The 55,305-nt window shown below is 65.0% G+C and carries 57 protein-coding genes (1 of these 57 cut by a window edge); 29 read left to right on the top strand and 28 right to left on the bottom strand.

The window, feature by feature from the left end; all coding sequences use genetic code 11:
• Nucleotides 1-1,224, top strand: the 3' end of a protein-coding gene (locus B2W55_RS20370) for a bifunctional diguanylate cyclase/phosphodiesterase (RefSeq protein ID WP_024581214.1). It extends 2,892 nt beyond the left edge of the window; only the last 1,224 of its 4,116 coding nucleotides appear in the window; its start codon lies off the left edge, out of view; the stop codon is at nt 1,222-1,224.
• On the opposite strand, the gene B2W55_RS20365 is transcribed toward B2W55_RS20370, so the two are convergent.
• Together B2W55_RS20365 and B2W55_RS20360 are read right to left on the bottom strand one after the other, a co-directional pair.
• Nucleotides 1,198-1,539 (bottom strand): hypothetical protein, encoded by a 342-nt coding sequence (locus B2W55_RS20365; protein WP_024581213.1) that lies wholly within the window; start codon nt 1,537-1,539, stop codon nt 1,198-1,200. The two genes, B2W55_RS20370 and B2W55_RS20365, sit on opposite strands and share 27 nt — an antisense overlap.
• Nucleotides 1,540-1,596: 57 nt before the next feature.
• The gene (locus B2W55_RS20360; RefSeq protein WP_244442205.1) at nt 1,597-2,067 is read right to left on the bottom strand and encodes a cupin domain-containing protein; all 471 of its coding nucleotides are present in this window, start codon (nt 2,065-2,067) and stop codon (nt 1,597-1,599) included.
• A gap of 217 nt (nt 2,068-2,284) precedes the next feature.
• Between B2W55_RS20360 and B2W55_RS20355 the strand changes: the two genes are divergently transcribed.
• A complete protein-coding gene (locus tag B2W55_RS20355; RefSeq protein WP_024581211.1) occupies nt 2,285-2,884 on the top strand; it encodes a 3-keto-disaccharide hydrolase in 600 nt (199 codons plus the stop codon).
• Nucleotides 2,885-2,941: 57 nt separating this feature from the next.
• Here the strand turns inward: B2W55_RS20355 and B2W55_RS20350 are convergent, their stop codons facing one another.
• The 7 genes from B2W55_RS20350 to B2W55_RS20320 form a co-directional block, all read right to left on the bottom strand.
• The gene (locus tag B2W55_RS20350; protein WP_043855265.1) at nt 2,942-4,444 is read right to left on the bottom strand and encodes a hypothetical protein; all 1,503 of its coding nucleotides are present in this window, start codon (nt 4,442-4,444) and stop codon (nt 2,942-2,944) included.
• A gap of 92 nt (nt 4,445-4,536) precedes the next feature.
• Complete coding sequence (locus tag B2W55_RS20345) at nt 4,537-5,643, bottom strand: glycoside hydrolase family 5 protein (RefSeq protein ID WP_024581209.1); 1,107 nt, start codon at nt 5,641-5,643, stop codon at nt 4,537-4,539.
• A 58-nt stretch (nt 5,644-5,701) separates the two neighbouring features.
• Entirely contained in the window at nt 5,702-8,011 is a 2,310-nt protein-coding gene (locus B2W55_RS20340) for a GumC family protein (RefSeq protein WP_024581208.1), read from the bottom strand.
• 153 nt (nt 8,012-8,164) lie between these two features.
• On the bottom strand, nt 8,165-8,917 hold the full coding sequence (locus B2W55_RS20335) for a polysaccharide deacetylase family protein (protein WP_029879107.1): 753 nt from the start codon (nt 8,915-8,917) through the stop codon (nt 8,165-8,167).
• Nucleotides 8,914-9,729: a class I SAM-dependent methyltransferase gene (locus B2W55_RS20330; RefSeq protein ID WP_024581206.1), complete on the bottom strand. Its 816-nt coding sequence runs from the start codon at nt 9,727-9,729 to the stop codon at nt 8,914-8,916. Before B2W55_RS20330 ends, B2W55_RS20335 begins: the two co-directional genes overlap by 4 nt.
• 4 nt (nt 9,730-9,733) lie before the next feature.
• On the bottom strand, nt 9,734-11,176 hold the full coding sequence (locus B2W55_RS20325; protein WP_024581205.1) for a lipopolysaccharide biosynthesis protein: 1,443 nt from the start codon (nt 11,174-11,176) through the stop codon (nt 9,734-9,736).
• Complete coding sequence (locus tag B2W55_RS20320; RefSeq protein ID WP_024581204.1) at nt 11,170-12,096, bottom strand: DUF6492 family protein; 927 nt, start codon at nt 12,094-12,096, stop codon at nt 11,170-11,172. Before B2W55_RS20320 ends, B2W55_RS20325 begins: the two co-directional genes overlap by 7 nt.
• Before the next feature lie 418 nt (nt 12,097-12,514).
• Between B2W55_RS20320 and B2W55_RS20315 the strand changes: the two genes are divergently transcribed.
• On the top strand, nt 12,515-13,483 hold the full coding sequence (locus B2W55_RS20315) for a hypothetical protein (RefSeq protein ID WP_024581203.1): 969 nt from the start codon (nt 12,515-12,517) through the stop codon (nt 13,481-13,483).
• Between the two features lie 12 nt (nt 13,484-13,495).
• On the opposite strand, the gene B2W55_RS20310 is transcribed toward B2W55_RS20315, so the two are convergent.
• Nucleotides 13,496-14,584 carry a radical SAM protein gene (locus B2W55_RS20310; RefSeq protein WP_024581202.1) on the bottom strand — a complete coding sequence of 363 codons (1,089 nt, stop codon included), beginning with the start codon at nt 14,582-14,584 and terminating at the stop codon, nt 13,496-13,498.
• Nucleotides 14,585-14,982: 398 nt separating this feature from the next.
• On the opposite strand from B2W55_RS20310, the gene B2W55_RS20305 reads away from it, so the two are divergent.
• Both B2W55_RS20305 and B2W55_RS20300 read left to right on the top strand, forming a co-directional pair.
• Nucleotides 14,983-15,978, top strand: a complete 996-nt coding sequence (locus B2W55_RS20305) for a glycosyltransferase family 2 protein (RefSeq protein WP_043855277.1) — start codon at nt 14,983-14,985, stop codon at nt 15,976-15,978.
• A complete protein-coding gene (locus tag B2W55_RS20300) occupies nt 15,975-17,297 on the top strand; it encodes an O-antigen ligase family protein (RefSeq protein ID WP_024581200.1) in 1,323 nt (440 codons plus the stop codon). Before B2W55_RS20305 ends, B2W55_RS20300 begins: the two co-directional genes overlap by 4 nt.
• Here B2W55_RS20300 and B2W55_RS20295 read toward each other — a convergent pair.
• A complete protein-coding gene (locus tag B2W55_RS20295; RefSeq protein WP_043855264.1) occupies nt 17,294-18,385 on the bottom strand; it encodes a glycosyltransferase in 1,092 nt (363 codons plus the stop codon). The genes B2W55_RS20300 and B2W55_RS20295 overlap by 4 nt on opposite strands.
• A gap of 200 nt (nt 18,386-18,585) precedes the next feature.
• Here B2W55_RS20295 and B2W55_RS20290 point away from each other — a divergent pair, with 200 nt between their 5' ends.
• Together B2W55_RS20290 and B2W55_RS20285 are read left to right on the top strand one after the other, a co-directional pair.
• On the top strand, nt 18,586-19,533 hold the full coding sequence (locus B2W55_RS20290) for a cupin-like domain-containing protein (RefSeq protein ID WP_024581198.1): 948 nt from the start codon (nt 18,586-18,588) through the stop codon (nt 19,531-19,533).
• 27 nt (nt 19,534-19,560) lie between these two features.
• Nucleotides 19,561-20,751: a GNAT family N-acetyltransferase gene (locus B2W55_RS20285; RefSeq protein WP_024581197.1), complete on the top strand. Its 1,191-nt coding sequence runs from the start codon at nt 19,561-19,563 to the stop codon at nt 20,749-20,751.
• 77 nt (nt 20,752-20,828) lie between these two features.
• Here the strand turns inward: B2W55_RS20285 and wrbA are convergent, their stop codons facing one another.
• The 3 genes from wrbA to B2W55_RS20270 all read right to left on the bottom strand — a co-directional run bounded on the left by wrbA (nt 20,829) and on the right by B2W55_RS20270 (nt 23,041).
• Entirely contained in the window at nt 20,829-21,428 is a 600-nt protein-coding gene (gene wrbA, locus B2W55_RS20280) for an NAD(P)H:quinone oxidoreductase (protein WP_024581196.1), read from the bottom strand.
• 87 nt (nt 21,429-21,515) lie between these two features.
• Nucleotides 21,516-22,214 (bottom strand): pirin family protein, encoded by a 699-nt coding sequence (locus B2W55_RS20275; protein WP_024581195.1) that lies wholly within the window; start codon nt 22,212-22,214, stop codon nt 21,516-21,518.
• A gap of 74 nt (nt 22,215-22,288) precedes the next feature.
• Complete coding sequence (locus tag B2W55_RS20270; protein WP_024581194.1) at nt 22,289-23,041, bottom strand: SDR family NAD(P)-dependent oxidoreductase; 753 nt, start codon at nt 23,039-23,041, stop codon at nt 22,289-22,291.
• A 123-nt stretch (nt 23,042-23,164) separates the two neighbouring features.
• On the opposite strand from B2W55_RS20270, the gene B2W55_RS20265 reads away from it, so the two are divergent.
• Together B2W55_RS20265 and B2W55_RS20260 are read left to right on the top strand one after the other, a co-directional pair.
• Nucleotides 23,165-24,085 (top strand): LysR family transcriptional regulator, encoded by a 921-nt coding sequence (locus B2W55_RS20265; RefSeq protein ID WP_024581193.1) that lies wholly within the window; start codon nt 23,165-23,167, stop codon nt 24,083-24,085.
• A 208-nt stretch (nt 24,086-24,293) separates the two neighbouring features.
• Complete coding sequence (locus tag B2W55_RS20260; RefSeq protein ID WP_024581192.1) at nt 24,294-24,662, top strand: hypothetical protein; 369 nt, start codon at nt 24,294-24,296, stop codon at nt 24,660-24,662.
• Nucleotides 24,663-24,706: 44 nt separating this feature from the next.
• Here the strand turns inward: B2W55_RS20260 and B2W55_RS20255 are convergent, their stop codons facing one another.
• The 3 genes from B2W55_RS20255 to B2W55_RS20245 all read right to left on the bottom strand — a co-directional run bounded on the left by B2W55_RS20255 (nt 24,707) and on the right by B2W55_RS20245 (nt 26,889).
• Nucleotides 24,707-25,174 (bottom strand): YbaK/EbsC family protein, encoded by a 468-nt coding sequence (locus tag B2W55_RS20255; RefSeq protein ID WP_024581191.1) that lies wholly within the window; start codon nt 25,172-25,174, stop codon nt 24,707-24,709.
• 20 nt (nt 25,175-25,194) lie between these two features.
• The gene (locus B2W55_RS20250) at nt 25,195-25,938 is read right to left on the bottom strand and encodes a haloacid dehalogenase type II (RefSeq protein WP_024581190.1); all 744 of its coding nucleotides are present in this window, start codon (nt 25,936-25,938) and stop codon (nt 25,195-25,197) included.
• Nucleotides 25,939-26,004: 66 nt separating this feature from the next.
• The gene (locus B2W55_RS20245; protein WP_024581189.1) at nt 26,005-26,889 is read right to left on the bottom strand and encodes an amidohydrolase family protein; all 885 of its coding nucleotides are present in this window, start codon (nt 26,887-26,889) and stop codon (nt 26,005-26,007) included.
• Between the two features lie 458 nt (nt 26,890-27,347).
• Here B2W55_RS20245 and ykgO point away from each other — a divergent pair, with 458 nt between their 5' ends.
• Nucleotides 27,348-27,473, top strand: a complete 126-nt coding sequence (gene ykgO, locus B2W55_RS20240; protein WP_002718645.1) for a type B 50S ribosomal protein L36 — start codon at nt 27,348-27,350, stop codon at nt 27,471-27,473.
• A 105-nt stretch (nt 27,474-27,578) separates the two neighbouring features.
• Nucleotides 27,579-28,250, top strand: a complete 672-nt coding sequence (locus B2W55_RS20235; RefSeq protein ID WP_024581188.1) for a tetratricopeptide repeat protein — start codon at nt 27,579-27,581, stop codon at nt 28,248-28,250.
• 98 nt (nt 28,251-28,348) lie between these two features.
• Here the strand turns inward: B2W55_RS20235 and B2W55_RS20230 are convergent, their stop codons facing one another.
• A complete protein-coding gene (locus B2W55_RS20230; protein WP_168200249.1) occupies nt 28,349-28,525 on the bottom strand; it encodes a hypothetical protein in 177 nt (58 codons plus the stop codon).
• A gap of 365 nt (nt 28,526-28,890) precedes the next feature.
• On the opposite strand from B2W55_RS20230, the gene B2W55_RS20225 reads away from it, so the two are divergent.
• The 3 genes from B2W55_RS20225 to poxB all read left to right on the top strand — a co-directional run bounded on the left by B2W55_RS20225 (nt 28,891) and on the right by poxB (nt 32,220).
• Entirely contained in the window at nt 28,891-29,325 is a 435-nt protein-coding gene (locus B2W55_RS20225; protein ID WP_024581187.1) for a hypothetical protein, read from the top strand.
• Nucleotides 29,326-29,420: 95 nt separating this feature from the next.
• Nucleotides 29,421-30,377: an alpha/beta fold hydrolase gene (locus B2W55_RS20220; protein ID WP_024581186.1), complete on the top strand. Its 957-nt coding sequence runs from the start codon at nt 29,421-29,423 to the stop codon at nt 30,375-30,377.
• 106 nt (nt 30,378-30,483) lie between these two features.
• Nucleotides 30,484-32,220: a ubiquinone-dependent pyruvate dehydrogenase gene (poxB, locus tag B2W55_RS20215; RefSeq protein WP_024581185.1), complete on the top strand. Its 1,737-nt coding sequence runs from the start codon at nt 30,484-30,486 to the stop codon at nt 32,218-32,220.
• Nucleotides 32,221-32,281: 61 nt separating this feature from the next.
• On the opposite strand, the gene cycA is transcribed toward poxB, so the two are convergent.
• A complete protein-coding gene (gene cycA, locus B2W55_RS20210) occupies nt 32,282-32,677 on the bottom strand; it encodes a cytochrome c-550 CycA (protein WP_024581184.1) in 396 nt (131 codons plus the stop codon).
• Between the two features lie 232 nt (nt 32,678-32,909).
• Between cycA and B2W55_RS20205 the strand changes: the two genes are divergently transcribed.
• The 3 genes from B2W55_RS20205 to B2W55_RS20195 all read left to right on the top strand — a co-directional run bounded on the left by B2W55_RS20205 (nt 32,910) and on the right by B2W55_RS20195 (nt 36,416).
• On the top strand, nt 32,910-34,403 hold the full coding sequence (locus B2W55_RS20205) for an FAD-linked oxidase C-terminal domain-containing protein (protein ID WP_024581183.1): 1,494 nt from the start codon (nt 32,910-32,912) through the stop codon (nt 34,401-34,403).
• An 87-nt stretch (nt 34,404-34,490) separates the two neighbouring features.
• Nucleotides 34,491-35,096: a hypothetical protein gene (locus B2W55_RS20200; RefSeq protein ID WP_024581182.1), complete on the top strand. Its 606-nt coding sequence runs from the start codon at nt 34,491-34,493 to the stop codon at nt 35,094-35,096.
• Between the two features lie 177 nt (nt 35,097-35,273).
• Nucleotides 35,274-36,416: an acyltransferase family protein gene (locus B2W55_RS20195; protein WP_024581181.1), complete on the top strand. Its 1,143-nt coding sequence runs from the start codon at nt 35,274-35,276 to the stop codon at nt 36,414-36,416.
• A gap of 39 nt (nt 36,417-36,455) precedes the next feature.
• Here the strand turns inward: B2W55_RS20195 and B2W55_RS20190 are convergent, their stop codons facing one another.
• The gene (locus tag B2W55_RS20190) at nt 36,456-36,941 is read right to left on the bottom strand and encodes a putative quinol monooxygenase (RefSeq protein WP_244442204.1); all 486 of its coding nucleotides are present in this window, start codon (nt 36,939-36,941) and stop codon (nt 36,456-36,458) included.
• Between the two features lie 192 nt (nt 36,942-37,133).
• Between B2W55_RS20190 and B2W55_RS20185 the strand changes: the two genes are divergently transcribed.
• The 5 genes from B2W55_RS20185 to B2W55_RS20165 all read left to right on the top strand — a co-directional run bounded on the left by B2W55_RS20185 (nt 37,134) and on the right by B2W55_RS20165 (nt 42,411).
• Nucleotides 37,134-37,823 (top strand): ArsR/SmtB family transcription factor, encoded by a 690-nt coding sequence (locus tag B2W55_RS20185; protein ID WP_024581179.1) that lies wholly within the window; start codon nt 37,134-37,136, stop codon nt 37,821-37,823.
• Nucleotides 37,824-37,855: 32 nt separating this feature from the next.
• Nucleotides 37,856-39,088 (top strand): FAD-binding protein, encoded by a 1,233-nt coding sequence (locus tag B2W55_RS20180; protein ID WP_024581178.1) that lies wholly within the window; start codon nt 37,856-37,858, stop codon nt 39,086-39,088.
• Nucleotides 39,085-40,401, top strand: a complete 1,317-nt coding sequence (glcF, locus tag B2W55_RS20175; RefSeq protein WP_024581177.1) for a glycolate oxidase subunit GlcF — start codon at nt 39,085-39,087, stop codon at nt 40,399-40,401. The genes B2W55_RS20180 and glcF overlap by 4 nt, the downstream gene beginning before the upstream one ends.
• A gap of 256 nt (nt 40,402-40,657) precedes the next feature.
• A complete protein-coding gene (locus B2W55_RS20170; protein WP_029879099.1) occupies nt 40,658-41,044 on the top strand; it encodes a hypothetical protein in 387 nt (128 codons plus the stop codon).
• 377 nt (nt 41,045-41,421) lie between these two features.
• Complete coding sequence (locus B2W55_RS20165; protein ID WP_024581175.1) at nt 41,422-42,411, top strand: TorF family putative porin; 990 nt, start codon at nt 41,422-41,424, stop codon at nt 42,409-42,411.
• A 149-nt stretch (nt 42,412-42,560) separates the two neighbouring features.
• On the opposite strand, the gene B2W55_RS20160 is transcribed toward B2W55_RS20165, so the two are convergent.
• Nucleotides 42,561-44,306 (bottom strand): ABC transporter ATP-binding protein/permease, encoded by a 1,746-nt coding sequence (locus B2W55_RS20160; protein WP_024581174.1) that lies wholly within the window; start codon nt 44,304-44,306, stop codon nt 42,561-42,563.
• A gap of 311 nt (nt 44,307-44,617) precedes the next feature.
• Here B2W55_RS20160 and B2W55_RS20155 point away from each other — a divergent pair, with 311 nt between their 5' ends.
• Nucleotides 44,618-46,288, top strand: a complete 1,671-nt coding sequence (locus B2W55_RS20155; RefSeq protein ID WP_024581173.1) for an L-lactate permease — start codon at nt 44,618-44,620, stop codon at nt 46,286-46,288.
• A 150-nt stretch (nt 46,289-46,438) separates the two neighbouring features.
• On the top strand, nt 46,439-46,855 hold the full coding sequence (locus B2W55_RS20150; protein WP_024581172.1) for an META domain-containing protein: 417 nt from the start codon (nt 46,439-46,441) through the stop codon (nt 46,853-46,855).
• Nucleotides 46,856-46,870: 15 nt separating this feature from the next.
• Here B2W55_RS20150 and B2W55_RS20145 read toward each other — a convergent pair whose 3' ends face one another.
• Nucleotides 46,871-47,473 (bottom strand): hypothetical protein, encoded by a 603-nt coding sequence (locus B2W55_RS20145; protein WP_145987238.1) that lies wholly within the window; start codon nt 47,471-47,473, stop codon nt 46,871-46,873.
• A gap of 322 nt (nt 47,474-47,795) precedes the next feature.
• On the opposite strand from B2W55_RS20145, the gene B2W55_RS20140 reads away from it, so the two are divergent.
• The 3 genes from B2W55_RS20140 to B2W55_RS20130 all read left to right on the top strand — a co-directional run bounded on the left by B2W55_RS20140 (nt 47,796) and on the right by B2W55_RS20130 (nt 49,333).
• Entirely contained in the window at nt 47,796-48,191 is a 396-nt protein-coding gene (locus B2W55_RS20140; protein WP_080890932.1) for a GNAT family N-acetyltransferase, read from the top strand.
• Nucleotides 48,192-48,273: 82 nt separating this feature from the next.
• Nucleotides 48,274-48,846 carry a bifunctional transcriptional activator/DNA repair enzyme AdaA gene (locus B2W55_RS20135; RefSeq protein WP_024581169.1) on the top strand — a complete coding sequence of 191 codons (573 nt, stop codon included), beginning with the start codon at nt 48,274-48,276 and terminating at the stop codon, nt 48,844-48,846.
• 19 nt (nt 48,847-48,865) lie between these two features.
• Nucleotides 48,866-49,333, top strand: coding sequence for a PaaI family thioesterase (locus B2W55_RS20130; RefSeq protein WP_024581168.1), 468 nt, complete (start codon nt 48,866-48,868; stop codon nt 49,331-49,333).
• Between the two features lie 200 nt (nt 49,334-49,533).
• Here the strand turns inward: B2W55_RS20130 and B2W55_RS20125 are convergent, their stop codons facing one another.
• Nucleotides 49,534-50,061, bottom strand: a complete 528-nt coding sequence (locus B2W55_RS20125; protein WP_024581167.1) for an ester cyclase — start codon at nt 50,059-50,061, stop codon at nt 49,534-49,536.
• A 247-nt stretch (nt 50,062-50,308) separates the two neighbouring features.
• On the opposite strand from B2W55_RS20125, the gene B2W55_RS20120 reads away from it, so the two are divergent.
• Nucleotides 50,309-50,515 (top strand): hypothetical protein, encoded by a 207-nt coding sequence (locus tag B2W55_RS20120; protein ID WP_024581166.1) that lies wholly within the window; start codon nt 50,309-50,311, stop codon nt 50,513-50,515.
• A 16-nt stretch (nt 50,516-50,531) separates the two neighbouring features.
• On the opposite strand, the gene B2W55_RS20115 is transcribed toward B2W55_RS20120, so the two are convergent.
• From B2W55_RS20115 to B2W55_RS20105, 3 genes are all read right to left on the bottom strand, one after another.
• Entirely contained in the window at nt 50,532-50,864 is a 333-nt protein-coding gene (locus tag B2W55_RS20115; protein ID WP_024581165.1) for a hypothetical protein, read from the bottom strand.
• A gap of 142 nt (nt 50,865-51,006) precedes the next feature.
• Nucleotides 51,007-52,206: a hypothetical protein gene (locus B2W55_RS20110; protein ID WP_024581164.1), complete on the bottom strand. Its 1,200-nt coding sequence runs from the start codon at nt 52,204-52,206 to the stop codon at nt 51,007-51,009.
• 188 nt (nt 52,207-52,394) lie between these two features.
• A complete protein-coding gene (locus B2W55_RS20105; protein WP_024581163.1) occupies nt 52,395-52,871 on the bottom strand; it encodes a MarR family winged helix-turn-helix transcriptional regulator in 477 nt (158 codons plus the stop codon).
• 97 nt (nt 52,872-52,968) lie between these two features.
• Here B2W55_RS20105 and B2W55_RS20100 point away from each other — a divergent pair, with 97 nt between their 5' ends.
• Entirely contained in the window at nt 52,969-53,337 is a 369-nt protein-coding gene (locus B2W55_RS20100; RefSeq protein WP_024581162.1) for an antibiotic biosynthesis monooxygenase family protein, read from the top strand.
• Between the two features lie 127 nt (nt 53,338-53,464).
• On the opposite strand, the gene B2W55_RS20095 is transcribed toward B2W55_RS20100, so the two are convergent.
• Both B2W55_RS20095 and groL read right to left on the bottom strand, forming a co-directional pair.
• Nucleotides 53,465-53,755, bottom strand: a complete 291-nt coding sequence (locus B2W55_RS20095) for a hypothetical protein (protein ID WP_024581161.1) — start codon at nt 53,753-53,755, stop codon at nt 53,465-53,467.
• 94 nt (nt 53,756-53,849) lie between these two features.
• On the bottom strand, nt 53,850-55,305 hold a 1,456-nt coding region (gene groL / locus B2W55_RS20090), incomplete at its 5' end, for a chaperonin GroEL (protein WP_291532277.1).

Here is a 55,305-nt window from a genome sequence, read left to right as displayed (position 1 = left end):
GGCCATGACGCCGGCGACATGCTGCTGGTGGCGATCGCCGAGCGGCTGCGAGGATCGTTGCGCGCAAGCGACGTGGTGGCCCGGCTCGGCGGCGACGAGTTCGTGGTCATCCTCGAGGAAACCGCCGAACGTCACGACGTCGAGCGCATTGCCGGCGATCTCCTGGTTTCGCTCAGCCAGCCGTTGCAACTCAGCGGGCACGAGTGCCACACCACGGCGTCGATCGGGATCGCTGTGTATCCGGCCGACGGCTCCGACGTGCAGACGCTGACCAAGAATGCGGACATGGCGATGTATCTCGCCAAGGAGGACGGCAAGAACGGCTTCCGCTTCTTCTCCAACGAGGTGCGGGCACAGTCGATCGAGCGCCTGACGATGGAGAGCGCGCTGCGCCGCGCGCTGGAGCGCGACCAGTTCTCGCTCGACTATCAGCCCAAGGTCGACATGGCCAGCGGTGAGATCAGCGGCGTCGAAGCGCTGTTGCGCTGGAGCCATCCCGAGCTCGGCAAGGTCTCGCCGGGGCAATTCATCCCGCTTGCCGAGGAGGTCGGGTTGATCGTGCCGATCGGCCGCTGGGTGCTGAAGGAAGCCTGCGCGCAGAACATGGCCTGGCAGCGCGGCGGCCTCAAGGCGGTGACGATGGCGGTCAACCTCTCGCCGCGGCAGTTCGGCGATCCGCATCTGCTCGACGACATCGACGAGGCGCTGGTGGCGAGCGGCATGCCGCCCGAGCTGCTGCAACTCGAGGTCACCGAGAGCATGGTGATGCGCAATGTGACGCGGGCAGTCCGCGTGCTCGATGCGATCCAGAACCGCGGCATCCGGCTGGCGATCGACGATTTCGGCACCGGTTACTCGTCGATGTCGCTGATGAAGCAGTTCCCGATCGACACCATCAAGATCGATCGCTCCTTCGTGCGCGACCTGCCCGACGATTCCGAGGACGTCGCGATCGCGCAGGCGATCATCAGCATGGGCAAGGCACTCGGCATGACCATCGTCGCCGAGGGCGTCGAGACCTCCGAGCAGCGGGAGTTCCTGCGCGCGCATGCCTGCGACGAGATGCAGGGGTTCCTGTTCAGCCGGCCGCTGCCGCCGCGCGATCTTGCCGAACTGTTGAAGTCGGCGCCGGTGCTGACCGCGCCGCCGCTGCAACCGTCATGGGAGGATGAGGCAGCCGGTGAGGCTGTGCCGGATCTAGGGCGGAAACGCGCTGTCGTCTGAAGGCTGCACCGGCAGGTCGCGGACGTCGGAATCCGCGGATGCGACCTTGCGCGAGAAATCATAGGGCCAGGGCAGCGTGGTCTGGCCGGCCAGCGTCTGCCGCAATACGAGCGCGCCGTCGGCAAACCGGGCGCCGTCGGGCAGGCGGAGCTTGTGGCACCAGGTGGCGGGCAGCGGCTCGGCAGCATCGCGCATCTCGAATGCCGGGCCCCACCACCACGCGGGCGCGGGCGGTCGCTCCGGTTCGGCAATACTGCGCCAGCGTGCGAACTCGTCGACGATCCGGGCAAATTGCGGCTTGGCGGCGGGGTGCATCGAATGCCCTTCCTCTGGCGCACGATGATAACATCGGCGCCATCCCGCGCAATGCGGCTACTTCTGCTCAACCTCGGTCGCGGTCGCCGGGCCTTCGCCCATGATCAGCAGCACGGCGTCCTCGTCCTTGGCACCGTCCCAGTGCACCTGCTTGCCGTAATGGGTGACGAAGCTGCCCGCCGGCATCGCCACGGTGCCGTGATCGGGATCGAACTTCGGACCCGAGCCGACCCACCAGGTGCCCTTGAGCACGACGATGTAACGGTCGTTGGGGTGGAAGTGCGGACGGCTGAAATGATTGCCCTTGGTCCATTTGGTGTAGACCATGTAGAAGCCCGGCTTCGAGGGATCGCCGACCACGACGGCGTTTTGCGCGCCGCGCGCGTCGACCGGGCTCCAGGGGATCTGGTCCGGCAGCTTGTAGGTGACGGCGGCCGGATTGAGCTCGGCGGCGGAGCTGACGCTCAGCATGCCGGCAAGGGCCAGTGGCATCATCAGGTAGCGCCAGGATTGGTTCGATGCCGTCATCGTATCCTCCCAGATCAGTGTTCTCGGGCAACTGCCGCGCCCGTATCCACGTGATGCTATTCGCTCCCGCTTCCGCCGGGCAAGACGCGTCCACGCATGTCTGATCTCAAGATTGCGACATCGGCCCGTGACACAACGCAACTGCAACATGAAAAACGGATTTACGCCGTTGCTGGCAATGATAGGTTGCGCGCCAACAAAAAACGGGAGGACGACCGTGAAGAAGCATTTGTCGATAGTGGCGTCGGGATTGATGATCGGTGTGGCCGCGCTGCAATTTTCCACCGCCGCATCGGGGCAGGACGGTTGGGTCACGCTGCTCGACAGCACCAAGAAAGGTGACTGGGACGAGGTCGGCAAGGCCAATTGGGCCATGAAGGACGGCGCGCTGGTGGCCGACAAGCTCGACGGCAAGGAGCTCTCCTATCTCGTCAGCAAGACCCCCTACAAGGATTTCCAGATCAGGGCCGAGTTCTGGACCGACGAGGATGCCAACAGTGGCGTCTTCATCCGTTGCGAAGGCAACAAGGTGATCGACTCCAAGGTCTGCTACGAGGTCAACATCTTCGACAAGCGGCCGGATCCGACCTACGGCACCGGCGCGATCGTCGACGTCGGCAAGGTCGATCCGATGCCGAAGGCGGCCGGCAAGTGGAACGTCTACGAGATCACGGCGCAGGGGCCGCATTTCGTGGTGACGCTGAACGGCCAGAAGACCGTCGACGCCCAGGACTCCAAGCACGCCAGCGGCTACATCGCGCTCCAGTATGGTTCGGGCGTGGTCAAGTTCCGCAAGGTGCAGATCAAGCCGCTCTGACGGCGCGCAATTGGAGCCCGGTCGCGGCGCGGCCGGGCTTCCGCGCGCGTATCGCAGCTACGGATTGGAGGCCGCCGGATCGTCGCCTTGCGTGCGCAGATGATGGCCGATCACCAGTCCGGTCAGGCATAGCAGCAGTCCGAGCGCCGGCGGCGCAAACAGCGCCTCTTCCTGGAAGATGCCATTCACCAGCACGACCATCGTGCCGAACGCGGCGAGCCCTTGCGTGAGGATTCCGGAAGAGGCGTACAGGCGCCAGGCCTTCAGCGCCATCGCCAGGAAGAAGCCGAGCGGCACCAGCGCGCCGATGCCCATCTGGTAGAGCAGCACGCCGACGGCGCTCTCGACGGCGCCGTCCATGGTGCCGGCCGCCTGCGCGGCGTTCCAGTCGATCGAGAAATAGCCCTCGGAGAGGTTGCCGCCGACGCCGAGTCCGCGGCCGATCGGGTTCTGCCGAAAGCCGTCCCAACCGCCCATGAAGCCGATCACATGAAAGTCGCCGATCTGCAGGCCGATATAGATCGCCGCGATCGCGTAACCCACGAGCCCGACCAGCGCGACGGCAAGCGTGATGGTCGCGCCGAACAGCCAGGTCGCCGTCCAGGCGAGGGCGACGAAAATCACCAGGATGAGCGCGCCCTTCACGCTACAGCAGATCAGCAGCGGGACCGCGACCAGCGCCAGCCATCGATAGCCGACCGCGAACAGGAACAGGATCGAGAAGGCGATCCCGTAACCGAAACTGATCGGGCTCATGTTCGGTCCAAAGATGCGCATCATCGACGAAAGGCCGAGGTCCTCGAACAGCGGGCTGTTGAGGAAACTGAAGCGGAAGCGATCGATCAGATCGACCGGGACGTTGCCGGTCTGGCGCATCTCGGCTTCCCAGGCTCCGGAGCGGGTCGCCTTCAGCTCGTCGAAGTGCCAGAACGTATAGCCGTTGGTGATGCTGAGCCAGAAATCGCGAAACAGCAATTCGACATATCCGCAGACGATCAGCATCGCGGCAACCGTGACGAGGAACGGCGTGACGCGGATCTCGAAGCTTGCGGCAGTCAGCAGCGACAGCTGGAACAAGAACAGCGGCAAGGCAATGTTGCGCAGATAGACCAGGGCCGCATGCGAGTCTTGCGTTGCTCCCAGCAGGAAATATGCCGTCACGGTTGCAAGGGTGACCAGCCCCCATCTCATGATGCGGTCGATCTCGGCAGAGTGCTTGCGCTCGTGCAGGATATACAGCGTCAGCGTGACCAGCCACATCACGGCGCAGACGAGGAAGTTGTAGCCCTTGACGAAATCCATCTCCTGCTCGGTCGTCATGTAGGACGACAGGATCGAGACGAACAGATTCTGGAAGAAGATGATGAAGATGGCGATCGACGGCGCATAGGCCGGTGCCGCGAGCACGATGGCGCAGCCGATCAGGCTTTCGACGGCGATCGCGAGCCCGGCGTTGGCTGCCTGCATGATCGGGGCGAACGCGATCGATGCCACGGCAATGCCGAGCGCAGGAACGAGGTCGCCGGCCAACAGCGGCCGCGGGGCTATCTCTGCTCGCACAGGCTCTGACCTGGATGTCCGGATGTGTGGCGTGCCACACGCGCATCGCCGATCTAGCCACCCATTGTGTAAGAACCGGTTAACCAGATCGGTTAGCGCGTCCCCAGCAGCGCCTTCAGCGCTTCGCGATCGAGCTTGCCGGTCACCGCGTCGGCCAGGCCAAAGCCCTGCATCATTTCCCAGTGGGTCCAGCCCCAGCACTGCTGCCGGGCGTAGTCCGTGACCCCGGCAAGCCAGCGCAGCCGGCTGTCGCGCGGCGCGCCGGCCTTGAGCACGCCGAATTCGTTGATGATGATCGGACGTGAGTATTTTTGCTGCCAGGCGGCCGCGGGCGCGAGCCATTTGTCGATGCCGCGGTCGGGGGTGGCGCGGTCCACCATCGCCAGCGCCTCGCGATGGTTCTGCGCCGTGAGCTGCGCGCGCAACTGTTGAACCCTGGGATCGTCGGCCCGGATCGGATAGGGCAGTCCGGTGACGTCGTGCAGTGGTTCGTTCTGATCCCAATGCGCCTGATGGGTGAACACCATCGGGTCGTAGAAGTGGATGGCATAGACGACATTGGGATCGTCGAGCGGCGTGAACCCCGGCAGCGAATCCGCGCGCTGCCAGTTGACCGGGCCCGTGATCAGGGTGGTTTGCGGAAGCAGATTGCGGATGAAGCCGGCGAGATCCCGGACCTCGCTTTGCCATTGTGCCGCATCGACTTCGGGTTCGTTCAGGAGCTCGGCGAAGACGCGATCGGAGGGATAGCGCTGCATGATCGTCGCGAGTTCGCCCCAGGCACTCTTCATCTCGATCATGGCCGCGGCAGGATCGTCCTTGTGCAGCGGGTTGAAGCGCTCGCCCGAATGCAGGTCGATCGACACGGCATAGCCGAGCTGGAGCAGTGTCTTCAGCGCGGCGTCGACGGTTTGCATATGCCGGTCGATATCCAGCTTGCTGGCGAACCGTGGCATGACGTCGTCGGCGGGCACCGGCAGCCGGATATGGGTCAGGCCGGCCTTGCGCAGCGCGAGCAGCAGGCTGCGCGGCGGCGCCGATCGCGGATCGGCGATCCAGCCGTCGGCATTGACGCCGCGTGACAGCGCCTCGAGCCGGTCCGCGGGAACGCCTTCGATCAGGCTGGGGCAGGCCCGTGCGGCGACCGACAGCAGAACGGATGCGGCGGCGATGATCGCGGTGATCGAGGGCCTCAGCATTGGACGGTCAACTCGCGAACGGAGTACGGCGCACGCCTCGGCGTGGCTGGCGCGCCGCTCACGCATACTGCCTGTCGTGCTGCTGGCTTGCAGCGGGAGACTGCAACTCGTCGAGAACGACGCCCGCGAGCTTGCGTTCGGAGCCGCCGAGCGCGGCGATGATGTCTTCCATCGACGCGTTGATGTCGCGATCAACCGGCAGTGCTGCAACCAACCCATCGGCGATGTCGAACAGCCGCCGTTCAGCCGCGCCCCAAGGCATCGGCGGTCCGTCGAGGATCACGAGCTCGTGGTCGCCGGCGGCGCGCGCCTGCGCGATCGCCTTGAGGATTGCCGCGTTGGTCCTGGCCGGATCATCCTTGATCGCCGGCAGGATCGCGATGCCGTTGACGGTGTTGACGGTGGAGGCAACCTTGCTGCCGATGGTGAGCCAGTCGAGCCGGCCAGGCTTGCTCTGAGCCGGATGCGCGACCCTGTCGGTCAGGGCGTGGACGGTCGTGTCGGCGTCGATCAACAGGACACGGGCACCGTCGCGCGCGGCGGCCAGCGCGATGTTCAGCGCGACGATGCTGCGATCGGAAGCGCCGCCAGTGCCGATCACGGCCAGCACCGGAATGGCGGTGCCGGCCGCCAGCGCCGCATGGATCTGCCGCATCGTGTTCGAGAACGGGCCCAGCGCCGAGCTGGTGCGCAGTGTCGGCCAGCCGAACCGGGTGACGTCGGCGGGGCTGTCGCCGGTCAGGATTCCGCCGAGCGTGCGAATGACGTCGGATTCCTGCAATTCGGCAATCAGCGGCTTCTCGATCACCGGCCGGTCGATCTGGCGGGCCGCCGGCCGCGCCAAGGGGGTGGCCGCCACGGATTGCTTGGCGTCGGCCGGCGCCGGCTGCCGCTCTGCGGCGGCGTCCTGCTTCGGCTGGAGCTTCGGACGAATCGGATCGGCGCCGGGCGCCAGCTGGTTGGCGGTGACGAACCAGGCCGCGGCAGCGAGCCCGCCGAACATGAAGCCGATCATCGCGAGCACGCTCATCGCCGGCGGGAAGGTGCGCTGCTGCGGGATCGTGGCGTCGCCGATCACGCGCGCGCTCGAGGTGTTGAGGCTCTCCTGCTCCTCGGTCTCGCGCGAGCGCTTGAGGAAGGACTGATACACCTCACGGCTGGCTTCGACTTCGCGGTCGAGCTGGCGCAACCGTACCGACGCCTGGCCCATCTGTACGCTCTGCTGCTTCTGGACGTCCAAGGCCTTGGCGAGCGATGCCTCGTAGTCGCGGGCCCGGGTCAGGTCGTTCTTCGCGGACAGTGCAAAGCGGTCGATCTCGTCCTTGATGGAGCGTTTGAGGTCATCGACCTGCTGTGCGACCTGGCGCAGCATCGGATGCCGTGGCCCGAGGTCGCTCTGCAACTCGGCCTGCCGCTTCTTCGCCTCGGCGTATTGCGCGCGCAGATTGGCCATGGTCGGTGACTGCAATGCTTCCGGGATCGCGCCCGGGTCCATCGATCCGCGTCGGCTGGCCTCGATCTGGTCATACTTGGCCTGGGCGTCGAGCGTCTGCGCCCGCGCGGCGGCGAGCCGCTGGTTCCCGAGCGAGAGCTGCTGGTCGGTCAGCAGATTGTCCTGCGAGCCGACGAAATTGTTCTGCGCCTTGTAGGTCGCGAGCGCCTCTTCGGCGTTGTGCAGGCGCTGCTGCAACTCCTTCAACCGGCCGGAGAGGTCGCGGGTGGCGCGCCGCGCCGCGTCGGCCTGCGACTGCTTGGATTCAGTGAGATAGGCCTTGGCGATCGCGTTGGAGAGCATCGCGGCCTTGGCCGGGTCGTGCGACCAGACGTCGATGTCGACGATGAAGGTGCGATCGGTCTTCTTGACGTTGATGTGGCGGTTCAGCGTGTCGAGCGTCTTCATCTCGATCTGCTGTTGCTGCTCCGCCGTCTGCCGCGGCTCGATGCCGAACAGACCGAGCAGCGAGCCGAACAGGCCCTTGCCCGCAACGCCGGCGCCGAACTCCGGATCCTTGACGAGATTGGTGTCGCGGATCACCTGGAGCAGCACGTTGTTCGACGTGATCAGGCGCGACTGGCTTTCGACCACCATGGCGAGGCCGGAGACGTCCTGGGCGCGCGGGGTCAGCTCGCGATCGACGAGTTGCAACTCGCGCGGATCGACATAGAGCTGGGCACCTGCGGTGTATTTCGGTGTCAGGCTCTTGCCGATCGCAACCGCGACGCAGGCGCAGAGTAGGGCCGCGGACAGGATCGCGACCTTGCGCTCCCACAGCAGCCGGATCAGTTCGAGCACGTTGAAGCCGGCCGGGCCTGTGGCCCGGCGCGGCTCCGACTTGGCCCGCTCTATCGGCTGGTCGTAGCTAAGCATCGACCCCAGCTTCCATCTGAATGGCCGCACGCATCGGCTGAGGAGCAATCTTTCGGGCCACGCAACGCGCACCGGATGACGCGGAAAGGACGCAACACGAAAAATTAACCATACTCATTCGGGAACTATTCACTAGAAAGGCAAACAAAGCGTTTAAGCTCGGGCGCATCGGAACGCCTCCGCCATCGTCAATACCGGCATGTTGCGCCGTGCCGCCGCCTCCAGCGTGTAGGTCATGAGGTCGGGCGAGCAGCCGTAGAGGCTCGGCGCGTCCGCGACGTCGTGGCTGTAGAAAATTAACCAGCCGTTAGTGTTCGCCGCCTCGCCAAAGGCCGTATCGATCCGCTCGCGGGACATCTGGCGATCGATCAGCGGCATGGCGCGCAGGAACTGGAGGTCGACCTCGCCGCTGTTGACGCCGGGCATGATGCTGCGGCAGGTCCGGAATTCGGACTTCAACTGATGTTTTCGCGCATAGGAGCCGTAGCCGAACGGGTAGGCGAAGGTCTCGACCGGCATGGTTGGGTCGAGTGAGTGGAGATAGGTTCGATTGCGCGCGATCTCCGCGGTGAGTGAACCCTCGTCGAGGTCGCAGGCGCGACGGTGCGAGAAGGTGTGACAGCCGACCTCATGGCCGCGGCGATGCAGCGAGACGACATCATCGGCGTTGCCGGTCGCCCAGAAGCGTGCGTCGAGCCCGACCAGCCCGCCCGACACGTAGAACGTGCCGCGGGCGCCGTAGGATTCGAGGATATCCGCGCCCAGCGTCGCGGCGCTCTTCGGCAGATCGTCAAAAGTGAAGGACACCATCGGCGCGGCGTTGTTCAGGCGAAAACGTTCGACCTGGACATGCATCGCGAGCCGGTGGCTGACCTTGACCCTGGCTTCCGACCACAGTGCATTCATGAGCCAAGCTTCCGCAAGATCACATGATAGTCGCCGTGCCGGACGTCGATCTTGCCCGGCAGAAATGCATTCATCGTTCGGGCCAGCACGTCGACCGCCGCGGCGAGCAGCGGCTTGCGCCGGCGCATTTCGGGATAGCGCGGGCTCTCATATGTCTTCCGGTAGATCACTTGCAGCCCGCGCTGCGCCACGAACGCTTCCAGATTGGCGAGCGTCACCATTGGATGGAAATGGGTCGGGAACGGTGCCTCGCCTGGCAGCCCGGCTTTCGGCTTGCCGCGGATGTGGCGATAGAACCAGACGTGGAACCAGTGCGGTGAGTATTTGGTGACGACGCCCGACAGCGATTTCGGGTTGGGCGCGCCGATCAGCAGCAGCCCGTTTGGTTTCAACGCCTCGCAGAAGCCGCTCAATGTGGCTTCGACATCGGGGACGTGCTCGATGACATTGTAGCAGATGATCAGGTCGAACCGCTGCGTCGGGAAGCGATAGGTCTGGATGTCGCCGAGCACCGCTTCCTGCGCGTAAGTGTTGTTGCGGATCTGGTCGGGGTCGTTGTCGACGACGGTGACATGGGCGCGGTCCAGCACGCCGAGCGGCAGGTAGCTGGTCGAGCCGCCGCCGGCCTCGTAGATCGCAAGCGGTCCAGCCGGCAGCCGGGCCTCGAGGATGCTGTGAACCGTCAACAGGCTCTGCTTGGCTTCGCCGGGCGGCAATTCGAGCAGCGAGTCCGGATGGACGACCGCGGACGCCGCCACCGGCAACTCGGCGGTCGGATCACTCCGTGAGGCAAGCGCAAGGGATTCGGTCATCGGCTTATCCAACGTTGCTGTTTGCGAGTTTGGTGCGGAACATGATGAGGCCTTGCTTGAGCCGGCCGCGCAGGCGCGCGATGTCGAACAGCCAGCAGAGCGCGGCGTAGACCGCGAACCCCGCACCGACCAGCACGATGCTGGCGGGCAGATCGGCGAGGTGCAGGGCGCGGTCCAGCGCCCCCACCGTGAGCGCCATCGCGAGCGCGGCGATGACGATCAGCGCGAGGCGGCCGAGCGGGATCGGAATCGGATAGGCCAACCGGGTCAGCAGCAGCGCGCAGGCGAAGCCCGCGACGTCGGCGCCGAGGCGCGCCCAGGCTGCGCCGACCGTGCCATGGAGCCTGACCAGCGCGTAGGACAGGATCACGTTCGCCGCGATGATCGAGGCGGTGTTGATCAGATAGAACGAGTTGCGGCCAGACAGCAGGAAGCTCGCATGCAGATATTGCTGCGTCAGCACCTGGAACAGCACGGCGAGCGCGATGACCGGCATGATCTCGCCGGCCAGCGCGCGGAAGTCGGGGCCGAGGATGACGTTGGCGACATGCGGGGCGATCACGGCGAAGCCGAGACAGGCCGGCAGCGTGACGCCGGCAAGCAGTTCGAGGCAATCGGCGAGATGGGTCCTGACCGCGGCGTCGCCCTGCCGGGCCTGGATCTGCACGGCCATCGGGAAGAAGGCCGCGGCCATGCTCATCGCCGGCATCATCAGGGTTTGGCGCACCAGGTCGAGCGCCGCGACATATTTGCCGGCGTCGGCGGCGCCGATCAGGTTGGCGATCATGAAACGGTCGGTCACGCTCGAGATCGCGAGCAGCGTCAGCGACAAGGTCAGCGGCAGACCGGTGCGGGCGAGCGATCGCAAGCCGGCGTGGTCGAAGCTGATGATGGTGCCGCGCCAGGCGCTGCGTGCCTGCACCAGCACGGCGACGAGGTAGGCCGAAGCCGCGGCGAGCAACAGCACGAAGCCGGTCGGGCCGATCAGCGCAACGACGACGCCAAGGGCGAGCAGGGCGCCGGCGCGAACCAGCGTTGCCCTCATGACCGAGAGCGCCTTCAGCCGCGCGCGCAGTAGATCCTGCGTCAGCTCGAACAGGCCGATCGCGATCGAAAGCGCGACGGCGGCGAACGCCGCGGTGGCATCGAGGCCGACCAACCGGGCCAGCAGCCAGGTGATCGGCGCGGTGAGGCAGCAGATCAGATAGCCCGACGCCACCAGGCCGCGGATGTCGGTGCCATCGTCGCGGGCATGGCCGCTCAGGATCAGGTTACGGAACCAGCCAACGAGGAACACCGAGATGACCGACGCGAAGCCGGTGCCCAGCAGATAGATGCCGTAATCATGCGGCGCGAACAGCCGCGTGAAGACGAATACGCTGAACAGCCCAAGCAGCGCCGAGAGCACGTTGGCGGTCAGGTTGATGCTGGCCTGTCCGATCAGCATGATGCGGCGAACTCCGCCGGCCGGGTGACCGCCGATGATGTCAGGATCGTGCCGCTCTCGGCCACGACCTCGCGAATGGTCGCGACCGGCGTGCCCGAGAAGGATGCGATGGAGAACGCGACGTCATCCGTGTCGGCGCGCAGCAGCAGCCGGGTGAGCTCGTCCTTGCTCAGTGTCGGGTCATCCCAGTAGCTGATGCATTGCGCCTTGGGCACGATGCTGTGGTGCTGCGCGGCGGGCGCGTCGTTCTCGACGAAGAAGCCGTACAGCAGATATTCGGAGAACTCGCGGGTCCGGCACAACGCCTCGATCCAGCTCATTCCGGTGACCGCCTCGATGCGCTCGGCAAGCGCACGGGTGGTCTCTTTGTCCCAGAAGATGATGTGTCCGATGAAGTCCGGCGCCGGAAACGGCGGTGTCGACAGGCCGATCAACTGGTGGCTGGTCTCGAGCCAGCGCGAATGCCGCGGCTGGTCGGCGGTCACGGCGTCGGCGATCCGCAGCAGCGGGATCGCGTTCGGCTGCTGGAAGCGCGCGAGATCGAAATCGCGAAAGAACACGATGTCGGAATCCAGGATGCAGAACCGCTCATAAGGCAGCGCGATGGTCGCTGCGATCTTCAGGATCTGCTGCACGTGCCACCCGTTCACCGGCTTGGCCCGCAGCGACCACCAGAACTGGCGGCGCTTGCGCTGGATCATGCGCGGCAGCGGCCGCAGCCAGTCAGGCAGGAAGGAAGAGGCCGGAATGATGATGCGGCGATCGCTCGCCAGCGGCGCGAACAGCGACAGATCGCAATCCGGGACCAGCAGATAATGCTTGGAGAACGACGTGACGTGGCGATCCACGCTTTCGCAGAGCAGCGTGCAGATTTCCAGATCGCGCCCGTAGGTCGGGGTCAGCAACGCGACAGGGGTCATCTCGTAACTCTCTCCGGCGACACTGTTTCAGGGCGGAACATCGTGGCCGCCAGACTTGTCCTGAACCCCAGTTCAGCAAGATCGGTGCCGGAGTATTTTGATGACCCTATCGACGGCGTTGATGGTTAATCATTGGTAAATGCCTGCGCGCCGCCGCGGTTAACGGATCAGAAGCCATCACGCGGCTGCGCGATTTTGACGCTGGATCGCGCCGTTGCCCGGATATTGCAGTGGTCATGCCATGATGGCCGACACGGTTGGTGCAGGTGAGCATAGATGAGGATTTGGCGGGATTCCCGTCGGGTAGACAATGCGGCCGGACCTCGGATCGGACCATCAGTCCATTTCGAGACAGCCAGGCTGTCTGCGCTGTGCGCTTTTGGTACGCGCGCTCCGAACGTCTCGGCAGAAGTGCGTCATGGCAACTGACCGCCAAATCACGCGGCGTGGCGCCCTCGCGTTCGCCGTGGTCGCGCTGAGCGGGCCGTCGATCGCGCGAGCCGTGCCGTCGGCGCGGTCGCCGCTCGGTGCGAATTCGGCACGGTTCGCTGGCGCCTTCGTCAATTGGGGCGAGACCGGTCGCGAGCATGTGTTGCAGGGCTGGGAGAAGTGGCTCGACCGGCCGCGTTCGTCGGTGCTCGGCGTCGACTTCTACGGCCAGACCGGCTGGGAGGATTTTCACCGGCTGGATTGGGTGCCGGGGCTTTGGAAGAAGCTCAACCCGGCGCGCAATGTGGTCTGGTCGGTGCCGCTCACCATCACCGGCACGCCGCTTGCCGACGTCGCAAGCGGTGCGCACGACGCCGAGTTCGGGGCCGCCGCGCGCGCGATCGCGGCAGCACACCCCAAGGCGGTCATCCGCCTTGGCTGGGAGATGAACATCTCCAACATGGGCTGGTTCGCCAGGGGCCACGAGGACGACTACATCAAGGCGTTCCGCCGTGTGGTCGGAATCTTCCGGCGTCATTCGGCGGGCTTCAAGTTCGACTGGTGCCCCGGCTGGGGCCCGCAGGATATGCCGGCGGACGCCGCCTATCCCGGCGATGACGTGGTCGATTACATCGGTCTCGACGTCTATGATTTCAAATCGGACGACAGCGCCGCGGAACGCTGGACCAAGTCCTGTCTCAAGGCGCCGTTCGGACTGGAATGGCAGCGCGCCTTCGCACGAAGCCATCGCAAGCTGATGAGCTATCCCGAATGGGGCGTCGGCCAGTCCGGCGACAATGTCGTTTTCGTGCAGCGGATGCACGATTGGTTCGCCGCCAATCAGGCCGCGATCGCCTATGCGGCCTATTTCGATGTCGATGGCCTGTGGCCGACGCAGATCGACAATGGGCAGTTTCCGGAATCCGGGCGTCTGTTCCGGAAGCTGTTTGCCGGCTGACCGGCTGTTGAATCAGGCGGCCTTGGTGTTGGTCAGCAGCGTCAGCCCCATCTTCAGCTTGTCCTGAAGCGTGCGCTGGGCGAGGCAGGTGAACAGGCACAGCTTGTCGCAGGCGACGGTCTCCTTGCGGCGGGCCTGGGCCTCTTCGCTGTACCAGATCTCGCGGGCGGTCTGGGTACGGACGTTGCCGATCGGCTTGAAGAACCAGCACACTTCGAGCCGGCCGTCGGAGCGGATGAAGTAGTTTCGCATGCCGACGCGGCAGGGCATCACTTCCTTCGGCGCCTTCTCGCGGCGGAAATGGTTGGGCCAGGCCCGCAGCACGGCTTCGCCATTGAGGATCGGCGCACCCTCGCGCTTCAGGCGCAGCAGCTCGTCGCGGACCTTGACGAGGTCGTCGATCTCGCTCTCGCCGATCCACAGCTCGTCCTCGACTTCCTGCGTGCCTTGCTCGACCGGCTGGAAGCTCAGCGCGGTGGCGCCGATCTGCTGGATCCAGTCGACCATCTCCGGCAGCCGGCGGAAATTGAGCTTGTGCACGACAGGTTTGATGATGATCGGAAAGTCCAGGCCGGCGGCGCGGCGCTGCTCGGCGACGTTGCGGATGCCCTGCACGATCTCGCTCAGGGAATTCTCGACGCCGCGCGAGTAATTGTGGATGGTCGGATCGGTGGAGTCGATCGAGATGTTGATGTTGAACGGACGCGCCTCGACGGTCTGCGCCACGATCTTCTTGTTGAGATAGGCGCCGCCATTGGTCGTGACGCCCCAGTGAATGTCATTGTCGCGGCAGAACCGCAGCAGGTCGAGAAAGCCCTTCTTGATGTAGGGCTCGCCGCCGGCGAACTCGACGTGATAGGCGCCGATGAATTCCTTCAGGCTGGCGAGCGCACGCTGCCACTCGTCGATCGTCATCTCGTCGCGATAGTTCGGGCGGCGCCAATAGTCGCAATAGCGGCATTTGTAATTGCAGCGCTCGACCACCTCGGCGAAGATCGCGGCTGGTCGCGTGACGTCGCGTCCGGTGCGCAGATACAGTTCTTCCGAGAGAGCGTTGCGGACGTGCTTGGTGCCGAGCGAGACGAGGTCGAGCGCTTTCAAGGTGAACCCCAGCTGTTGTGCTTTTGGGAAGAACTTGTTGATCCGCCAGCAACTCAGCAATTCGGATGCCAGCCGCGCCCTGGCTGCGCGTATCGCCGCTTCCGGCGAGCTTCTTAACCCTAAGGAGCCGTTAAGGGGCATGATGCTGATCGGGCTCTATGGCGCTGATAGGCCTATCCAGGACGATAAACCGCGTCGTTAGACTTCTAATTAACCTTGCGACGAAGTTGCGCCGATGCATGCGGCTGCTGGAGCGGATTTTGCCATGAGGTCGCCGTAACGTTCGATCCGCGTCCGTATTGCCGTGGTGCTCGGCCAGTCCGGGACGATCTTGTCCCATTCTGACCTGTGCCGGGATGATGCGGTTTGCGGGTCGCGATTGCCAGGAGGGCATCGAGATGTCGACCGAGCTTGCAGTGAGCGACCGCGCCTGGGTGACGACCTCACCCGCGCTCGACTGCTCCGTCGAGACCGTGATCTGCATTCCGAGCTTTCGCCGCCCGCGGCACCTGCGATTGACCCTGGAATCCGTGGCGGCGCAGCGCACCGGGCGCAGCTTCGCGATCGTCGTGGTCGAGAACGACGCCGCGCGATGCGAGAGCGCGCCGGTCGCGGCCGAATTTCTCAATGCCGGCCGTCTCAACGGCATCTGCATCGTCGAGCCCCGGCAGGGCAATTGCCAGGCTATCAATGCGGCATTCGAGACTGCGCTCGGGACATTCCCGAACGCCCGGAATTTCCTGATGATCGACGACGACGAAGTCGCCTCGCCGGATTGGCTGGAGCGGATGCTGCACGCCGCCGAGACCTCGGGCGCCGATATCGTCGGCGGGCCGGTGTGGCCGAACTTCGATGACAAGCAGAAGGGCGATCTCGAGCGTCACCCGGCGTTCGCGCCGGCCTATCTGGCCAGCGGCCCGGTCCCGGTGATCTATGGTTGCGGCAACTGCCTGATCCGGCGCGCCGTGTTCGAGCGGCTCGGACAGCCCGCCTTCGACCTGCGTTTCAACTTCCTCGGCGGCGGCGACCATGATTTCTTCGCGCGGGCGCGCCGCGCCGGCTTCCGTTTCTTCTGGGCCAAGGAGGCCGATATCAGCGAGACCGTTCCCTCGACCCGGACCAGCCTGGGCTGGATCGTGCGGCGCGGCTTGCGGATCGGGGCGATCAACTATCACATCGAGCGCAAGGCGGCGCAGACGGTCTGGTCGCGGGCGATCGTGAAGGCCAAGATGTTCGGTCTGGTGCCGTTCTCGCTGTATCGGTTTACGCGCATCGTGCTGCGCGAGCATCAGGCGGTGATCGCGATGCATCCGATGGTGGTCGCGGTGGGCAGCGCGCTTGCCGTGCTCGGCATCGAGCCGCAGCCTTACGCAGCCTCCAAGATCGCGTCGTGAACACGTCGTCCATCACCGCGGAGAGCCGGGCGCTGATCGCCGACATCTCGCGCCGGCCGGTGATGGACATCGTCCGCGGCACGCTCTTCATCGGCATCCTGCTGCTGGTCTGGATATCGCTGCGTCCGTTCGCGGATTTGAGCGGTTTCTATGTCGCCGACGTGGTCACCGGTCAGGATGCATTCCTGTACGGACTGTTCGGCGTGCTGATGGTCGCGATGCTGGCGCTGACCTTGCGCGACCACATGCCAGCGCTGAAGTCGCTGCTGACGCCGGCCTTTGTGGTGTTCGCCGGCTGGATCTGCGTCACCGTTGTGCTGTCGACCGATCCGGCCACCTCGCTGCGTCGCCTGGCACTGACGGTGTTCGTGGTCGTGGTGACCGCGACGCTGCTGCTGTTGCCGAAGTCGCAGGATGAATTGATGCGCTGGTTCGGCATTGCCGCGCTGGTCCTGCTGGTGACCTGCTATCTCGGCGTCTTCCTGGCACCGCAGCTGTCGATCCACCAGGCGACCGATGCGCAGGAGCCGGCGCTTGCCGGCACCTGGCGCGGCGTGTTCGGCCACAAGAACGTCGCGGCCGCCGTCATGACGATGCTGATCTTTCTCGGCATCTATCTGGTTCGCGCCGGCGGCTGGCTGTCGGGCATCGCCGTGACGGTGCTGGCGGCGGTGTTCCTGTTGTTCACCGCCGGCAAGAGCGCGATCGTGCTGTGCGTCGCCGTGCTGCTGCTGACCTCCCTGCTGCCGGTGATCCGCTCGTTCTGGGGACGCGCGCTGCTGTTGCTGACGCCGCTGGTGCTGCTCAATCTATTCAGCGTCGGCACGGTCATGAGTGACACGCTCGCTGCGATCGCCGACAAGATGCCGCTCGACACCTCCTTCACTGGCCGCGCCGACATCTGGTCCTTCGCGGTCGAATCGCTGCGTCAGCGATTGTGGACCGGCTATGGCTTCGAGGCGTTCTGGGGAACCAGCGCGATCCAGAACTTGCAGGAAGGCAAGGAGTGGGCGGGCTATGCCTCGCACAGCCACAATGGCTATCTCGACACCGCGCTGGGCACCGGGCTGCCCGGCCTCGTGCTGCTGATCGCGGCTGTCGTCATCAAGCCGCTGCGTGATTTCCAGGCCGCGGATCTCGGCGGCAATGACGCGCCGTTGACGATGCTGTTCCTGCGCATCTGGCTGTTCGGGCTCTACCTGTCGTCGATGGAGAGCTTCTTCCTGGATCGCGCGGATACGATCTGGGTCACGTTTCTGATCGCGGTGTTCGGGCTGCACTATCTCGCCCGGTTCCGGATGCGGGCTCAAACGCCCTAAAGCTGCGCGCGCACCGCGTTGGCGACGTCGATCCACCAACCGTCGAAATCAAACGGCAGGTGCACGGTCGTTCGCTTCAGCGCGGCGACGATCCGGTCGGCATAGACGGCACTGTCGGCGTCGCGTGGCACCAGCAGGATGGCGCCGCGGTCGATCAATTCCCTGAAACGCGGATGGTGGTCGAATTCGTCCGGCAGGGCCGGCCCGGTGACGATCAGCGGCCGGCCCGACTGCACGCAGGCGAGGATGCTCGAGCGCCGCGCCGTCAGGCCCTCCGCCAGCGAGTAGCAGAACACGTCGACCTCGCCGAGCAGGCCGAACACCGCATGATCGGAGGCGATGTAGCCGGAGACGATCACGTCGCCCTTCAACCCCAATTCGGCCACGCGGGCATAGAACTTCTGCTCGATATTGTCGGTGCCGCGGATGAAGGAGCCCACATAGACGATCAGGGGCCGCAAGCCCCGCTGTTTCAGGATCGCGCCGATCTCGAGCAGCCCGTTGGGCTGCTTGCCCGGATAGATCGAGCCGAAATGACCGATGATGAGCTGGCCATCGCCGCGGGCGCCGACGAGCCGCCGCAGCAGCATCGAGTCCTCGATGCCGGCGGGCGCGGCGATGTTCGGGGGCAGTGGCGCCAGCACGCATTTCCGCACCATGCGCCGCATGATCGGGTCACGGTCGAGCTCGCGGCGGACCAGCGGCGAGAACATCACGATGGTGTTGGCGAGCCACAATGCGGGGACATAGGTCAGCCGGCGGATACCGTTGAGGCCGGCCCATTCGTGCTGGATCAGGACGACCTTGCGGCGGCGCAGCCGGGCGAACAGCAGTGCGAGCAGCGGCCGGATGATGACGCGCTTCCAGGCCACGATCGGGAAGTTGCAAACCACGCTGCGGGCACTGCCGACCGCGCGCCAGATCTCGCCGATCGTGCCGTCGGTCTGCGTCAGGGTTAACGCCGTGGTCGCGCCGGGCTCGATCTTCTCGATGGTTTCCTGCAGCAGGCGCGTGAACTGCCCGACGCCGCAATGCATCTGCGACCCGGCGCCAAGAAACAGCGCACGATATCGGGGGTTTTCACTCATCTTGCCTTGTTGATCCCGGCGATTGTCCTGGCGCCCGTTCCGGCAATGTCGCGGTTAGCCATATCGGCGAGACATTAGCTTTGGGTAACTCCGCGCGCATACGCGACGGCACCGTTCTTGCCAATCCCTGCTCGAGCGCTGCGCCTTCGTCCCGGAACGGGACATCAAATGAAACAAAACGGTGCAGCAGGAGCGCGACCATGACGACGGGCAAGATCTTCGCGAACTGGGATGACAACCATTCCAGGCTCTGGAGCCATCAGCCGATCCGGCTCGAGCATACCATGCACAAGCAGCCGGCGTTCTCGATGGACGATCTCGCCAGGCTGATCGAGCATTATCCGCGCGAGCATTACAGCCTGGTCAAGACCGGCGCCAAGGGTTCGAGCCGGGTCTGGCGCGAGGGCGAGATCGGCAGGCTGCGCGGGCATCAGGTGATCGAGGCGATTTCGCGCGGTGGCCTGTGGCTGAACCTGCGCAACGTCACCGCGATCGATCGCCGCTACCGCGACATGATCGAGCAGATGTTCGGCGAGATCGCCGCCAAGGTTCCGGGCTTCGACGCGCCGACCCATCAAGCCGGCATTCTGATTTCGTCGCCGGACGCGCAGGTCTATTACCACGCCGATCTGCCGGGGCAGGGCCTGGTGCAGATCTCGGGCCGCAAGCGTGTCTACATCTATCCCAACACGCAGCCGTTCATCCGGCCCGAGCATCTCGAGAACATCGCGCTGTTCGACGTCGAGGTCGATATCCCCTACGAGCCCTGGTACGACTGGCATGCGCGGGTGATCGATCTCGAACCCGGCCAGATGCTGAACTGGCCGCTGAATGCGCCGCATCGGGTCGAGAACCTCGACACCGTCAACATCTCGATGACGATCTCCTATGTCAACGACGACATCCGCCGCGCGCAGATCCTGCATCTTGCCAACGGCATGCTGCGCCACCGCTTCGGCTACACGCCGCGCAGCCGCCGCATTCGCGGCCCGGTATTCTTCGCCAAGCAGGTGATGCAGAAGCTGCTGCGTGACGGACAGTGGGTGAAGCGCGAACGTGCCGTGCGGCGTCCGATCGACTTCCGTCTCGACGAGAGCGATCTCGGCAAGATCGTCGATCTGCCCAAGGCGGCGCTGGAGGCGGCGTAAGCGGGCTTGCCGGTAGCAGGTGCTGACATGACAGTCTTGACGACAGCAGTTGGAAAATTCGGGGCGCGGGCGTCCTCTTATGCGGTTGGCTTCGACGTCGAATTGATGTCGGATTGGGGGCAGGCGATGGCCCGCTGGGGCGCGTTCGATCCGCCGACCGTATTCCAGCATCCGCAGTGGTACGCTTCATGGTATCGGGCCTTTGCGGCGACCGATGGCATCGAGCCGCTGATCGCCCTCGTGTGCGATTCGTCGACCGGCGAACGCGCCGCGCTGCTGCCGCTGATCCGCCGGCGGGAGGCTGGCCTCCGCGTCATCGAGTTCGCCGATCTCAACCTCACCGATTTCAATGCGCCGGTGCTCGGCCCCGCGGCGCCACGCGACGAGACGGCAGCATGGCTGTTCTGGCAGGATTTGCAGGCGGCGCTGCGTGGGATGGATGGCGGTGCCGATCTGATCCGCCTGCGCAAGATGCCGCTCAAGCTGGCGGCGCGGGCCAACCCGCTGGCGCAACTGGACGGGATCGGGCCGTCGGTGGTCAACGGCAATCTGCTCGCGATCGGTGACGACTACGATGCCTGGCGCAGTGAGCTGGACAGGAAGGTTCGCAAGGAGCTCGGACGAAGCTGGCGCGTGTTCACGCGGGATTCGTCCGCGGCCTTCGCAATCGCCGCCAGCACCGATGAAGCGATGAACCTGCTCTCGGTCACCGAGGTGCAGCAGGGCGACCGGCTGCTCGGTCTCGGGCTCAATTACGTGCTCGACAAGCAGGATTGCACCGCGTTCTATCGCGACCTCGTGCAGCGAGGCACCAGCAGCGGCTATGCGGTGATGACAGCGCTGACGACACGCGGCGAGGTGGTGGCGACCCTGCTCGGGATCCGCACCGGTTCGCGCTACGTCATGATCCGCATCAGCAATGCCGGCGAAAAATGGTCGATGTGCTCGCCGGGCCGGCTGATCATCGACCGCACGATCGAGGCGCTGCACAGGGATGGCGTGCGGGAGTTCGATTTCTCGATCGGCAATTACAGCTACAAGCGCCGGTTCGGACCGCAGCGCACGCCGCTGGTCGATCTCGGCGCCGCCTTGAGCTGGCGCGGACAGCCTACCGCGCTACGCGACCGGGCCGTGCTGGCGCTGCGGCACTATCCGAAACTCACCGCGCGGCTGAAGCAGGCGCTCGGCAAGGCCACGCCGTCGCGCGAGGAAGACTGAACGAAGGGCGGCACCCCGAACGAGAGCCGCCCTTGTCGCTCAGCCCTGCGGCGGGTTGCCCGGCTCAGCCGTGCAGCTTAGCCATGAAGTTTCCTGGCGGCCTCCGCGATCATGCGGCCCTGGTAGCGGGCGCCGGCCAGCTCGTTCTCGCTGGGCTGTCGGCTGCCGTCGCCGCCGGTGATCGTGGTGGCGCCATAGGGCGCGCCACCGGTGACCTCGTCGAGTTTCATCTGGCCGGCAAAGCCGTAATTCAGACCGACCACCGTCATGCCGAAATGCAGCAGGTTGGTGATGATCGAGAACAGTGTGGTCTCCTGGCCGCCATGCTGGGTCGCGCTCGAAGTGAAGGCGCCGCCGACCTTGCCGTTCAGCGCACCCTTGGCCCACAGCCCGCCGGCCTGGTCGAGGAAGTTGGCCATCTGGGAGGCCATGCGGCCGAACCGGGTGCCGGTGCCGACGATAACAGCATCGTAATTGGCGAGGTCGTTGATCTCAGCGATCGGCGCCGCCTGGTCGAGCTTGTAGTACGAGGCCTTGGCGACGTCGGCCGGCACCAGCTCGGGCACGCGCTTGATGTCGACGGTCGCGCCAGCTTCGCGCGCGCCTTCCGCGACGGCCTTCGCCATCGCCTCGATGTGACCGTAGGCGGAATAATAGAGAACCAGAACCTTGGCCATGATGGCCTCCTTTTTGATGGGTTGAGGGAGATGTTTCGTGGGGAAGCATGCGCGGATGTCGATCCGCGCATGCAAAGTGAGAGGTGATCAGGCGGCGTCGACCAGCACGAGCTCGGCGTCCTCAAGCGCGGTGATCTTCAGCGTGGCTTCGTCGCGGATCGCGGCGCCGTCGCGGGCATTGACGCGCACGCCGTTGACTTCGATGCTGCCGGCCGCCGGCACCAGATAGAGGTGACGGGCCTTGTCGGCGGCATATTCCGCGCTCTCGCCAGCCTTCAGTGTGGTGGCGAGCACCCGCGCATTGGCCCGGATCGGCAGCGCGTCGCTGTCGCCTTCGATACCCGAGGCGATGGTGACGAGCTTGCCGGAGCGGTCGGCCTTCGGGAACGGCTTCGAACCCCAGGTCGGGTGGCCGCCCTTCGTGGTCGGCTCGATCCAGATCTGGAAGATCTTGGTTTTCGCCGGCTCCAGATTGTACTCGGAGTGGCGGATGCCGCTGCCGGCGCTCATCACCTGCACGTCGCCCGCTTCGGTGCGTCCCTTGTTGCCGAGCGAGTCCTGGTGTGTGATCGCACCTTCGCGAACATAGGTGATGATCTCCATGTTGGCGTGCGGATGCGCCGGGAAGCCGGAATTGGGCGCGATCTCATCATCGTTCCAGACCCGCAGCGCGCCGTGGCTGACATTGTCGGGATCGTAATAGTTCGCGAACGAGAAGTGGTGCTTGGCTTTCAGCCAACCGTGGTCGGCACCGCCGAGCTTTGCGAATGGTTTCAGTTCGATCATGGTCATTCCCCTTGATGTCGAATGTTTGGGAGGGGCCGGGCGCTGAGGCCCGGCGTCTCCGGAAAATTGTGCGATCAGGCGCCGAAGCCGCCGTCGACGTTGAGCACCGTGCCGGTCACGAACGAGGCTTCCGGGCTGGCCAGGAACAGGACGCCGGCGGCGACTTCCTCCGGCCGGCCGAAGCGTTGTAGCGCGTGCTGCAAGCGTTGCGTCTCGGCAAACTCGCCACCGTCCTTCGGGTTCATGTCGGTGTCGATCGAGCCGGGCTGCACCACATTCACCGTGATGCCGCGCGGTCCGAGGTCGCGCGCCGCGCCCTTGGTGTAACCGACGACGGCCGCCTTGGTGGCGACGTAGTCGGCAAGGCCCGGGAAGGAGGCGCGATCGGCCAGCATGGAGCCCACGGTGACGATGCGGCCACCTTCACCCATCAGCTTCGAGGCGGCACGGATCGCGGTGATCACGCCGTCGATGTTGATCGCTTCCTGACGGGCGAGCGTCGTCGTATCGGCCTTGGGATCGTCGACCGCGCCGCCGGATGCGACACCGGCATTGTTGACCAGGATGTCGAGCCGGCCAAAATCCTTGGCGACCGACTTCACCAGCTGATCAACATCGGCTGACGAGGCCTGGTCGGCCTTGTAGGCGCGGGCGTTGACGCCCTTGGCCTTCAATTCGGCGACGACCGCTTCCGCCTTCTCGGGAGAGGCGACATAACTAATCGCGACATTGGCGCCTTCGGTGGCGAGTGCGCGGGCGCTGGCGGCACCAATGCCGCGCGAACCACCGGTGACGAGGGCAACCTTGCCTGAGAGCTTGTTGGTCATTGGATTTCTCCATCGATTGAGTGGTTGAATTTGATGGCTCTTGGATATGCCTCCGGCTTTGGTATAGAAATAGAAACTATTGAAACTCATTGTTTCCATATTGAGTGGTCAGGATAGCACCCCATGTCGAAACTGCCGGACTTCGAGGCCCTCGCGATTTTCGCGAAAGTCGTGGAATTACGCTCGTTTGCGGCGGCCGCGACCGAGCTGTCGCTGTCCAAGGCGACGGTGTCGAAGGCGGTCTCCAGGCTTGAGGAGCGGCTTGGCGCGCGGCTGTTCAACCGCACCTCGCGGCGGCTGGCGCTGACCGATGCCGGCCAGAAATTGTCGGAGCGCGCCGCGCGGCTATTGGCCGACGGCGAGGCGGCGGAGAACGAGGCGCTGGCGCAATCGACCACGCCGCGCGGCCTGGTGCGGCTCGCGGTGCCGATGAGCTTCGGCATCAAGACGGTGGCACCGCTGCTGCCCGAATTCATGGAGGCCTATCCTGAGGTCTCGATCGATCTGCATCTGAGCGACGCCACGGTCGACCTGATCGGCGAGGGCTTTGATGCCGGCCTGCGCATCGCGCGGCTGCCTGACTCCTCGCTGATCGCGCGGCGGCTGTGCGGCATGCCGCGCTACACCGTGGCCGCGCCGTCCTACCTCAAGCGTTACGGCCGGCCGACACACCCGATGCATCTCGCCGAGCACAAATGCTTCGGCTACGCCTATCTCTCGACCCAGGGCGTCTGGCACTACACCAATGCGTCGGGCGAGCAGGCCAGCGTGCGCCCCGCCGGCCAGCTGCGGGTCAACAATGGTGAAGCGGTGATGCCGGCGCTGATCGCCGGGCTCGGCATCGCCGATCTGCCCGACTTCATCGTCGGCGACGCGATCGCAAGCGGCGAGGTCGAGGTGATCCTGAAAGGTTGGAAGCAGCCCGAGGGCGCCGTGCATCTCGTCACGCCGCCCGGCGGCCCGCGCCCGGCCCGTGTCGAGGTGCTGGCCGAATTTCTCGCCCGGCAATTTGCCAGGGGAAGAAGCGCGGGTCGTAAATCGTAGGGTGGGCAAAGCGAAGCGTGCCACCCTACGCGTCCATCGCACTTTCGGATCGGGTGCCGGGAACTTGGTTCCGGCGCGATCGGTCTTCACATTTAGTTGTCTGCACGAACGATCCTTGGCCCCATTCATTTGCCAGATTTGGAACGCGCCGCCGCGCGAAGCGCGTGTGCGCCACCAAGACAAAAACTGGAAATCACAGGAGCCGGACATGCGATCGCAGCGGATCGTCCTGAGCCTTGCCATAGCGATCGGCGGAGCCGCCGCTAGCAACGCCGCATTCGCCGAGGACTATCGGGGAACCTGGGCACAGCAGATGGCGTGCACGCCGGATGTGTGGCGGCTTTGCAGCGACCAGGTGCCCGACGTGCAGCGCATCGTGGCCTGTCTGCGCCAGAACACGCCGCAACTCTCCCATGGCTGCCGCGCCGTGTTCGAGTCGAACGCAAGCGTGCAGGAACCGCAGACGCAAGGGCGCGCGCCGCAGCCCCAGATGCAGCAGCGGCCGCAGGCGCCGCAGCAGTTGCAGCCGGCGCCGCTTGCGCCGCCGCGGCCGTCGCCGGATGACGACGATAATTGATCCAGGGAACTGATGCAGTCAGCTCGAATGTTGGAGGCCGCGCGTTACGGCCGGACTTCGCAAACATCGACCCATTCGGCCGCGGTCAGTTCTGCCATCCTGTCCGGCGTGATACGGACCGCGCTGTGGGTCGAGCCCGCGGCCGGCACCACGACGTCGAATGCCTTCAGCGACACGTCGCAATAGATCGGCAGCGGCGTCTTCAGCCCGAACGGGCAGACGCCGCCGACCTCGTGGCCGGTGATGTCTGCGACCTCGTCGAGGCCGAGCATCTTCGGCTTGCCGCCGAACACCGCCTTGACCTTCTTGTTGTCCATCCGCGACGTCCCGGCGGCGACGATCAGCACCACGCGGTCGCCGACCCGCAGGCTCAGCGTCTTGGCGATCCGCGCCGGCTCGACGCCGTAGGCTTCCGCCGCCAGCACGACGGTCGCTGAGCTCGTGGTGGATTCGATCACGGAGATATCGGGCGCCTTCTCGGCGAAGAAGGCGCGGACGGACTCAAGACTCATAACGCTCAGGACCTTGCTCGTCAGGATTTGGCAGACACCAGGGCGGGAAGCTCGGCGAGACCGTGGATCCGGTGATCGGGTACGACGCCGAGCTCGTCCATCTGGGTACGCAGCGCCTTGAACATCGTCAATGGGGCGACCGTCTCGCTGTCGACGCAGGCCAGCGCCATCGCCTCCGGTGTCACCCGCTCGATCCAGGCGACGGTGAGGCCGAACGCCTTGGCGCCGCAGGCGTCCCATGGGTTGGAGGAGATGAACAGCACCTCCGCCGGCGGGATCTTCAGCACGTCCTCGATCAGCGTGTAGGCTTCGGGCGCCGGCTTGAACACCTTGTGGGCATCGACGCTGATGGTCGCATCGAGCAGGCGGTCGAGCCCCGAATTGCGCACCAGCGCATTCAGCATGTCGGGGCTGCCGTTGGAGAGGATCGCGAGCTTCCTGTCCTTCATCGCCTCGAGCGCGGCGACCGCATCAGGATACAGCGCGAGATGCCGATATTTGTCGATAATGCGGGCGAACGTCGCCTCGTCATATTGCAGGCCGAGGCTGCGCAGCGTGTAGGCGAGCGAGTCGCGGGTGACGGTCGCGAAATCCTGGTAGCGCCGCATCAACGAGCGCAGCCAGGAATATTCGAGCTGCTTGAGGCGCCAGATTTGCGTGATGATGTCGCCATAGCCGGGGAACGCGTCCTCGGTGACATCGGCGACCGACTGCACGTCGTAGAGCGTGCCATAGGCGTCGAAGACGATTGCCTTGATGCTCATTGTCTTTACCCCTTCGTCCCGACCGCCGCGCGATCGGGACGCCGAGGGCGCGGTGCAGGGGCCGCCTTATATACCCAAAATCTTGCGCGCGTTGGCCTTCAGGACCTTCGGCCGGATCTCCTCGCGGATGTCGAGCTTGGCAAAATCGGCGAGCCAGCGGTCCGGCGTGATCACCGGCCAGTCGGAGCCGAACAGCATCTTGTCCTGCAGGATCGAGTTGATGTAGCGCACCAGGATCGGCGGGAAGTATTTCGGCGACCAGCCGGAGAGGTCGATATAGACGTTCGGCTTGTGGGTCGCGACCGACAGCGCCTCTTCCTGCCAGGGGAAGGAAGGGTGCGCCAGGATGATCTTGAGGTCGGGGAAGTCCGCCGCGACGTCGTCCATGTACATCGGGTTGGAATATTTCAGCCGCATTCCCATACCGCCGGGCATGCCGGAGCCGACGCCGGTCTGGCCGGTGTGGAACAGCGCGATCGCGCCGCCATCATTGATCGCCTCATAGAGCGGATAGGCCAAGCGGTCGTTGGCGTAGAAGCCCTGCATGGTCGGATGGAATTTGAAGCCGCGGACGCCGTAGTCCTCGATCAGCTTGCGCGCCTCGCGGACGCCGAGCTTGCCCTTGTGCGGGTCGATCGAGACGAACGGGATCAAAACGTCGAGATGATCGGAGGCGACCTCCAGCATCTCCATGTTGTTGTAGCGGCGGAAGCCGGTCTCGCGTTCGGCATCGACCGGGAAGATCACCGCGGCGATGTTCTTGGCGCGGTAATAGGCCGCGGTCTCCGGCACCGTCGGCGGATGCTTGTGCGGCGACTTGAAGTAGTCGGCCATCTGCGCCTGGAAGTCGTCATAGCCGTCGTCGCCATGCATGCCGCAGGGCTCCTCGGCATGGGTGTGGATGTCGATCGCGACGACTTTCTCGATGTCGGGCAGTTTGAGCTTGGGCATTCGGCTTCCCCGGCGGCGTGTTTGTTGGTGGTGGAAAATAATTATACTATATAACGATCTTCGCAAGCGCTCTGGAGCGACGCCGATGCGGTCCGCGCTGGGGTTGTTGGCGAAGTCGTCCGGTGTGACGGGCTCAAGCCGGACAGGCAGCCACGATTCGCTGGCCAGGGCGCGATCGCCGGGGTGCGGCGTTCAGATGGGCTCTTGACGGAAGCTATGGCGGAGCCGCCGTTTCCGAAGCAATCTCAACGGCGTGGTGGGCTGACCTGCGCGGGTTCCACGACAGGGTATGGCCGAAAAGCAGCCCGTCTCGGTTGACATTTAACGGTCCGATGGCTTAGAAACCGGCCCGTCCCGGGCGGCAGGCCGCTTGTCGGGATAAATCCCATTTTGCCACCTTTCGGCATTGATCAGGTACGGCCTCCAACACGGGCCTTTCGAAGTAACAGGATTGTCCCATGAAGGTCCGTAACTCGCTGAAGTCGCTGCGCGGCCGCCATCGCAACAACCGTCTGGTCCGTCGCAAGGGCCGCGTCTACGTGATCAACAAGGTCCAGCGCCGCTTCAAGGCGCGCCAGGGTTGATCGGAGAGGCTGATCCCGCTGGGATCACCTGCTGCTTGCAATCCTTCACAGGTCTTTGAGGCCGCGCTGCTTTGCAGTGCGGCTTTGTGCGTCTACACTCCCGCGATGGGATTGAACTTCCTCGCGCCTTCCAACCGCCTGTTGGCGATCCTGATCGCCACGTTGCTGGCCGGACCTGCTTTGAATTTGTCGGTCGCCGCCGCCGCGCAGGACGATCCGCGGGTGGTCCCGCCCCCCAAGGCCCAGAAGAAACTGCCTGAAGCCCCGACCAAGCTGCCGACCGTTCCGGCCGACCGCACCCGCGGGCTGGATTTCCTGTTCGGCGCGCTGAAGGCGGCGCCCGACGAGGACAGTGCCCGCCACGTCGAGGCGCGGATCTGGGCGCTGTGGCTGCAAACCCCGAGCGATACCGCGGCGCTCTTGATGGCGCGTGCCAAGGCCGCGATCGACGCCCAGAACGTTGATGTCGCGCTGAAGCTGCTGGACGCCGTGATCAAGCTCCGGCCGGACTATGTCGAGGCCTGGAACCGGCGTGCGACGATCTATTATCTGAAGAACGACTATGTCCGTTCGCTGGGCGATTTGCAGCAGGTGCTGGCCCGCGAACCCCGCCATTTCGGCGCGCTGGCAGGCGTCGGCATGATCATGCAGGACATGGGCGACGACAAACGCGCGCTCGACGCTTTCCGCAAGGCGCTGGCCGTCGATCCCTACCTCGAAAAGGTGCCGCAGATCGTCAAGCAGCTGACCGAAAAGGTCGAAGGCCGCGACATCTGATGATTTCGTGCGATTGATTGCGCTCGCGGTCGGTGGCCGCGAAATGGGCACGTTGCTCGCGAGCCGAAGCCCGCCCGCGATACGGTCCGCGCAGGAGGCTAGTGCAGGAACTTGCCGCGGGCCGCGCTGTCCTGGGCAACGGCAGCATAGAATTGCTGAAGCTCCGCTTCCAGGTGCTCGTTGACGAGCAACAGCGCCTTCAGGGCGCCGCGCAGGTCGCCATTGCAGCTTGCCACGATCTGGTCGATGGCCGCATCGCTTGGGTCGGAAATCATGGTACTCCTCCGATTACTTCCCGTTGAACTCGTCGTGCGGACGCGGGTTCCTGTGAATCTTGCGCACAAGCCCGGCAGTACCCCGGTGGTGGCGTCCCGGTCGCGATGAAGCCTCGCGTCTGATGGCGAAATTGCCACCGACAATCTATGAAATTACTAATGACGCAGGTATGAACCCGCTATCCACAGGCTGGGCGCATTGTGGACAACTCGGCGCAGGGGGCGCGCGCCGACCCGCCCAATCGGGCCTGGCCTCGCCAGCCGGACCGTCAAGCCCGGGCCGAACCTTATCATTAGGCTAAAGGTTGATTGCTCTCGCCCACTGGTTGCGACACAAGGCAACTGGCTGGGGAGAAGACAATTTAATGAAATCGATTGTTGCTGCGGCGCTTTGCGTCGCATTGGGCGGCTGCGCGTCGGTGACGCGCGGCACCACTGAAACCATTTCCATTGCATCGACGCCGTCGGGCGCAACTGCCGATATCGCGGGATTGGAGATTCCGACCGCCTGCGTCACGCCGTGCGCAATCCAGGCCAAGCGCAACGCCGACATCGTCGTGACGATCAGCAAGGACGGCTATCAATCGCAGATCATTCCGCTGACCAAGGACATCAGCGGGTCCGGCGGGGCGGGCTTTGCCGGAAATCTGTTGCTTGGCGGCGTGGTCGGCATGGGCGTCGATGCCGCAACCGGTGCGGCGCTCGATCACAAGCCGAATCCGGTGATCGTGACGTTGCAACCCGCGGCACCGCCGTCGCCGCCACGTCCGCCCCGGCGCCGGGGGAAGCCGGTCTCGTAGCGATTGGACGAGCGCAGCCAAAGCGGGATAGCATCGAAACCGGCTCTTACCTTCGCCGTAGCTTTGCGGTGCGCAGGATCATCCGGATCGTCTTGATGCTCGCTTTGATCGTCATGCTGGCGGTGGCCGGGCTGGCGCTGGCGACACAGTTCGGCGTCCAGCTGATCCAGCGCGCCTTTCCGCCGCAAGGGCGCATGGTGGATGTGTCGGGCGCGCGGCTGCATGTCGTCGAGCTCGGCCCGCGCGATGCCGCGGGGCCGCCGATCGTGATGCTGCATGGCGCAAGCTCCAATCTGCGCGCGATGCAGCCGCTCGGCGAGCGCATCGCCAAGACGCGTCGGGTGATCCTGATCGACCGGCCCGGCCATGGCTGGAGCACGCGCGAGCACGCTGCGGATTCGACGCCCGCGATCCAGGGCCGGATGATCATGGAGGCGCTGGGCAAGATCGGGGTCGACCGCGCGATCGTGGTGGCGCATTCCTGGGCCGGCGCGCTCGGCCTGCGCATGGCGCTGGATTATCCGGATCGCGTCGCCGGCCTCGTGCTGCTCGCACCGGTCGCCTATCCCTGGCGCGGTGGTGCCGGCCGCTACAATGATGTGATCTCGACGCCGCTGATCGGCCCGTTGCTCGCGCACACGATCACGCTGCCGCTGGGTCTCCTCGTCGCCAATTCGGGCGCGCAGGGCGTGTTCGCACCGCAGCCGATGCCGGCCGATTTCATCCGCGACAGCGCCACATTGCTGTTGCTGCGCCCGCGCGAATTCATTGCCAATGCGCGTGACCTCGTCACGCTGAAAGCCGCCGTGATCGAGCAGGCTCCGCGTTACGCGGAGATCAAGGCCCCGATCACCATCATCTCGGGCGACGTCGACAAGACGGTCTCGACCGGCATCCATTCGCGGCCGCTGGCCGCGACGGTACCTGACGCCAAGCTCGTCGTGCTGCCTGACGTCGGCCACATGGTGCAGTACGCCGCGCCCGATCGCGTGGCCTCCGAGATCGAGGCGATGGCCGGCCAGATGACGCGGCGCGTTGAGACGGCACAATAGCTGCCGGTCGTCTGCCGCGCGAATGTGATCCGGCCAGGCTTGCGCCGCCGCGTGGCGGCGAACATCATGCGGGCCGCGTGGCCTCGGACATCAAAGGACGCCTCTCATGCGGATCGACAACATCGCCGACCTCATCGCTGAAACCCTTGCCCAGGCCGGCGTGAAGCGCATCTATGGCGTCGTCGGCGACAGCCTCAACGGCCTCACCGAGGCGTTGCGCAAGCGCGGCACCATCGACTGGCTGCATGTGCGCCACGAGGAGGTGGCGGCGTTCGCCGCCGCCGCCGAATCCCAGATTACCGGCGATCTCGCGGTGTGCGCGGGCTCCTGTGGGCCGGGCAATCTCCACCTCATCAACGGCCTGTTCGACGCGCACCGCAGCCGCACGCCGGTGCTGGCGCTGGCGGCGCAGATCCCCTCCGCCGAGATCGGCGGCGGCTATTTCCAGGAGACCCATCCGCAGGACCTGTTCCGGGAATGCAGCCATTATTGCGAACTGGTGTCCGATCCGGCGCAACTGCCCTACATGCTGGATAACGCGATCCGCGCCGCGGTCGGCAAGCGCGGCGTCGCGGTGCTGGTGCTGCCCGGCGATGTCGCGATGAAGCCGGCGCCGAAGCGCGACATCGCGCCCAACGCCGGTCTGCTGCCGCCGGTCCCGGTGGTGCGTCCGGCCGATGCCCAATTGAATGCGCTGGCCGCGCTGCTCAATGGCGCCAAGCGTGTCACGCTGTTCTGTGGCCGCGGCTGCGCCGGCGCGCATGACGGCCTGCTCAAGCTCGCCGAGACGCTGAAGAGCCCGATCGTGCACGCGCTCGGCGGCAAGGAATATGTCGAATACGACAATCCCTACGATGTCGGCATGACCGGCTTCATCGGGTTTTCCTCCGGCTACGCCGCGATGCACGGCTGCGACGTGCTGCTGATGCTCGGCACCGACTTCCCCTACAAGCAGTTCTTCCCGACCGGCATCAGCATCGCGCAGGTCGATCTCCGCCCGGAAAATCTCGGCCGCCGCTGCAAGCTCGATCTCGGCCTCGTCGGCGACGTCGGCGAGACCATCGCGGCCCTGCTGCCGAAGCTGAACCCGAAGACCGACCGCAAGTTTCTCGACGCCAGCCTTGCGCATTACAAGGACGCCCGTGCCGGCCTCGACGATCTCGCCCGCGGCAAGCCGGGGCAAAAGCCGATCCACCCGCAATATCTGGCGCGCCTGCTCAGCGAGCAGGCCAGTGAGGACGCGGTGTTCACCGCCGACGTCGGCACGCCGACGATCTGGGCCGCGCGCTACCTGAAGATGAACGGCCGCCGCCGGCTGGTCGGCTCCTGGGTGCACGGCTCGATGGCCAACGCGATGGCGCATGCGATCGGCGCCCAGGCGGTGCAGCCCGGCCGACAGGTGGTGTCGATGTCCGGCGACGGCGGCTTCGCCATGCTGATGGGCGACCTGATCACGCTGACCCAGGCGAAACTGCCGGTGAAGGTCGTGATCTTCAACAACAGCGTGCTCGGCTTCGTCGCGCTGGAGATGAAGGCGGCCGGCTTCATCGAGACCGGGGTCGATCTGAAGAATCCGGATTTCGCTGCGATGGCCCGCGCCATGGGCATTCACGGCGTCAGGGTCGAGGATCCCGGCGAACTCGAGGGCGCGATCCGCGACGTCTTCGCGCATGACGGCCCGGCGGTGCTCGACGTCGTCACCGCGACGCAGGAACTGTCGATGCCGCCGACCATCACGCTGGAGCAGGTCAAGGGCTTCAGCCTGTGGGTGCTGCGCGCCGTGATGAGCGGCCGTGGCGACGAGGTGGTCGATCTCGCCAAGACCAATCTGTTGCCGCGCTGATCGCGCAATGACATCCGCCCCGGGAGCTGCGCCGGGGCGGATGCGTGACCGATCCGGTCGGTTACTGCTTCTGCTTGCCGTCCTTGTCGAACGACGACACATAGGCCCACAGATTGTTGGCCTCGGTCTCGTTCTTGATGCCGGCGAACGCCATCTTGGTGCCGGGGATCTTGGCCTTCGGATCCTTGATGTATTCGAGGAACTGGTCCTTGTTCCAGGTGATGCCGGAATTCTTGTTGGCATCGGAATAATTGTAGTCCGGCGCGGAACCGGAGTGGCGGCCGTCGAGGCCGTTGAGCTCGGGGCCGACCTTGTTCTTGGCGCCTTCGCCGATCGCGTGGCAGGCGAGGCATTTGTTGAACGAGGTCTTGCCGGCGGCGGCATCCTGCGCCAGCGCGGAGGATGCGGTGGCCAGCGATGTGACGACCGCCAGCGCGCTCAAGGTCTTTAGGTTCATGGGGTTCTCTTCGTTTCGTCCCGGGGGGTAGTGATCTTTTGTGGCATGTCCGGCTTGGACAGGACAAGCCACGAAACTTTGACAGGTTTCACGGCCGCCTGCTTGTCTCAGAGAGAACTCGCCATTGCGGCGCGGGACAATCCGACCTTCGGCCGGCTCACCGAAACAGGTGCAGAGCTGATTGATTTGGCGTAACAAATCGGCCAAGGCGGAGACCTTCGAGGGAATAGCGATGTCCATCATGATGCCGGCGGCCGACGAGGCCGTGCTTGCGCGCCGCGCCGAGATCGTGGCCGCTCTGCGCGCCATCGTTCCGGGCGAGGGCGTGATCGACAGCGCCGCCGAGATGCTGGCCTATGAATCCGACGGCCTGACCGCCTATCGGCAGCCGCCGATGGTCGTGGTGCTGCCCGACACCAGCGAGCAGGTCTCAAAGGTCCTCAAATATTGCCAGCAGCAGGGCATCAAGGTGGTGCCGAGGGGCTCCGGCACCTCGCTGTCCGGCGGCGCGCTGCCGCTCGCCGATGGCGTGCTGCTCGGCCTCGGCAAGTTCAAGCGGATTCGCGAGATCGATTTCGACAACCGCGTCGTTGTCACCGAGCCCGGCGTCACCAACCTGGCGATCAGCCAGGCGGTCGCCCATGCCGGCTTCTATTACGCCCCGGATCCGTCGTCGCAGATCGCCTGTTCGATCGGCGGCAATGTCGCGGAGAACTCCGGCGGCGTGCACTGCCTGAAATACGGCATGACCACCAACAACGTGCTGGGTTGCGAGATCGTGCTGATGTCGGGCGAGATCCTGCGGATCGGCGGCAAGTCGGCCGAGAATGCCGGCTACGATTTGATGGGCATCATCACCGGTTCCGAGGGCCTGCTCGGCGTCATCACCGAGATCACGGTGCGCATCCTGCAAAAGCCGGAGACGGCGCGGGCGCTGATGGTCGGCTTCGCCGAGGTCGAGGCGGCCGGCGAATGCGTGGCTGCGATCATCGGTGCCGGCATCATCCCGGGCGGCATGGAGATGATGGACAAGCCCGCGATCCACGCCGCGGAGGCCTTCGTCCATGCCGGCTATCCGCTCGACGTCGAGGCGCTGCTGATCATCGAGCTCGACGGTCCGCAGGTCGAGGTCGATGAATTGATCAAGCGGGTCGAGGCGATCGCGCAGGGTTGCGGCTCGACTTCATGCCTGATCTCGACCTCGGAGGCCGAGCGCAATCTGTTCTGGGCCGGCCGCAAGGCCGCATTCCCCGCGGTCGGGCGCATCTCGCCGGACTATCTCTGCATGGACGGCACCATCCCGCGCGGCGCGTTGCCGAAGGCGCTGGCGCGGATTCGTGAGCTGTCGGAGAAATACGGCCTCGGTGTCGCCAACGTGTTCCACGCCGGCGACGGCAATCTGCACCCCCTGATCCTCTATGATGCCAACAAGCCCGGCGAGATCGAGAAGGCCGAGGCGTTCGGCGCCGATATCCTGCGCTGCTGCGTCGAGCTCGGCGGCGTGCTGACAGGCGAACATGGCGTCGGCATCGAGAAGCGCGATCTGATGCTGGAGATGTTCAGCGAGATCGATCTCAACCAGCAGCAGCGCCTGAAATGCGCCTTCGACGCCCAGGGCCTGCTCAACCCTGGCAAGGTGTTTCCGACCTTGCACCGCTGCGCCGAACTCGGCCGCGTCCACGTCCACGCCGGCAAGCTGGCGTTTCCGGATATCCCGCGGTTTTAGGGCGTGTGCGTCTCGCTTTCTATCCGCGTGCTTTGGGTTGCAATCAGACATGGTAGTTTCCGATCGGCGCATCCCGTGGACTGATCGATGGTCTTTCTCCTTGCGGTTGTTGGTCTGATCGTCATCGGCGTGAAGTGCGTCCACGAATGGCGTGCCTCGAAGGGCGATCTACCAAGGAAAGTTGTGGTCTGTATTGGCGGAGTTTGCGCGCTCTGCTTTCTGGCACAGTTCTCAATCGGTGCCCTCCCATCCGAATTTCTTGAGCATATTGAATTCCCGAATGCACCGGGCGGAGACCGCCTCACGGCGCCGGATGGCCGGGTCTTTATCGTGAGTGTGCCGCTCGCCCGTGTGCAGCGGTATGGCCCCGATGGCTTCGAGAAAGGCTTTATGTATCACCAGAAGGCCGACGGCTTTGCGGTGTCGCCATCGGGAAACATCTTGATTTGCACGCTGGGCAAGGTGTTGTTCACCTACGATCCGGATGGTTCCGAGATCCTGCCTCGGGGATCGTGCGAACAAGGATTTGGAGCTTCGCCGTCAACCTATTCGAGCCACGCCAGGGTCCCAGTCATTGCATTTAATTGGTTCTCGGCAGTCGCTGTGCCGCTTTGGCATCCAGTTGCGGCATGGTTGATCGCCGTCCTGACAGCCCTCCTTTACTGGCTCTTGGTGAAATCGCGACCTGCTTAGGTCGATCGGTAAAGTCTTCTGGATCATCCTTCCGATCCGATAACCTTAACCGATGCCTGCCACGGCAGGTGATCCGGCTGCCGCGGTGTGTCACTGCAATTGTCGCTTGCACCGTTTACACCGCCTTCAACTGTTGCTCGGTATTTTGCCGGGATGAACGCCTTTACCGACACATCGATGCCCAGCCTGGCCGATCAGCTGGCGCTTGCGCGCAATCGGCCGGCGGGTTTCGATTACATGCGGATCGTGCTGGCGGCGACGATCATCGGGCTGCACAGCCTGAACGTGACGCTCGGACTCGGCCAGGCGCTGCAAGTCCAGAGCACGCTTCGCATCGGCGTCGCGATGATCCTCGCGCTGTTCTTTGCCCTCAGCGGCTTCCTGGTGACGGCGAGCCTGCTCCGGTGCAAGAGCCTGATTTCCTTCCTCGGCCTGCGCCTGCTTCGGATCGGGCCGGCGCTTGCGGTCGAGACCACGTTGTCGGCGATCATCATCGGTTCGCTGTTCACCGAACTGCCGCTGGCGCAATATTTCGCCGACCCGAAATTCCACGCCTATTTCCTCAATATCATAGGCGACATCCAGTACGAATTGCCCGGCGTGTTCCTCAACAATCCGCTGCCGAAGCTGGTGAATTGCCAGCTCTGGACCGTGCCATATGAGCTGTGGTGCTACGTCATCCTGGCGCTGCTCGCGGTGACCGCGATTGCCTTCAACAGGGTGGCGTATCTCGCGTTCATGGTGATCGCCCAGATCGGACTGATCGGCTACGACATCTATCGCTGGGACGTGGTGCCGATCCAGCTTCGCCCCCATCTGCTGGTGTTTGCATTCCTTGCCGGCGTCGGTTTCTACCTCTGGCGCGACAAGGTGCCGTACAATCGGACCGTCTGCCTGTTCGCGCTGGTGCTGTGCGCCGCCGGCATGGCCACCGGACGCGGCGATGCGCTGGCTCCGGTGCCGGCCGCCTATGTCGCGTGCTATTTCGGCCTGATGAACCCACGGCGGAGCTGGATCGTGTCGTCGGGAGATTACTCCTACGGGCTCTATCTCTATGGCTTCGTCATCCAGCAATGCGCAGCCGCCTTCGGTCCGTTGCAGCACTGGTATCTGAACCTGCTGGTCAGCCTGCCGCTCTCTTTTGGCGTCGCGATGGCGTCCTGGCATCTGGTCGAGAAACATGCGTTGCGGCTTCGGGGCCGGGTCGAGGCGCTCGAGGCTGCGGCGCTGTCGCGGCTTTCGATCATGGGCTTCTGGCGAGGTTCGCCCGAGCGCAGTGAGCTGCGGGCTAACCTCGGTAACAGCAGCGCTTCGATCTGACCGAGCGCGCGGGAAGGCAATCCTCCCGCGCGCCATGGGTCAGAGCAGCGTGTACTGCGTCCGTTCGCGCTTGGCCAGCAGCGGCAGCGCCTGCTCCGCGATGTAGGTCTTGAAGTAGGCGCTCTCCGCATGCGCCTTGAACGCCGCTTCGTCCTGGAACAATTCGTAGAACAGGAATTGCGCCGGATTGTCCTTGCCGCGGCCGATCAGGAACAGCTTGGTGCCGGGGTCCTTCTGCGCCTCGGGCAGGAAGCCGTCGAGGATCTGCGCGACCTTGTCGGCCTGTCCTTCCTTGGCTTCCCATTGCGCCACGACCAGAAGGCCTGCTGTGTTGATCGCGTCGCTGATGGTTCTCGTGCTCATCGCATAGTGCTTCATGTGTCGTCCTCCGTTGCTTTGCTCCGATCGAGCTTGCGATCCGGCCCAGGGCGAAGCGCCGGCGATCGTCATGATCGCCGCGAGCGAGCCGATGGCCGATCGTCGGGTGAGCATCATCGTCGTGGTCGTGACTTCCGAACCTTTCATGATCGCCTCCAGATGCTTCCCGCCGAGCGACGTGCCGGCCGAACCGCGAGGCGAGAGATAGTGGATCGTCCGCCGCGCTCGGTTAGGCGGCGATCGAAGTGTCGATGTCGTGAACATTTCGACCATGATCGAAGCGTCACGGCAGCGCGGCGTGCGACAAGGGGATGATTTCGACCGATGACGGAGCCGGCCATGCAGACCATCGCACCTGAGCTTGCCGAGCTGGCCGCCCTGATCGCCGATCCCGGGCGGGCCGGCATCCTGTCGCGGCTGATGGACGGGCGCGCGCAGACCGCAAGCGAGCTGGCACGGGTCGCCGGCGTGACGCCGCAGACCGCGAGCTGGCATCTTGCCCGGCTGGTCGAGCGCGCGCTGCTCAAGGTCGAGCGGCGGGGCCCGCGCCGCTTCTACCGGCTCGCCACCCCGCTGGTTGCGCAAATGCTCGAGGGGATGATGACGGTTGCAGCGATCGATCCGCATCCGTCCCGCCCGCCGCCGCGGATCGATGCGGAGATGCGCCGGGCCAGGACCTGCTACGACCATCTCGCCGGCGAGCTAGGCGTCGCGGTCACCGAGGCGATGCGGGAACATGGCCATCTCGAGCTGGATCAGGAGGCCGGCGAACTGACCGCCTCGGGCCGCGCATTGCTCGGTGATCTCGGTATCGACCTCCGTGCGCCGGCGCGCAGCCGGCGGGTCCTGTGCCGGCCCTGCCTCGACTGGAGCGAGCGGCGTCCGCATCTGGCCGGGCGGGCTGGCGCCGCGATCGCCGACCTCGCATTACGGCGGGACTGGATCCGGCGCCGGCCGCAAGGCCGCTCCGTCGAGATCACCGAGGCCGGACTTGCCGCCTTCAGAGATCTGTTCGGCGCGCGCATTTGATTTCGGAGCCAAATTTCGATACCGCCTTGCGGGTGGAAACGCTCAAAGTCAGAGATATCAAGGATGTCGAAGAGGTGGTGCGCGCGGCGGTCGCCAGCGAGCAGCCGCTTGAAATCATCGGTCATGGATCGAAGCGCGCCATCGGCCATCCGATGGCGACCAATGCGATGCTCGACGTCTCGGTGCTGAATGCCGTCACGTCTTATGAGCCGAACGAGCTGATCATCTCCGTACAGGCCGGCGCACCGCTTGCCGACGTGCAATCCCTGATCGACGCCAAGAACCAGCAATTCGCCTTCGAGCCGATGGACACCTCGGTGCTGCTCGGTGGCGCCGGGGCCGGCACGATCGGTGGCATGATCGGCGTGGGCCTTGCCGGTCCTCGCCGCATCAAGGCCGGCGGCGCCCGCGATCACCTGCTCGGGGCGCACGCGGTATCCGGGTTCGGCGACAGCTTCAAGACCGGTGGGCGGGTGGTGAAGAACGTCACCGGCTACGATCTCTGCAAGCTGCTCACCGGTTCCTGGGGCACGCTCGCGGTCATGACCGAGGTGACGCTCAAGGTCATGCCGAAGCCGGAGGCCGAGCGCACGCTGCTGCTGCGCGGGCTTGATGACGTCACTGCCAACAAGGCGATGACCGCGGCGCTGGGCTCGCCCTTCGACGTCTCTGGCGCGGCGCATCTGCCTTTGCCGGCGTTACAGGCCGGGGCGGAGGCATTCGCCGGGTTTACAGGCCAGCCCGTGACGCTGGTTCGCCTCGAGGGCATCGCCGCCTCGGCGGCGCACCGAGCCGCGTCGCTGAGCCAGACCCTGTCGAGCTTTGGAACCGTCGATCGCCTGGAGGATGATGCGTCGGCCGCGCTGTGGCGCGCGCTGCGCGACGTCGAGCCGTTCGCCGCGAAGGGCGCACGCGGGACGTGGCCGGTGTGGCGCATCGTCTGTCCGCCGGCGGCGGGAGGCGGGCTCGGCGCGGCGCTGACGCGCGAGACCGGCGCCGAGGTGATCTACGACTGGGGCGGCGGGTTGATCTGGGCCGCGCTGCCGCCTGGTACCGACGCGCAGGCCGTGGCGGTGCGCAGTCAGGTCGCGGCGATAGGCGGCCACGCCACCTTGATCCGCGCCAGCGAGGATGTGCGCCGCAGCGTCGATGTGTTCCAGCCGCAGGCGGCAGGGCTTGCCGCGCTCGGCGAGCGGGTGCGGGCGAGCTTCGATCCGAGGTCGATCCTCAACCGGGGCCGGATGACGCGAGGCGGGGCTAAATGAAGACCGAGTTTTCCCTGGCGCAACTCGCCGATCCCGACATCAAGGAAGCCGACAAGATCCTGCGCGCTTGCGTGCATTGCGGCTTCTGCACCGCGACCTGCCCGACCTATGTGCTGCTCGGCGACGAGCTCGATAGTCCGCGCGGCCGCATCTACCTGATCAAGGAGATGCTGGAGAAGGACAAGCCGCCGACCGCGGACGTGGTCAAGCATATCGACCGCTGCCTGTCGTGCCTTGCCTGCATGACCACCTGTCCATCGGGCGTGAACTACATGCACCTCGTCGACCAGGCCCGGGTCAGGATCGAGCGGGACTACCAGCGGCCGCTGACCGAGCGGCTGCTGCGGTCGGTGCTGTCCTATGTATTGCCGCGTCCGGGCCTGTTCCGGATCAGTATGATCCTGGCCGGGCTCGCCCGCCCGTTCGCAGCCCTGCTGCCGACGCCGTCGGTCGGTGCGTCGAGCCCGGGCCTGCTGCGGCGGATCAAGGCAATGCTGGCGCTCGCGCCGCGCGCCCTGCCGCAGCCTGGACCGGCCGCGGGAACCGTGTTTGCGCCGATCGGCCGGCGGCGCGGCCGGGTCGCGCTGCTGCAAGGCTGCGCCCAGCAGGTGCTGGCGCCACGGATCAATCAGGCTGCGATCAACGTGCTGACCCGGCACGGCGTCGAGGTTGTGCTGGTCAAGGACGAGCAATGCTGCGGCGCGCTGACCCATCATATGGGCCAGGACGGCGACGCACTGGCGCGTGCCCGGGCCAACATCGGAGTGTGGCAAAGGGAAGCGGAGCAGAATGGCCTCGACGCCATTCTGGTGACGACCTCGGGCTGTGGGACAGTTGTCAAAGACTACGGCTACCTGCTGCGCGAGGACAAAGCATTCGCGGAGCCGGCCAAGCGAATCTCGGCGCTGGCAAAGGATATCACCGAGTATCTCTCCACCCTCGAGCTCGCGCCATCAACGCAGAACGGCGACGTCACCGTCGCCTATCACTCGGCTTGTTCGTTGCAGCATGGACAGAAAATCACTCAACTTCCGAAAGAATTGCTTTCCAAGAATGGATTCGTGGTGAAAGATGTGCCGGAGAGCCATTTGTGTTGCGGTTCGGCGGGGACCTACAACATTCTCCAGCCCGACATTGCGAGCAGATTGCGCGATCGCAAGGTCGCCAATATTGCGCTTGTCAAACCGGACATGATCGCTGCGGGCAATATTGGCTGCATGGTTCAGATTGCCGGCGGCACGTCAGTTCCTGTGGTGCACACGATTGAGCTTCTCGATTGGGCGACAGGAGGCCCCCGGCCAGGATTGAATTGATCGACTGCCATTCGAGCATGATCCGGACCTCAGCCTTGCCCTGACGCAGCGTGTCTGACGCAGCTTGTCTGACGCAATGGGTCTGAAGCAATGTGAAGGTCTGGCGCTTCCCTGCCACAGACGCGAAGCGATCGCGCGGCCATCATGCCCGACAAGCGAAGTGGAGCTGCCTCTCCCCGAGGCGCAGCCAACGTCCGGCAAGCGATCACTTCAATACGCCCGGTGGACTCGTATCAGCGGCAACAGGAGGACCACGATGGCGAAGTCGAAGAAGGCGAAGAAAAGCAAGAAGGCCAAAAAGGCCAAGAAGGCGGTAGCGGCCAAGAAGAAGTCGGCCAAGAAGTCCGCGAAGAAGTCGGCCAAGAAGGCTGCGAAGAAATCGGCAAAGAAGGCGGCGAAGAAGACAGCCAAGAAGGCTGCAAAGAAGTCCGCCAAGAAGGCTGCGAAGAAGGCTGCCCCGAAGCAAGCCGCGCCCAAGAAGGCTGCGAAGAAAGCTGCCAGGAAGAGTGCGCCGAAGAAGGCCGCCGCGCCGGTCGCTGCACCCGCGGCGCCCGAGCCTGCGCCGCAGCCGGCCGCGAGCTGGGCAACGCCGAGCCACGAACCGGCGCCGAGCTGGGGCACCTCCGAGGGCGAGCACCACTAGCCGAACCTGGACCAGGGTTCACCTGATCGAAAGCCGCAGCGGTCGCCGCTGCGGCTTTTTCCGTATCGACGGCTGTCCGTGGTTTTGCGGGGAAGGCGATTCGCGAGGGCATCGCCAGCGGCCTGTCGGATTCCAGTTCGCATCGTGCTCAACCGGGACGGGAGCCGTCAGACTTGTGGTGCAAATGCAACACCCGTCAACCAACGTGTGGCGAGACTGCCAGAACGCCCAAAAAGGCGGCAGATGCATGTCTTTTCGCCTTCTCCAAAATGGGGGTGCGTTTCAGATTGGATACACGCGATTTAGTTGCAGTCCGTTATCGCGCGCCCTTGGGGGGCACCGGAGCAGGGCTGTCTGGAAAGTAGATGGGGACCGTCATGAAGAAACTGGCTTTGTTAGCAACGGCGCTAGCAATGATTTCGAGCTCGGCAATGGCAGCAGACATGGCGGTGAAGGCCGTCAAGGCGCCGCCGCCGGCTCCGTTCGATCCCTGGGATATCGCCTTCGGCGCCGGCATCGTCAGCGACTACATCTTCCGCGGCGTCACCCAGTCGAACCACAATCCGTCGGTCACCGCCTATTTCGAGCCGCGCTACAACGTCAACAAGGACCTGCAGCTCTATATCGGTACCTCGACCGAGAGCATCTCCTTCGCCAACCGCGCCGCCGCTGAAGTCGACGTCTACGGCGGTATCCGCCCGACCTTCGGCGCCTTCGCCTTCGACATCGGTGTCTGGGGTTACCTGTATCCGGGCGGGACCTGCTACTACGGCGCTGCGACCGACACCGCGGGCAAGCCGCTCGGCGCCGACTGCGCCGCCAACTTCCTGCTGAACGGCAACGTGATGAAGAAGGACGTCTCGTTCTTCGAAGTCTACGGCAAGGCGACCTGGACCATCAACGACAGCTGGGCGTTCACCATCAACGAGTACTACTCGCCGAACTTCCTCAACACCGGCGCCTGGGGCAACTACTCGTCGATCATCGGCAAGTACACCGCGCCCAGCACCGTGTTCGGCACCAGCGGCGTCGGCATGTATGTGTCGGGTGAGTTCGGCCGGCAGTGGCTCGGCACCTCGGACAGCTTCTACGGCGTCCCGGCGTTCCCGAACGGCATCAAGTACGCCGACTACAACACCTGGAATATCGGCATCGGCTTCACCTACAAGGTGTTCACGCTCGACCTGCGCTATTCCGACACCGACCTGTCGAAGGGCAATTGCAGCGCCTTCACCAGCGACTTCACCGCCGGAGGAACCACCAACGTCACCCCGATCAATCCGGGCGGCACTGGCTCCAACTGGTGCGGCGCGGCCGGCATCGCCAAGCTCTCGGTCGACCTGACCGCGATGTCCAACCTGAAGTAATTTCCTCGTCCGAGGATCGAGGGGCGGCAGAGCGATCTGCCGCCCTTTTTGTTTTGTGCGGCTTTGCTGTCGTCGGCCAGTTCCGCGGCGTCGATTTCACCTCTCCCAAGGGAGAGGTGAACCGTGCCTATGGCCCTCACTCCGCTCGCCTACGACGCGGCGACCTTGACCGCGTCGCGCACGGTGAAGCGATCGCCGTCGCGGACCAGCGCGACGTTGCGCTGATGGAAGGCTTCGAGGGTCGAGCGGTGGCCGATCGACACCACCGTGGTGTCGGGCAGCTTCTCGGCGATCAGGCTGTACAGCGCGGCTTCCGAGGGTTCGTCGAGCGAGGCGGTCGCCTCGTCGAGGAACAGGAATTGCGGAGCATGCAGCAGCGCGCGGGCGATGCCGAGCCGCTGTTGCTCGCCGAGCGACAGCATCCGGTTCCAGTGCGCCTCTTCCTCGAGCCGCGCTGCGAGCTGCGGCAGGCCGACGGCGACGAGGACATCGCGGACCCGTGCCGTGTCGAATTGCGCAGCTTCGCCCGGATAGACGATGGCACTATGCAGCGACCCGATCGGCAGATAGGGACGTTGCGGCAGCGTCATCAGCCTGGCATCGGATGGGATCTCGACCGCGCCGCTACCGAACGGCCAGATGCCGGCCACGGCGCGGAACAGCGTCGACTTGCCGGCGCCGGAGGGGCCGGTCACCAGCGTCCGCTCGCCGGGACGGAAGGAGAAGCGCTCGGCCGCGACCAGCGGTGTGCCGTTCGGCAGCTTGACCAGGAGCTGCGGCAGGGTGATCGCGGCGCCGGAGGCGAGCTTTTCATGGATTGCGGCGGGATCGTTCGCAAGCTTCTCGGCGGCCCCGATCGAGTGCTCGAAGCCGTCGAGACGGGCAATCGTGGCGCGCCATTCGGCCAGGGTCCGGTAGGCCGAGACGAAGAACGAGAGCGAGTCCTGGACCTTGCCGAATGCCTCGACGATCTGGATCAGGGCGCCGAGCTGCACCGTCTTGCTGGTGAAATAGGCCGGCCCTGCGAGCGCGAACGGAAACACCACCGACGCCTGCGCATAGCTTCCCGTGAAGGCGGTCAGCCGCTTGGTCCGTCGCATGATGTCGTACCAGTTGCCGATCACCCGACCGAAACGCGCCGACAGCCGCTCGCGTTCGGCCGGCTCGCCCTTGAGCAGGGCAATCTGCTCGGAGTTCTCGCGCACCCGCACCAGGTTGAAGCGGAAGTCGGCTTCCAGTCGCTGCTGGTCGAAGCTGAGATTGACCAGCGGCGAGCCGATCCACTGCGTCAGCGCCGTTCCGATCACCGCATAGATGATTGCGGCCCAAACCAGATAGCCCGGAATCGAAACGTCGACGCCGAACAGCAGCAGCGGCAGGACCGCCGACAATCCCCACAGGATCACCACGAAGGAGGCGAGCGAGACGACCGCGTTCAACAGCCCGATGCTGATCCCCAGCGTCTGGCCAACGAACAGCTTGACGTCGTCGGTGATGCGCTGGTCGGGGTTATCGGCGGCGTCGCCGGCAAGTTGCATGCGGTAGTGGTTGCCGCCACGCATCCATTCGCGGAGATATTTGCCGGTCATCCAGTTGCGCCAGCGGATCTGCAGCCACTGGTTCAGATAGAGCTGATAGATCTGAAGCACCACCGACGCCGTCGCGATCAGGGTGAACACCAGCAATTCGCGCTTGAACGTGCTCCAATCCTTGTCCTGCATCGCGGTGTAGAAGCGATTGCGCCACTGATTGATCAGCACGTCGAGCCCGACGGATACCAACTCCATCGCAATCAGCGTGGCAAGCAGGATACGGCCTGCCCATTTGTCCTCGGAGTTGAAATAGGGCGAGGCGATGCGCCACACCGTCGCGAGCGTCGAGCGGATGTTGTTCACAGATTATCGTCTCCGGGGAATGGCCAGCAACGGCCTTAAGAATCGGGACAATCTAAGGGGTTCTCGACTAAAGTCGTAGAACTGGCATGCAAGCGTTGGCTTGTCCCGACGATCGAGTCAACCCTAGCATGACGACAACGGCGAGGGGCGGGGGACCTTCGTTTTTTCGCGAGGATGTGAGCGATCCTTACCGATCGTTCATTCGCGAGCCGGGGCTACAGACTTTTCACGACGGACTCCCGCGATCGCACCAGCGCGCCTGCCTGCACCGAGGCCGGCGCGCTGCATAAGAAGCATGGGGAGGACCCGAGATGAACACCTGGAATCAAATCTACAATCCATTGGGCAATGCGGGGCTATCGACGTTGGCTGCCGCCATTCCCGTGGTCACGCTGCTGGTCCTGATCGCCAGCGGCAGGGTCAAGGCGCATATCGCGGCGATCATCGCCGTCATCGTCACCAACCTGATCACGATCTTCATCTTCACGATGCCGGCAAGCATGTCGATCCGCGCATCGGTCCTCGGCATCGTGACCGGGTTCTTTCCGATCGGCTGGATCGTGCTCAATGTCATCTTCCTCTACCAGGTCACGGTGAGGTGCGGGAAGTTCGAGCTCTTGAAGCGCGCGGTCGGCGGCGTCACCGAGGATCGCCGGTTGCAGCTGTTGCTGATCGCGTTCTCGTTCGGCGCCTTCTTCGAGGGCGCCTCGGGCTTCGGTACGCCGGTCGCGATCACCGGCGCGGTGCTGATCGGGCTCGGCTTCTCGCCGCTCGCAGCCTCCGGCCTGTCGCTGATCGCCAATACCGCGCCGGTCGCGTTCGGCGCGCTGGGCACGCCGATCCAGGGCCTCGCCTCGGTCACCGGGCTCGATCCCTACATCCTCGGCGCGATGGTCGGCCGGCAATTGCCGCTGTTCTCGTTGATCGTGCCGTTCTGGGTGGTGTGGGCGTTCGCGGGCTGGCGCGGCATGAAGGAAGTGTGGCCGGCGATCCTGGTCACCGGCGTGTCGTTTGCGATCCCGCAATATGTGATCTCGAACTACATCAATCCGTGGATCGTCGACATCGGGGCGTCACTGATCTCGATGGGCGCCCTGATCCTGTTCCTGAAGGTCTGGCAGCCGCAACAGCTCTGGCTGTCGCCGAAGCTGCGCGGCCGCGATGAATCGGCGGCGACGATGCAGGCCGCACCGCCGCTCGACAAGACGCCGCTGACCCAGGGCGAATTGTGGAGCGCGCTGCTGCCGTGGATCATCGTCTGCATCCTGATGCTGGTCTGGGGCAACGGCGCCTTCAAGACCTGGGCCAACGCCAACTTCGTCTGGAACTATCCGGTCCCCGAACTCGACAAGCTGATCTTCAAGGTGCCGCCGGTGGCCGCCAAGCCGACGGCGGAAGGCGCGGTGTTCGCGTTCACCTGGCTGTCGTTCACCGGCACCGGCATGCTGATCGCGGCGATCATCTCGGGTCTCCTGATGGGCTTCTCGCCGCTCAAGCTGATCGCCGAATATGGCCGCACCATCCGCCTCTGCGCGATCTCGCTGATCACGATCTCGGCGATGCTGGCGATCGGCACGCTGACCCGGCTGTCCGGCGTCGACGCCACCCTCGGTCTCGCTTTCGCGGCGACCGGCGTGCTGTATCCGTTCTTCGGCACCTTGCTCGGCTGGCTGGGCGTGGCGCTGACCGGATCGGACACGGCCTCCAACGTGCTGTTCGGCAATTTGCAGAAGATCACCTCCGAGCAGCTCGGCCTGTCGCCGATCCTGATGGCGGCGGCGAACTCGTCCGGCGGCGTGATGGGCAAGATGATCGACGCGCAATCGATCGTGGTCGCCTCGACCGCGACCAACTGGTACGGCCACGAGGGCTCGATCCTGCGCTACGTATTCCTGCACTCGATCGTGCTGGCGTGCCTGGTCGGCCTGTTCGTGACGTTGCAGGCCTATGTCTATCCGTTCACGGAGATGGTGCTGAAATAACCCGGCGCGGCGTCGCCCAAACGACAATCCCCGCGGGTGCGAGCCCGCGGGGATTTCGTTTGTCGCGCATCTTTTCCCGCGCCGCCAAGCTGGCCAATCGCAGCCTCGTCCCATACAAGGGCGGCGTCGCAATTGCTGGGAATGAATGGCATGAGTTCGATGAAGCGGATCTTGAACGGCGGCATGGCGGCGCTGGCGCTGGTCGCAGCGGCGCTTGCCGCGGTTCCGGCCAAGGCCCAGGAGGAGTTCCCGTTCGGCTTCGTGATGACGCTCGACGCCGCGCGCATGCCGGGCTCGAAACGGATTCCCTCGATCGAGGTCGGCGACAATGGCGAGGTGATCCTCGAACTGTGGTGCGACGGCGGCAAGGGCCAGTTCTCGGTTGCCGGCAACACCATCGTGTTCGTTCCCGGCGCGATGGAGAACCGCAGTTGCACGCCGGACCGCGCGCAGGCCGACAAGGACCTGCTCGCGGCGCTTGGCGACATGACGAGCTGGCGGCGCCAGGGTGATCAGGTCACGTTCATCGGCAGCAGGCAGCTGCGCTTCGTGATCAACAGCAACTAGAGCCGTTTCGTCCGCTCAGGGCGTCGCGATCAATCCGCTCGCGGTGGCGACGATCCAGCGGTTGCCCCAGCGCACGATGGAATCGACCCGCCCCAATCCTGGCACCAGGTCGCCGCGCGCGGCCATCTTGACGCCGTCCGGTCCCTCCAGCACGGCGGTGCCGTCGCGGACTTCGACCACCGACCATCCGGGGATGGTGCTCGGCCGCGTCTCCGGTCCCGCTGCAAGCTGCGGCTTCGAGCCGAGCGCGGCGGCTTGCGCGCCGAGCGTGGTCGGAGCGGCGCCGAGCACTTGCGGGCGCGGATTGACGACGGTCTTGGGAATGCTGCCGGTGACCGACGGCTCGGCGGAGGCGGTCCGGCGCGGGGTTTCGCTCTTTCGGCTCGGCGGCGCCTCCGCGACGTGCGGGGCGGGCGCTTCCTTCTGGGCCACCGGGATCGGCGCGGCGCCAGCGAAGTCGTGCCAGTTGGCGCCGCCGGTCCAGCCGAGCACGAAGCTCGCGGCGAGCGCGGTGGCTGCCAGCAGCGCGGTGCCGATCCGATCGGCGAACGGCTCCCGCAGCAGCAGGGCGGCGTCATGATTTTCGCCTGAAACATCCCAGAGGTCTGCCGTCTGCACCGGCGAATGACCCTCCGTCGCATCTGTTGGCCAGATGCTCGCAGCACTGATCGGCTCGCGGTCTTGCATGGCGTGACCTGTGTTCGGTGCGACGATGATGATCCTCGAAACTGAATCGAGCCTTAATTTTCGGTGACCGAACTGCGGCAGCACGAAGCCTTTTGGTCGCAGGTACCCGTAGATTGACGGGAAAGCGGCGCCGGCCGACAGTTGCGGCGACAATCCCTCCAGCCGGCGCCTGGTCGTGTCCGAGATCCGCAAGCCCGCGATCAGCATCGCTCCCGAAGACCCAAGGCAGCCGGAGGTCCGGCAGCTGATCGCGATGTCGGATGACTATCTGGTGGCGCTGTATCCGTCCGCCAGCAATCACCTCGTCGGCGTCGTGGCGCTCGCGGCTCCCAGCGCGGTGTTTCTGGTCGCGCGCGTCGACGGCGAGGCGCTTGGGGCGATCGCGTTCCGGCCGATCGCGCCTGATCACGCGGAGATGAAGCGGATGTTCGTGCGCGCCGACGCGCGTGGACGGGGGCTTGGCCGTCGTTTACTTGAGGCGCTGGAAGACGCGGCGCGCAGCCGGCAGATCACGCGCATCAGCCTGGAGACCGGCATCCGGCAGCCCGAGGCGATCGCGCTCTATCGCGCCTCGGGTTACCGGGAGTGCCCGCCGTTCGGCAGCTACGCGCCCGATCCGCTCAGCCTGTTCATGACCAAGCATCTCTGAGCCCGGCGCGCAGCGGTCGTTTCCGGACGTCGTCTCCGCAAACCGGGTCGCCGCCGCAATCGCGCGCGGCTATAGCGGTTGCATGCTCGATTTCGCCGCACAGTATGCAGCCTTTCAGCGCCGCGATCCGGCCTGGGACGGCGTCGTGTTCGTCGCGGTCAAGACCACGGGCGTGTATTGCCGCCCAGTGTGTCGGGCGCGCACGCCGCTCGCGCGCAATGTGCGGTTCTATGGCAGCGCGGCGTCGGCCGAGCGCGCCGGCTTCCGGCCTTGCCTGCGCTGCCGCCCGGAGGCGGCTCCGTTCTGCCCGGCATGGAAGGGCACCAGGACGACCGTCGAGCGCGCGCTGGCGCTGATCGAGCAAGGTGCGCTCGATCGCGGCAACGTCGCGGCGCTTGCCGATCGGCTCGGCGTCGGCGCGCGGCATCTGTCGCGATTGTTCGCCGAGCATCTCGATGCCTCGCCGTTCCAGGTCGCACTTTCGCTGCGCGTGCAGCGTGCCAAGCGGCTGATCGACGGCGGCGATCTTCCGCTCGCGCTGGTGGCGCAACGCGCCGGCTTCTCCAGCACCAGGCGCATGAATGCCGCCTTCACAAAACTTGATGGCCGCTCGCCCGCCTCGCTACGTCGGAGGGCGGGCACCACGATGCAATGAACCTCAACGGAGACCCGCAATGGCCAAGAGCTACGGCACTGTCAGTACGGAACAGAAACAGCAAATGAGCGGCCTCGAGTTCGTGCAGGGATTGGCTTCCGGCGCGCTGCCGCTCAACACCATCGCGCGCACCCTGGGTTACGACGTCGCCGAGGCCGAACGCGGCCGCGTCGTCGTCACGCTGCTGCCGACCGATGCGCATCTCAATCCGGCGGGCACCGTGCATGGCGGTCTCACCGCGACGCTGCTCGACAGCTGCATGGGTCTTGCGGTGCAGTCGATGCTCGACGCCGGCACCAGCCAGACCACGCTCGAGTTCAAGATCTCGCTGGTGCGGCCGATCACGCCGGAGACCGGCCCGATCCGGGCCGAAGGCCATGTGCTCAATTGCGGCCGCCGTGTCGGCACCGCCGAGGGCAGGGTCACCGACGACAAGGGCCGGCTGCTCGCCCACGGCACCACGACGTGCCTGATCTTCCAGGCTTGAGCCAGATCCGCTGCGGAGCAATTGCGCCTGCATCGCGTGGTGCGATGCAGGCGCAATGATATTTGGAATCCGTCCAGCGAGGGCGCGTCTTAGAGACCTTCAAGTTCGCCAGGCCGATCGATTGCGCTACCCGAACGCGCAACAAGCGCGTTCGGGAGTTGTGATGCGATCGTCGATCAAGCCGTGGGATCCGGCCGTGCTCAGCGCGGCCCCTCCGGATATCCCGACATGTTGTTCCAGCCGGCAGGCAACTCGCCGCCCGGCCGTGCCGCGGGGCCGGCGTGTTCGGGCAGGCGGATCAGGCCGAGTTGCAGCATGGCGGTGATCGCGTCCTCCTGTCCGAGCTCTTCGGCGATCCGTCCCTCCCGCACGCGCAGCACGGTGGTGCCGGTGAACCTCATCTGGCGACCCGAAGCCGCGGGAAGCGAGCCGAGGCGGAAGTCGCTGAATGCAGGTCCGGTGTGGGTGCCGCCGCCTTCCCAGCGGCCGACCACGAGATCGTCTTCCGCGACGAGATCGCCGACGCCCCAGAAATTGAGATCGGGAAACGCTTCGCGAAACTCGGTCATGAATTTCGTGACGGCGGCGCGGCCGCGCTTCGGTTCATGCATCGGGTAGTGCACGACGATGTCGGCGGTTGCGAGCTCGTTGATGATGCGCGGATTCCAGGGATTGCCCCAAAATTCCTTGAACCATCGGCCGACCACGTTCTTGTTGTCCTCTGACATCTGCTCGTCTCCTTTTGCGCATTGCCGGTATCGTGGCCGGCGTGGTGTCGATGCGCGCAGTCAACATTCACAGAGCTGCGTCGGACACCCGATTCCAGATCGGGCGTGCGATCACGACCGAATCGAAATTCCGCTTTGCCGATATGCCGCTTGGCGCAAGTCTTCGGGTGCCATGGCGCAATCGGGAAACGGGTGGTTCGCAGAGCACGAACGCGAAATCGTGTTGGCATGAATACAGGAGACGATCATGCGCAAATTCCATTCGATTGCCGCGCCGTGCGGCGACGGGCTCAGGCCCGAATTGCAGGCGCTGTTCGAGCGCCTTGCGATCGATCCACATTCCGAACTGTTCGTCAGGGACGACGGGATGCTTCAGTGCGGCCCGGATCCTGCTGCGGAGACAGCAAGCAAGAGACACGCGAATGTCGTCCCGCTGCCGAACCGGGCGGCCTGACTCGGCCGACCGTGAGCTACACGGAGCTGCGCGTGAGCAGAAGGAAGAGGAGGCAGAAGCCGAGGATCGTGAATGGATAGAGCAGGATCAGCATCACTGACGCCATCATGACCTCGCCACGGACGTCGAAGAAGAACGGCGCAAGCTCAAACGGCATCACCACGCCGATGCCGGCGCTGATACTCCCGATCGTCACCAGCAGCCCGCGGAATTCGGGCCTGTCGTGTCGCACGGTGCCGGCGAAGAAGAAGCAGGTGATGGTTGCGGCGACAAAGACCGCCTCGGTCACGCGTATCAGCGTGACCGGCCAGTCGTTCCCCGGGACGAGATAGCCAAACACAAACAGCATGCCGACCCCTCCGGACGGGATTGTGCTGAAGCGCAGTCCCTAGAGCCTTTTCCGTTCCGATTGAATTGGAACGGGGCCTCTAGATTCTTGTTTTGACGCGTTTTCTTGACGCGAACCGGCGTCCACTTCGTTGGAAAGCGCTCTAGCGCCACACCGACTTGTCGGCGTCCCAGCGCTGGCCCTTGAACTCCCTGAGCAGCGCGTCGATCGCGCCGTTGTCGTCCTTGGTCTCGCTGCCTTCCTCGTCGCTGCTGGAATCGTCGGAGAGATTGAGCTTGGCGCCGGCGCTGTCGTCCGAGGTCGAGACGGTGGGGCTCGAGACCCACAGCATCAGCCGGTCCGAGCTGCCGGGCTTGTCCGGCGAGACGAGGGCGGTGACCTCGTAATTCTGGGTGAGGCTGAGCGCGGGAAACACCGGGCTCGGCCGTTTCAGCACCAGCTTGAGCTTGCCGGTGTTGGCGTTCCAGGTTGCCGAGGCAGGCTTTGCCGCGAGCGTCTTCGCCAGCACGCCCGCGATCGCCGACGCGAGCTTGTCCTTGTTGATCTTGTCGCCGTCGCGCCAGTCGGCGGCGGCAAAGCGGATGGTGCGATCCATCTCGACCACGCCGCTGGTCCAGCCGGCCGCGGTTACGCCGGGCGCTGCTTTCGCCTTGGCGAGCAGCGCGCTTGCGTGTTCGGGATCGACCGTGAGGTTGATGGTCTGCTCGCCGGCGCGCATCGCGTCGCAGGTCACCGCCAGGCTTGAGGTGCCGATCTCGACGGCCTCGCCGCGCAGGCCCTTGAGGAAATCCGCCACCGCATCCAGCTTCACGCGCACGCCGATCGATTCCGGCGAGACGTCGGTGAAATCCTTCGGCTGCGCCGTGATGCCGTCGTCGGTGCCCTGGTTGTCCTGGAATTCCTTCTCGCTGAGGTCGGAATTGTCAGACGAGGCGACCTCGGTCACGGTCTGGCCGATCGTGATCTGGCCGCGGAACTCGAAGCCGTCACCGCTCTGCTTGCGATTCAGCTTGACGGTGATCGGCTGCTTGTCGACCACGCTCTGCGCCGTGCCCGAGAGAGTCTGGCCATTGACGGCGAGATTGGCGACGAAGCGGTCCTTGCGGCCGGAATTCCTGTCGGTGGGATAACACAGGTCGAGCACCGCCGCGGTCACGGTCTTGCCTTGGCGGGTTTCCTTCAGGACGACGTCGGCGTTGCCGTCCATTAGGCCGTCGATCGAGGTGAAATAGCGCGTCTCGGGTCCATTGGCCGGCGCCGCCTTCGATTGCAGCTTGATCTGGGCAACAGCAGGCGCCGAGGCGACGGCAAGTCCGAGCAGCAGGAGCGGGAGCGCGCGCATACGATAAGTCCTCGAAGGGCAGAATCGGTTCCGTCGTAACTAGCAAACCTCCGTGTCATTGGCCAAAAAAGAAGGCCGCCTAACGGCGGCTATCAATTTCGAGCGACCTGACGATCGGCACTGTCGCGACCGGGCGTGGCCGTCCGACGGACGATGTCGCTTCCATGACAAACGGAGGCGGCTTCGCGTCACGCGCGGGCGTCGGGTTCCTCGCCGTTCTCCAGCCGGCCGCGCAGCGTGCTCACGATCCGGCTCACGGTTTCGATGTCCTTGATCGACAGCCCGTCGGCGAGGCCGTTCACCCAGGGCAGTTGCAGGCGCATCGCGGCGTCGAAAGCCTGCTGTCCCTTGCCGGTCAGCACCACGAGCTGGGCGCGGCGGTGATGCGGATTGGTCTCGAATGCGACCAGCCCGTCCCGTTCGAGGTCGTTGACGATCCGCTGCACGTTCTGTCGGGCGGCGCCGAGGTCGCGCGCCAGCCAGGCGACCGGTTGCGCCCGCTCTGCGGCGACGATGGCGCCGAGGATCTGCCAACGCGCGCTGGTCAGCCCGAGCCCGGCCACCAGCCGGTCACCTGAGGTGAACAGCAGGCTGTTGAGCCTGAACAGGTCGGGAATCAGGCTGCTCAGGACTTCGCCTGCCGGGGTTCGCTTGGTCTGGGGCATTTGTCACCATGAAGGTATATTGACATCATAATGTCAATATCTACATGTATCCATCATCACGGAATGACATCATAGCACCATATCGACGGAGCCAACCATGCCGCAGATGCGTCCCCTCGACCCCGCATTCCCGATCGACCGCCAGCTCGCGGTCGACGCCAGCAATGTCGTGCTCGTCAATCTCTTCACGCTCGATGCGGCCGATGAGGACAGCTTCCTGAAGGCTTGGCAGGACGACGCCGCCATCATGAAGCGGCAGCCCGGCTTCATCTCGACCCAGCTGCACCGCGCGATCGGCGACAGCCCGGCCTACCTGAACTACGCGGTCTGGGAATCCACCGCCGCCTTCCGCGCGGCGTTTGCGAACCCCGAGTTCAGGGCCAAGCTCTCGGCCTATCCGGCCTCGGCGGTGGCATCGCCGCATCTGTTCCAGAAGGTCGCGGTGTCGGGCGTGTGCGTGGCGTAGATCGGATTGACATGAAGTTGAACCGGTAGGGCGGATTAGCCGAAGGCGTAATCCGCCGTTCGCGGAGAGATGCGGCGGATTACGCTTCGCTAATCCGCCCTACGATCTGCGATGTGCGCCGCGTAACTCAACTCTGAACCAGCATGCTAACGCCGAGCGTGGCAGTGGCAGCCAGAAAGGCTATGTCGAGAAATCGCAGCGGCGCTTTCGGACGATGACCGGCCGCACCGGCAACGATGCAATACAGGCCATAGGCTGCTGCGAGGACGATGAACGTGAGCGTCTGCTTGAACCAGAACGTCACGACGACCGCGAAATCATCGATGCTGTCCTGGGCATAAGCGCCCAACGCGAGCACTGCGCCGATCGCGTAGAACAAGGTCAGCGTTGTCGTCAGTGACTTGGCGTCGCGGGACATCAGACGGTCCTTACCTCTCGAGCGTCATCAAATTGCAAAAAAGAAGGCCGCCCGGAGGCGGCCTTCGATCTCGATGCGGAGGTGCGGAGCAGGCTCAGAAGCCGCCCATGCCGCCCATTCCACCCATGCCGCCGCCGCCCGGCATCGCCGGCGCCGCGTCCTTCGGCACTTCGGCGACCATGGCCTCGGTGGTCACCAGCAGGCCGGCGACCGAGGAGGCGTCCTGCAAGGCGGTGCGCACCACCTTGGCGGGGTCGATGATGCCCTTGTCGACCATGTCGACATAATCCTCGGTCTGGGCGTCGAAGCCGAAGGTCTCCGACTTGTTCTCGAGGATCTTGCCGACCACGATCGAGCCCTCGACGCCGGCGTTCTCCGAGATCTGGCGGATCGGAGCTTCCAGCGCCTTGAGCACGATGTTGATGCCAGCCTGGACGTCGGCATTCGGGTTGGTGAGACGGCCGACCGCCTTCTTGGCGCGCAGCAGCGCGACGCCGCCGCCCGGCACGATGCCTTCCTGCACCGCGGCGCGGGTCGCGTTCAGCGCGTCCTCGACACGGTCCTTCTTCTCCTTGACCTCGACCTCGGTGGCACCGCCGACCTTGATGACGGCAACGCCGCCGGCGAGCTTGGCAAGGCGCTCCTGAAGCTTCTCACGGTCGTAGTCCGAGGTGGTTTCCTCGATCTGCGCCTTGATCTGACCAACGCGGGCGTCGATGTCCTTCTTCTTGCCGGCGCCCTTGACGATCGTGGTGTTCTCCTTGTCGATCACGATCTTGCCGGCGCGGCCGAGCATGTTGACCGTGACGTTCTCGAGCTTCATGCCGAGGTCGTCGGAGATCAGCTGACCGCCGGTCAGGATCGCGATGTCCTCCAGCATCGCCTTGCGGCGATCGCCGAAGCCCGGCGCCTTGACGGCGGCGACCTTGAGCCCGCCGCGCAGGCGGTTGACCACCAGGGTCGCCAGCGCCTCGCCCTCGACGTCTTCGGCGAGGATCAGGAGCGGACGGCCGGACTGCACCACGGCTTCCAGCACCGGCAGCATCGCCTGGAGGCCGGACAGCTTCTTCTCGTGCAGCAGGATGTAGGCATCCTCGAGCTCGGCGGTCATCTTCTCGGCGTTGGTGATGAAGTAGGGGCTGAGGTAGCCGCGATCGAACTTCATGCCCTCGACGATGTCGACCTCGGTCTCGAGCGACTTGTTCTCCTCGACGGTGATGACGCCTTCGTTGCCGACCTTCTGCATGGCCTGCGCGATCATCTTGCCGATCGCGGTGTCGCCATTGGCCGAGATGGTGCCGACCTGGGCGACTTCGGAGGAGGCGGCGACCGGCTTGGCGCGCTTCTCGATGTCCTTGATCACGGCGGCGACGGCGATGTCGATGCCGCGCTTGAGGTCCATCGGGTTCATGCCGGCAGCGACCGACTTGGCACCCTCGCGGACGATGGCCTGGGCCAGCACGGTCGCGGTGGTGGTGCCGTCACCGGCGGTGTCGTTGGTCTTGGAAGCGACCTCGCGCAGCATCTGCGCGCCCATGTTCTCGAACTTG

Source organism: Bradyrhizobium sp. UBA2491 (assembly GCF_002341725.1).
Taxonomy (GTDB): domain Bacteria; phylum Pseudomonadota; class Alphaproteobacteria; order Rhizobiales; family Xanthobacteraceae; genus Bradyrhizobium.
This window is presented reverse-complemented; position numbering and strand designations above follow the sequence as displayed.

Coding starts and splice junctions, on each gene's coding strand:
- B2W55_RS20260 (WP_024581192.1), top strand. CDS start 24,294: ATGCGATCGCAGCGGATCGTCCTGAGCCTTGCCATAGCGATCGGCGGA.
- B2W55_RS20255 (WP_024581191.1), bottom strand. CDS start 25,174: ATGAGTCTTGAGTCCGTCCGCGCCTTCTTCGCCGAGAAGGCGCCCGAT.
- B2W55_RS20335 (WP_029879107.1), bottom strand. CDS start 8,917: ATGAATGCACTGTGGTCGGAAGCCAGGGTCAAGGTCAGCCACCGGCTC.
- B2W55_RS20235 (WP_024581188.1), top strand. CDS start 27,579: ATGGGATTGAACTTCCTCGCGCCTTCCAACCGCCTGTTGGCGATCCTG.
- B2W55_RS20095 (WP_024581161.1), bottom strand. CDS start 53,755: ATGTCCCGCGACGCCAAGTCACTGACGACAACGCTGACCTTGTTCTAC.
- B2W55_RS20130 (WP_024581168.1), top strand. CDS start 48,866: ATGGCCAAGAGCTACGGCACTGTCAGTACGGAACAGAAACAGCAAATG.
- B2W55_RS20360 (WP_244442205.1), bottom strand. CDS start 2,067: ATGACGGCATCGAACCAATCCTGGCGCTACCTGATGATGCCACTGGCC.
- B2W55_RS20315 (WP_024581203.1), top strand. CDS start 12,515: ATGGCAACTGACCGCCAAATCACGCGGCGTGGCGCCCTCGCGTTCGCC.
- B2W55_RS20140 (WP_080890932.1), top strand. CDS start 47,796: ATGTCGGATGACTATCTGGTGGCGCTGTATCCGTCCGCCAGCAATCAC.
- B2W55_RS20325 (WP_024581205.1), bottom strand. CDS start 11,176: ATGCTGATCGGACAGGCCAGCATCAACCTGACCGCCAACGTGCTCTCG.
- B2W55_RS20200 (WP_024581182.1), top strand. CDS start 34,491: ATGGTCTTTCTCCTTGCGGTTGTTGGTCTGATCGTCATCGGCGTGAAG.
- B2W55_RS20320 (WP_024581204.1), bottom strand. CDS start 12,096: ATGACCCCTGTCGCGTTGCTGACCCCGACCTACGGGCGCGATCTGGAA.
- B2W55_RS20100 (WP_024581162.1), top strand. CDS start 52,969: ATGCCGCAGATGCGTCCCCTCGACCCCGCATTCCCGATCGACCGCCAG.
- B2W55_RS20265 (WP_024581193.1), top strand. CDS start 23,165: ATGTCGAAACTGCCGGACTTCGAGGCCCTCGCGATTTTCGCGAAAGTC.
- B2W55_RS20135 (WP_024581169.1), top strand. CDS start 48,274: ATGCTCGATTTCGCCGCACAGTATGCAGCCTTTCAGCGCCGCGATCCG.
- B2W55_RS20365 (WP_024581213.1), bottom strand. CDS start 1,539: ATGCACCCCGCCGCCAAGCCGCAATTTGCCCGGATCGTCGACGAGTTC.
- wrbA (WP_024581196.1), bottom strand. CDS start 21,428: ATGGCCAAGGTTCTGGTTCTCTATTATTCCGCCTACGGTCACATCGAG.
- B2W55_RS20285 (WP_024581197.1), top strand. CDS start 19,561: ATGACAGTCTTGACGACAGCAGTTGGAAAATTCGGGGCGCGGGCGTCC.
- B2W55_RS20155 (WP_024581173.1), top strand. CDS start 44,618: ATGAACACCTGGAATCAAATCTACAATCCATTGGGCAATGCGGGGCTA.
- B2W55_RS20220 (WP_024581186.1), top strand. CDS start 29,421: ATGCTCGCTTTGATCGTCATGCTGGCGGTGGCCGGGCTGGCGCTGGCG.
- B2W55_RS20270 (WP_024581194.1), bottom strand. CDS start 23,041: ATGACCAACAAGCTCTCAGGCAAGGTTGCCCTCGTCACCGGTGGTTCG.
- B2W55_RS20195 (WP_024581181.1), top strand. CDS start 35,274: ATGCCCAGCCTGGCCGATCAGCTGGCGCTTGCGCGCAATCGGCCGGCG.
- B2W55_RS20245 (WP_024581189.1), bottom strand. CDS start 26,889: ATGCCCAAGCTCAAACTGCCCGACATCGAGAAAGTCGTCGCGATCGAC.
- B2W55_RS20165 (WP_024581175.1), top strand. CDS start 41,422: ATGAAGAAACTGGCTTTGTTAGCAACGGCGCTAGCAATGATTTCGAGC.
- B2W55_RS20250 (WP_024581190.1), bottom strand. CDS start 25,938: ATGAGCATCAAGGCAATCGTCTTCGACGCCTATGGCACGCTCTACGAC.
- B2W55_RS20275 (WP_024581195.1), bottom strand. CDS start 22,214: ATGATCGAACTGAAACCATTCGCAAAGCTCGGCGGTGCCGACCACGGT.
- cycA (WP_024581184.1), bottom strand. CDS start 32,677: ATGAACCTAAAGACCTTGAGCGCGCTGGCGGTCGTCACATCGCTGGCC.
- B2W55_RS20170 (WP_029879099.1), top strand. CDS start 40,658: ATGGCGAAGTCGAAGAAGGCGAAGAAAAGCAAGAAGGCCAAAAAGGCC.
- B2W55_RS20190 (WP_244442204.1), bottom strand. CDS start 36,941: ATGAAAGGTTCGGAAGTCACGACCACGACGATGATGCTCACCCGACGA.
- B2W55_RS20110 (WP_024581164.1), bottom strand. CDS start 52,206: ATGCGCGCGCTCCCGCTCCTGCTGCTCGGACTTGCCGTCGCCTCGGCG.
- B2W55_RS20330 (WP_024581206.1), bottom strand. CDS start 9,729: ATGACCGAATCCCTTGCGCTTGCCTCACGGAGTGATCCGACCGCCGAG.
- B2W55_RS20230 (WP_168200249.1), bottom strand. CDS start 28,525: ATGATTTCCGACCCAAGCGATGCGGCCATCGACCAGATCGTGGCAAGC.
- B2W55_RS20185 (WP_024581179.1), top strand. CDS start 37,134: ATGCAGACCATCGCACCTGAGCTTGCCGAGCTGGCCGCCCTGATCGCC.
- B2W55_RS20305 (WP_043855277.1), top strand. CDS start 14,983: ATGTCGACCGAGCTTGCAGTGAGCGACCGCGCCTGGGTGACGACCTCA.
- ykgO (WP_002718645.1), top strand. CDS start 27,348: ATGAAGGTCCGTAACTCGCTGAAGTCGCTGCGCGGCCGCCATCGCAAC.
- glcF (WP_024581177.1), top strand. CDS start 39,085: ATGAAGACCGAGTTTTCCCTGGCGCAACTCGCCGATCCCGACATCAAG.
- B2W55_RS20115 (WP_024581165.1), bottom strand. CDS start 50,864: ATGCTGTTTGTGTTTGGCTATCTCGTCCCGGGGAACGACTGGCCGGTC.
- B2W55_RS20225 (WP_024581187.1), top strand. CDS start 28,891: ATGAAATCGATTGTTGCTGCGGCGCTTTGCGTCGCATTGGGCGGCTGC.
- poxB (WP_024581185.1), top strand. CDS start 30,484: ATGCGGATCGACAACATCGCCGACCTCATCGCTGAAACCCTTGCCCAG.
- B2W55_RS20205 (WP_024581183.1), top strand. CDS start 32,910: ATGTCCATCATGATGCCGGCGGCCGACGAGGCCGTGCTTGCGCGCCGC.
- B2W55_RS20125 (WP_024581167.1), bottom strand. CDS start 50,061: ATGTCAGAGGACAACAAGAACGTGGTCGGCCGATGGTTCAAGGAATTT.
- B2W55_RS20340 (WP_024581208.1), bottom strand. CDS start 8,011: ATGCTTAGCTACGACCAGCCGATAGAGCGGGCCAAGTCGGAGCCGCGC.
- B2W55_RS20290 (WP_024581198.1), top strand. CDS start 18,586: ATGACGACGGGCAAGATCTTCGCGAACTGGGATGACAACCATTCCAGG.
- B2W55_RS20295 (WP_043855264.1), bottom strand. CDS start 18,385: ATGAGTGAAAACCCCCGATATCGTGCGCTGTTTCTTGGCGCCGGGTCG.
- B2W55_RS20345 (WP_024581209.1), bottom strand. CDS start 5,643: ATGCTGAGGCCCTCGATCACCGCGATCATCGCCGCCGCATCCGTTCTG.
- B2W55_RS20150 (WP_024581172.1), top strand. CDS start 46,439: ATGAGTTCGATGAAGCGGATCTTGAACGGCGGCATGGCGGCGCTGGCG.
- B2W55_RS20105 (WP_024581163.1), bottom strand. CDS start 52,871: ATGCCCCAGACCAAGCGAACCCCGGCAGGCGAAGTCCTGAGCAGCCTG.
- B2W55_RS20120 (WP_024581166.1), top strand. CDS start 50,309: ATGCGCAAATTCCATTCGATTGCCGCGCCGTGCGGCGACGGGCTCAGG.